The 57,671-nt window shown below is 37.6% G+C and carries 53 protein-coding genes, 1 pseudogene and 1 riboswitch (2 of these 55 cut by a window edge); of the genes and pseudogenes, 26 read left to right on the top strand and 28 right to left on the bottom strand.

The annotated features are described in order from the left end of the window. The 3 genes in view from RM539_RS12095 to RM539_RS12085 are tightly spaced (each overlapping or abutting the next) and all read left to right on the top strand, a layout consistent with a single transcriptional unit that may run on beyond the window. On the top strand, positions 1 to 1,208 hold the 3' portion of the coding sequence (locus RM539_RS12095) for an ABC-three component system protein (RefSeq protein ID WP_289021629.1). It extends 187 nt beyond the left edge of the window; only the last 1,208 of its 1,395 coding nucleotides appear in the window; the start codon falls outside the window, past its left edge; its stop codon occupies positions 1,206 to 1,208. Beyond that, positions 1,183 to 1,716 carry an ABC-three component system middle component 1 gene (locus RM539_RS12090; RefSeq protein WP_311503661.1) on the top strand — a complete coding sequence of 178 codons (534 nt, stop codon included), beginning with the start codon at positions 1,183 to 1,185 and terminating at the stop codon, positions 1,714 to 1,716. The genes RM539_RS12095 and RM539_RS12090 overlap by 26 nt, the downstream gene beginning before the upstream one ends. Continuing rightward, complete coding sequence (locus tag RM539_RS12085) at positions 1,706 to 4,837, top strand: AAA family ATPase (RefSeq protein ID WP_311503660.1); 3,132 nt, start codon at positions 1,706 to 1,708, stop codon at positions 4,835 to 4,837. The genes RM539_RS12090 and RM539_RS12085 overlap by 11 nt, the downstream gene beginning before the upstream one ends. A gap of 52 nt (positions 4,838 to 4,889) precedes the next feature. Here the strand turns inward: RM539_RS12085 and RM539_RS12080 are convergent, their stop codons facing one another. From RM539_RS12080 to RM539_RS12065, 4 genes are all read right to left on the bottom strand, one after another. Then, a complete protein-coding gene (locus tag RM539_RS12080; RefSeq protein ID WP_311503659.1) occupies positions 4,890 to 6,650 on the bottom strand; it encodes a hypothetical protein in 1,761 nt (586 codons plus the stop codon). A 17-nt stretch (positions 6,651 to 6,667) separates the two neighbouring features. Continuing rightward, positions 6,668 to 7,636, bottom strand: coding sequence for an endonuclease/exonuclease/phosphatase family protein (locus RM539_RS12075; RefSeq protein ID WP_311503658.1), 969 nt, complete (start codon positions 7,634 to 7,636; stop codon positions 6,668 to 6,670). A gap of 725 nt (positions 7,637 to 8,361) precedes the next feature. Further along, positions 8,362 to 8,691, bottom strand: coding sequence for a hypothetical protein (locus tag RM539_RS12070; protein ID WP_311503657.1), 330 nt, complete (start codon positions 8,689 to 8,691; stop codon positions 8,362 to 8,364). 56 nt (positions 8,692 to 8,747) lie between these two features. After that, a complete protein-coding gene (locus RM539_RS12065) occupies positions 8,748 to 9,620 on the bottom strand; it encodes a hypothetical protein (protein WP_311503656.1) in 873 nt (290 codons plus the stop codon). A gap of 256 nt (positions 9,621 to 9,876) precedes the next feature. Between RM539_RS12065 and RM539_RS12060 the strand changes: the two genes are divergently transcribed. The 11 genes from RM539_RS12060 to RM539_RS12010 all read left to right on the top strand — a co-directional run bounded on the left by RM539_RS12060 (position 9,877) and on the right by RM539_RS12010 (position 21,994). Then, entirely contained in the window at positions 9,877 to 10,260 is a 384-nt protein-coding gene (locus tag RM539_RS12060; RefSeq protein ID WP_311503655.1) for a helix-turn-helix domain-containing protein, read from the top strand. Positions 10,261 to 10,296: 36 nt separating this feature from the next. Further along, the gene (locus tag RM539_RS12055) at positions 10,297 to 11,217 is read left to right on the top strand and encodes a hypothetical protein (RefSeq protein ID WP_311503654.1); all 921 of its coding nucleotides are present in this window, start codon (positions 10,297 to 10,299) and stop codon (positions 11,215 to 11,217) included. After that, the gene (locus RM539_RS12050; RefSeq protein WP_311503653.1) at positions 11,217 to 11,666 is read left to right on the top strand and encodes a hypothetical protein; all 450 of its coding nucleotides are present in this window, start codon (positions 11,217 to 11,219) and stop codon (positions 11,664 to 11,666) included. The genes RM539_RS12055 and RM539_RS12050 overlap by 1 nt, the downstream gene beginning before the upstream one ends. Then, a complete protein-coding gene (locus tag RM539_RS12045; protein WP_311503652.1) occupies positions 11,663 to 13,741 on the top strand; it encodes a hypothetical protein in 2,079 nt (692 codons plus the stop codon). The genes RM539_RS12050 and RM539_RS12045 overlap by 4 nt, the downstream gene beginning before the upstream one ends. A gap of 572 nt (positions 13,742 to 14,313) precedes the next feature. Then, the gene (locus tag RM539_RS12040; RefSeq protein ID WP_311503651.1) at positions 14,314 to 15,513 is read left to right on the top strand and encodes a site-specific integrase; all 1,200 of its coding nucleotides are present in this window, start codon (positions 14,314 to 14,316) and stop codon (positions 15,511 to 15,513) included. Between the two features lie 141 nt (positions 15,514 to 15,654). Continuing rightward, positions 15,655 to 16,041: a hypothetical protein gene (locus RM539_RS12035; RefSeq protein WP_311503650.1), complete on the top strand. Its 387-nt coding sequence runs from the start codon at positions 15,655 to 15,657 to the stop codon at positions 16,039 to 16,041. A gap of 14 nt (positions 16,042 to 16,055) precedes the next feature. Then, the gene (locus tag RM539_RS12030) at positions 16,056 to 17,609 is read left to right on the top strand and encodes a matrixin family metalloprotease (RefSeq protein ID WP_311503649.1); all 1,554 of its coding nucleotides are present in this window, start codon (positions 16,056 to 16,058) and stop codon (positions 17,607 to 17,609) included. A 579-nt stretch (positions 17,610 to 18,188) separates the two neighbouring features. After that, complete coding sequence (locus tag RM539_RS12025; RefSeq protein WP_311503648.1) at positions 18,189 to 18,752, top strand: Crp/Fnr family transcriptional regulator; 564 nt, start codon at positions 18,189 to 18,191, stop codon at positions 18,750 to 18,752. 28 nt (positions 18,753 to 18,780) lie between these two features. Next, positions 18,781 to 20,481, top strand: a complete 1,701-nt coding sequence (gene ilvD, locus RM539_RS12020; protein WP_311503647.1) for a dihydroxy-acid dehydratase — start codon at positions 18,781 to 18,783, stop codon at positions 20,479 to 20,481. Positions 20,482 to 20,857: 376 nt separating this feature from the next. Next, positions 20,858 to 21,340 (top strand): helix-turn-helix transcriptional regulator, encoded by a 483-nt coding sequence (locus tag RM539_RS12015; protein ID WP_311503646.1) that lies wholly within the window; start codon positions 20,858 to 20,860, stop codon positions 21,338 to 21,340. Positions 21,341 to 21,403: 63 nt separating this feature from the next. Further along, complete coding sequence (locus tag RM539_RS12010) at positions 21,404 to 21,994, top strand: nucleotidyl transferase AbiEii/AbiGii toxin family protein (RefSeq protein ID WP_311503645.1); 591 nt, start codon at positions 21,404 to 21,406, stop codon at positions 21,992 to 21,994. Between the two features lie 132 nt (positions 21,995 to 22,126). Here the strand turns inward: RM539_RS12010 and RM539_RS12005 are convergent, their stop codons facing one another. The 3 genes from RM539_RS12005 to RM539_RS11995 form a co-directional block, all read right to left on the bottom strand. Further along, on the bottom strand, positions 22,127 to 22,471 hold the full coding sequence (locus RM539_RS12005; RefSeq protein ID WP_311503644.1) for a helix-turn-helix domain-containing protein: 345 nt from the start codon (positions 22,469 to 22,471) through the stop codon (positions 22,127 to 22,129). Continuing rightward, on the bottom strand, positions 22,468 to 22,803 hold the full coding sequence (locus tag RM539_RS12000) for a helix-turn-helix domain-containing protein (RefSeq protein ID WP_311503643.1): 336 nt from the start codon (positions 22,801 to 22,803) through the stop codon (positions 22,468 to 22,470). The genes RM539_RS12005 and RM539_RS12000 overlap by 4 nt, the downstream gene beginning before the upstream one ends. 93 nt (positions 22,804 to 22,896) lie before the next feature. Further along, positions 22,897 to 23,169 carry a helix-turn-helix domain-containing protein gene (locus RM539_RS11995; RefSeq protein WP_311503642.1) on the bottom strand — a complete coding sequence of 91 codons (273 nt, stop codon included), beginning with the start codon at positions 23,167 to 23,169 and terminating at the stop codon, positions 22,897 to 22,899. 148 nt (positions 23,170 to 23,317) lie between these two features. Here RM539_RS11995 and RM539_RS11990 point away from each other — a divergent pair, with 148 nt between their 5' ends. Then, the gene (locus RM539_RS11990) at positions 23,318 to 23,725 is read left to right on the top strand and encodes a helix-turn-helix domain-containing protein (protein ID WP_311503729.1); all 408 of its coding nucleotides are present in this window, start codon (positions 23,318 to 23,320) and stop codon (positions 23,723 to 23,725) included. 86 nt (positions 23,726 to 23,811) lie between these two features. Further along, positions 23,812 to 24,357, top strand: coding sequence for a DUF2441 domain-containing protein (locus RM539_RS11985; RefSeq protein WP_311503641.1), 546 nt, complete (start codon positions 23,812 to 23,814; stop codon positions 24,355 to 24,357). Positions 24,358 to 24,649: 292 nt separating this feature from the next. On the opposite strand, the pseudogene RM539_RS11980 reads toward RM539_RS11985, so the two are convergent. Beyond that, a pseudogene (locus tag RM539_RS11980) lies at positions 24,650 to 25,556 on the bottom strand (IS1595 family transposase). 40 nt (positions 25,557 to 25,596) lie between these two features. Between RM539_RS11980 and RM539_RS11975 the strand changes: the two are divergent. The 3 genes from RM539_RS11975 (at position 25,597) to RM539_RS11965 (ending at position 27,331) form a co-directional block, all read left to right on the top strand. After that, the gene (locus RM539_RS11975) at positions 25,597 to 26,022 is read left to right on the top strand and encodes a hypothetical protein (protein ID WP_311503640.1); all 426 of its coding nucleotides are present in this window, start codon (positions 25,597 to 25,599) and stop codon (positions 26,020 to 26,022) included. A 143-nt stretch (positions 26,023 to 26,165) separates the two neighbouring features. Then, the gene (locus tag RM539_RS11970) at positions 26,166 to 26,474 is read left to right on the top strand and encodes a Spi family protease inhibitor (protein WP_311503639.1); all 309 of its coding nucleotides are present in this window, start codon (positions 26,166 to 26,168) and stop codon (positions 26,472 to 26,474) included. Between the two features lie 59 nt (positions 26,475 to 26,533). Then, a complete protein-coding gene (locus RM539_RS11965) occupies positions 26,534 to 27,331 on the top strand; it encodes a C10 family peptidase (protein ID WP_311503638.1) in 798 nt (265 codons plus the stop codon). 709 nt (positions 27,332 to 28,040) lie between these two features. Here RM539_RS11965 and RM539_RS11960 read toward each other — a convergent pair. From RM539_RS11960 to RM539_RS11925, 8 genes are all read right to left on the bottom strand, one after another. Beyond that, positions 28,041 to 28,823: a DUF1206 domain-containing protein gene (locus RM539_RS11960; protein WP_311503637.1), complete on the bottom strand. Its 783-nt coding sequence runs from the start codon at positions 28,821 to 28,823 to the stop codon at positions 28,041 to 28,043. 359 nt (positions 28,824 to 29,182) lie between these two features. Next, on the bottom strand, positions 29,183 to 29,782 hold the full coding sequence (locus RM539_RS11955) for a nucleotidyltransferase family protein (protein ID WP_311503636.1): 600 nt from the start codon (positions 29,780 to 29,782) through the stop codon (positions 29,183 to 29,185). Between the two features lie 2 nt (positions 29,783 to 29,784). Further along, positions 29,785 to 30,804, bottom strand: a complete 1,020-nt coding sequence (locus RM539_RS11950) for an XdhC family protein (protein ID WP_311503635.1) — start codon at positions 30,802 to 30,804, stop codon at positions 29,785 to 29,787. 533 nt (positions 30,805 to 31,337) lie between these two features. Beyond that, positions 31,338 to 33,548 carry a xanthine dehydrogenase family protein molybdopterin-binding subunit gene (locus RM539_RS11945; protein ID WP_311503634.1) on the bottom strand — a complete coding sequence of 737 codons (2,211 nt, stop codon included), beginning with the start codon at positions 33,546 to 33,548 and terminating at the stop codon, positions 31,338 to 31,340. Positions 33,549 to 33,557: 9 nt separating this feature from the next. Further along, positions 33,558 to 34,022 carry a (2Fe-2S)-binding protein gene (locus RM539_RS11940; RefSeq protein WP_311503633.1) on the bottom strand — a complete coding sequence of 155 codons (465 nt, stop codon included), beginning with the start codon at positions 34,020 to 34,022 and terminating at the stop codon, positions 33,558 to 33,560. 4 nt (positions 34,023 to 34,026) lie between these two features. Beyond that, entirely contained in the window at positions 34,027 to 36,282 is a 2,256-nt protein-coding gene (locus RM539_RS11935; RefSeq protein ID WP_311503632.1) for a xanthine dehydrogenase family protein molybdopterin-binding subunit, read from the bottom strand. Between the two features lies 1 nt (position 36,283). Further along, on the bottom strand, positions 36,284 to 37,270 hold the full coding sequence (locus RM539_RS11930) for an FAD binding domain-containing protein (RefSeq protein ID WP_311503631.1): 987 nt from the start codon (positions 37,268 to 37,270) through the stop codon (positions 36,284 to 36,286). Next, the gene (locus RM539_RS11925; RefSeq protein ID WP_311503630.1) at positions 37,267 to 37,782 is read right to left on the bottom strand and encodes a (2Fe-2S)-binding protein; all 516 of its coding nucleotides are present in this window, start codon (positions 37,780 to 37,782) and stop codon (positions 37,267 to 37,269) included. Before RM539_RS11925 ends, RM539_RS11930 begins: the two co-directional genes overlap by 4 nt. A gap of 307 nt (positions 37,783 to 38,089) precedes the next feature. Between RM539_RS11925 and RM539_RS11920 the strand changes: the two genes are divergently transcribed. From RM539_RS11920 to RM539_RS11900, 5 genes are read left to right on the top strand one after another with little or no spacing between them, the layout of a single operon-like run. Further along, complete coding sequence (locus tag RM539_RS11920) at positions 38,090 to 38,713, top strand: NTP transferase domain-containing protein (RefSeq protein ID WP_311503629.1); 624 nt, start codon at positions 38,090 to 38,092, stop codon at positions 38,711 to 38,713. A gap of 4 nt (positions 38,714 to 38,717) precedes the next feature. Continuing rightward, the gene (gene modA / locus RM539_RS11915; protein WP_311503628.1) at positions 38,718 to 39,503 is read left to right on the top strand and encodes a molybdate ABC transporter substrate-binding protein; all 786 of its coding nucleotides are present in this window, start codon (positions 38,718 to 38,720) and stop codon (positions 39,501 to 39,503) included. Further along, the gene (locus RM539_RS11910; protein WP_311503627.1) at positions 39,500 to 39,898 is read left to right on the top strand and encodes a TOBE domain-containing protein; all 399 of its coding nucleotides are present in this window, start codon (positions 39,500 to 39,502) and stop codon (positions 39,896 to 39,898) included. The genes modA and RM539_RS11910 overlap by 4 nt, the downstream gene beginning before the upstream one ends. Then, positions 39,898 to 40,563 (top strand): molybdate ABC transporter permease subunit, encoded by a 666-nt coding sequence (modB, locus tag RM539_RS11905; protein WP_432264630.1) that lies wholly within the window; start codon positions 39,898 to 39,900, stop codon positions 40,561 to 40,563. Before RM539_RS11910 ends, modB begins: the two co-directional genes overlap by 1 nt. Next, the gene (locus RM539_RS11900) at positions 40,560 to 41,435 is read left to right on the top strand and encodes an ATP-binding cassette domain-containing protein (RefSeq protein ID WP_311503625.1); all 876 of its coding nucleotides are present in this window, start codon (positions 40,560 to 40,562) and stop codon (positions 41,433 to 41,435) included. Before modB ends, RM539_RS11900 begins: the two co-directional genes overlap by 4 nt. 352 nt (positions 41,436 to 41,787) lie before the next feature. On the opposite strand, the gene RM539_RS11895 is transcribed toward RM539_RS11900, so the two are convergent. The 8 genes from RM539_RS11895 to RM539_RS11860 all read right to left on the bottom strand — a co-directional run bounded on the left by RM539_RS11895 (position 41,788) and on the right by RM539_RS11860 (position 48,955). Continuing rightward, the gene (locus RM539_RS11895; protein ID WP_311503624.1) at positions 41,788 to 44,007 is read right to left on the bottom strand and encodes a xanthine dehydrogenase family protein molybdopterin-binding subunit; all 2,220 of its coding nucleotides are present in this window, start codon (positions 44,005 to 44,007) and stop codon (positions 41,788 to 41,790) included. Next, entirely contained in the window at positions 44,008 to 44,994 is a 987-nt protein-coding gene (locus RM539_RS11890; protein ID WP_311503623.1) for an FAD binding domain-containing protein, read from the bottom strand. Then, entirely contained in the window at positions 44,991 to 45,509 is a 519-nt protein-coding gene (locus tag RM539_RS11885) for a (2Fe-2S)-binding protein (RefSeq protein WP_311503622.1), read from the bottom strand. Before RM539_RS11885 ends, RM539_RS11890 begins: the two co-directional genes overlap by 4 nt. An 871-nt stretch (positions 45,510 to 46,380) precedes the next feature. Further along, complete coding sequence (locus tag RM539_RS11880; protein ID WP_311503621.1) at positions 46,381 to 46,821, bottom strand: SRPBCC family protein; 441 nt, start codon at positions 46,819 to 46,821, stop codon at positions 46,381 to 46,383. Then, the gene (locus tag RM539_RS11875) at positions 46,802 to 47,200 is read right to left on the bottom strand and encodes a DoxX family protein (RefSeq protein WP_311503620.1); all 399 of its coding nucleotides are present in this window, start codon (positions 47,198 to 47,200) and stop codon (positions 46,802 to 46,804) included. The genes RM539_RS11880 and RM539_RS11875 overlap by 20 nt, the downstream gene beginning before the upstream one ends. Positions 47,201 to 47,224: 24 nt before the next feature. Next, a complete protein-coding gene (locus RM539_RS11870) occupies positions 47,225 to 48,154 on the bottom strand; it encodes a VOC family protein (RefSeq protein ID WP_311503619.1) in 930 nt (309 codons plus the stop codon). A 46-nt stretch (positions 48,155 to 48,200) separates the two neighbouring features. Then, a complete protein-coding gene (locus tag RM539_RS11865) occupies positions 48,201 to 48,563 on the bottom strand; it encodes a nuclear transport factor 2 family protein (protein ID WP_311503618.1) in 363 nt (120 codons plus the stop codon). Between the two features lie 2 nt (positions 48,564 to 48,565). Further along, the gene (locus RM539_RS11860; protein ID WP_311503617.1) at positions 48,566 to 48,955 is read right to left on the bottom strand and encodes a VOC family protein; all 390 of its coding nucleotides are present in this window, start codon (positions 48,953 to 48,955) and stop codon (positions 48,566 to 48,568) included. 117 nt (positions 48,956 to 49,072) lie between these two features. Between RM539_RS11860 and RM539_RS11855 the strand changes: the two genes are divergently transcribed. Then, entirely contained in the window at positions 49,073 to 50,059 is a 987-nt protein-coding gene (locus RM539_RS11855; protein ID WP_311503616.1) for a GlxA family transcriptional regulator, read from the top strand. A 12-nt stretch (positions 50,060 to 50,071) separates the two neighbouring features. Here RM539_RS11855 and RM539_RS11850 read toward each other — a convergent pair whose 3' ends face one another. From RM539_RS11850 to RM539_RS11835, 4 genes are all read right to left on the bottom strand, one after another. Continuing rightward, on the bottom strand, positions 50,072 to 50,725 hold the full coding sequence (locus tag RM539_RS11850) for a cation efflux transmembrane domain-containing protein (RefSeq protein ID WP_311503615.1): 654 nt from the start codon (positions 50,723 to 50,725) through the stop codon (positions 50,072 to 50,074). Between the two features lie 11 nt (positions 50,726 to 50,736). Then, on the bottom strand, positions 50,737 to 51,939 hold the full coding sequence (locus RM539_RS11845; protein ID WP_311503614.1) for an efflux RND transporter periplasmic adaptor subunit: 1,203 nt from the start codon (positions 51,937 to 51,939) through the stop codon (positions 50,737 to 50,739). 7 nt (positions 51,940 to 51,946) lie between these two features. Beyond that, positions 51,947 to 56,293: a CusA/CzcA family heavy metal efflux RND transporter gene (locus RM539_RS11840; RefSeq protein ID WP_311503613.1), complete on the bottom strand. Its 4,347-nt coding sequence runs from the start codon at positions 56,291 to 56,293 to the stop codon at positions 51,947 to 51,949. Between the two features lie 81 nt (positions 56,294 to 56,374). Further along, a complete protein-coding gene (locus RM539_RS11835) occupies positions 56,375 to 56,689 on the bottom strand; it encodes a DUF6660 family protein (protein ID WP_311503612.1) in 315 nt (104 codons plus the stop codon). A 138-nt stretch (positions 56,690 to 56,827) separates the two neighbouring features. Further along, a riboswitch (TPP riboswitch) is annotated at positions 56,828 to 56,916 on the top strand. A gap of 72 nt (positions 56,917 to 56,988) precedes the next feature. On the opposite strand from RM539_RS11835, the gene RM539_RS11830 reads away from it, so the two are divergent. Beyond that, positions 56,989 to 57,671: the 5' portion of a class I SAM-dependent methyltransferase gene (locus tag RM539_RS11830; RefSeq protein WP_311503611.1), read on the top strand. The gene runs 40 nt beyond the window's last position; only the first 683 of its 723 coding nucleotides appear in the window; it begins with the start codon at positions 56,989 to 56,991; the stop codon falls past the right edge of the window.

Below are 57,671 nucleotides of genomic sequence, written 5' to 3'. Positions count from 1 at the left end.
TGAGAAATGTAGAAAAGGATGGCGGATGGACCGAAGTTCCTATTCCATTCGATTTACAGCATAACCAAAATTTTTTCTGTCATCCGGAAGCCGATATTACCATATTAAAAATAGACTATTTGGAAGGTTTTGAAAATATTGTCATTGACCTCAATGATAAACAAATCCAGGGCGCAAAACTATGTGGATTCCCTGAATCCAGAACTACTAATCCTGCTGGAGATAGGAATACTTTTTATGAAACCCAACTCTATGTCACTCCTGGTCATTTTGGAGTGACCCTCCAGCTACCACATATTATGAATAAGAAAGATATTGTTGGAATGTCCGGTGGTGGGTTTTTAAGGATTCTAAAGGATCAGATCTTCCTCTATGGTGTACAAAGTAGAATGGCTTCTGGGGCCGATCACGCCCTTGGCCAGGTAGGCATGGTACCTATAAAATACTTTAACGAAATCATCGAGCAGGATCAAAATGAGGGCAAACTGGCCAGGCTACTCCCTTACTATCTTAATTCTTTCTCATTTTTCCAGGATGATTTGTTTTCCATAAAAGCCAGCTTAAAACATCAAACAGTTAAAGATCGCGTAACCAAACTTTTAAAAACTAAAGCCAAAGAAATCATCAGTAGTGATATTACGCCCACCAGTATCCGAGATTATCTAAAGAAAAGGATGTTGATGATCGAGCAGAATGAAGGAGAACTTCAAAAGAAAAAGATATGGTCACTATGGTTGGAATTCCTGACATTTTTGAATATAGCTAAGGAAAAGTCTCATTGCCAGGCCGATTTTCCCGAACTATTTGAACAGGTCAGATTCTTTTACTCGGATGCTGGAGATAGATTTTGGATAGAACACTTACACGAACTTCCCAACATGAATTACGAAGGGCTGAAATATAAAGGCACTGTAGTGGTGGCCACTAATGAACCTTCTCACGACGAACCGGTGTTGGATATATCCTATATCCCTGAGAATATCGCCGTAATAGCCCGTGATTTATCAGATCAAAAAGAAGCCGAAGAAGGACCTAATATTGACGGAAGTTCCCATAATCCTTTTCAACGGTATAAATTTGTAGACCTTTCTGTATTTAAAGAACATCTGGTAAAAGAAGAGATTCAAAATGATTTTGTAAATGATAATTATGCAAACTGCATTAAAACCTTAAAAGAATTATATGAAAAGTTCATTTCATATGAGTGAGTTTCAGGAGAAGTTTAAAAAATCTTTTCCAGAAATTTCCATAGAACACTATACAACTGCTTTTGGGGAAAAGGCTGCCAATGTGTTTCATATAAAAATAGATTCGGAAGAGCGTTTAAAGAATAACTGGAAACAGATCTCCAATTTTATCGCTATGAATTTTCAGCGTCATCTCGAGGATGAATTCGAACAATTCAATATATACCTCTTCTATGACCAGGCATCACCGGTTTCAAAAGAATTAAAGTATAATATTGAAAATGACTTATTCTCCAGTAGGAAAATTGTAATAACCGAAGGTGAAGATTTTAATAAGGTCTTGGATGATTATGTGGTTAATAGTTTAAGTTCCTTCGAACATACCCAAACCGATCTCTCCATCGAATATAGCCAGAATGCAGTTATAAAGGAAACGCTGTTCGGAAAAAAGCTGCGGAAAAAAAATAAAACTTCTGAAGCGAATGCCGTCTATCATGAAATTTTAAAAAAATTCAAAAATGAAGTTTAGATCAGTCATAATATCAGGTTTCAGGGCATACGATGACCCCAGGGACGCTAGCTTTGATTTTTCTACATCAAATGGTAAAGCCTCGAATTTCATATCCTTATATGCTCCTAATGGATTTGGTAAAACATCTTTTTATGATGCCGTTGAATGGGCTGTTACCAATCAGGTTTCCCGGCTTTGGAGAAAAGAAAAACTTACCGATACCTTTATCCGTAACCAGCAAAAGATCGAAGGAACAAAACAGCTTGTGAATATCCTTAAAAATAAAAATAACCTGGATCGTGAAACCTATGTCAAATACCTCACCGATCAGGGGAATAAAACACAAACTAAAAAACTGAAAGTTCATGGTGCCAGCAATTCGGATATTAAAAAAGAGGAGCAAAGCAGCTTTCAAAATGTAATTCTTTCGCAGGAATGGATCGCTGCATTTTTAAAAGAAGATGATGGAAAACTTCGTTATGAAAAATTCATGAAGAATTCTGACCTTCAAGATTTAGATGTATTTTATCAAAATGTAAAAATACTGGCCGAAGAGAATGAGAGCTATATAAAAGGGCTGCGTGAGGAAATTGAAGAATTAAAGTCTCACATTATTAAAGAAAAGGAAGAAAATCTTCTCGAAAAGATCAATAACCAGATCGGAATCATCAATAAGCAGGTTAACCCTACCCTGAAGCCTGTTCTTATGACAACCTCCAGAAAGGAGATTATTCAATTGCAAAACCAGATCTCTGAGGCGATTATAGATCATGACACTATCGATAAATCCTTGCAAATACTGGATTCCTTAAAAATAGCCCAAACCGGAGATGAAAAAGTCATCTCAAAAGATGAATATTTTAAGATCCAGGAAGATCTTAAAAAGATAGCCGAAGACCTCAGAATGATAGAGGAACTTCTGGAGAAGTTTGAACAGGTTGAAAGTGCGACAAACGAAAACAATCAGCTGGAAAAAGAACTCATCAGTCTGCGACGGGATAAAGCAGTTCTGGAAGATATATTAAAAATTTTTCCTTCCTACCTCGAAGTTGAAAATAAACTAGACGAAAAACATGCAAAGATCTCCCAGTACAAAGATCGTATAAAAGTCTATTTGGAAACCCTGGAAAAACAAAAACGTTCATCAATAGAAATCGATTCGGAGATCACCCGGTTAAGCAGATTGCAGGAAACGACCAGGAAGCAGCTCCAGGAAATTCCCACCACCGAGAAAAGATTAAATGAAATCGCCTTAGCTATTTCCAGGTTAGAATTAACCCAGGAACAAGAGCAACTACAATTAAAAACTCTAGAGGCTAAACTTGAAAAATTAAACGAAAGGATTTATGAATTTCGCCTTTTGATCGCCGAAACCAAACAAGGGCAGTATTCTTTACTGAGTGTTCAGGATAATACAGAACTTAGTAATTTGATCAGAACTATCGAATCTAATGATGAGAGACGTTTGTCGCTAAAAGCGGAAGTAAAGGACCTCAATACTCTCATTTCTGAACAAGATTCTTTGAATAAAAGCCTGGAAAATTTTATTCAGGATGGACTGGAACTGGTGAACCAAAAAGAAACCGATACCTGCCCTCTATGTGAACAAAACTATGCGAGCTACGAAACACTTGCTAAACGTATCTCAAATAATAAAGCCCTCTCTGATAGCATTCAAAGACTCCTGAAACAGCGTAATGAGTTACAACAGCAAATAACAGCATTCGACAAAACCGAAGAAAAAGCGCAACAGGACCTGATCGAATTTTATGAGAAAGAACTGAAAGCTCCCTCCGATGAAAGGAAAACGCTTTTGAAAAGTATCGGGGAAATGGAAAAAGAACTCACTAAAGTAAATCGGGATATCCTTCAACTTCAGGATGAAAGATCCGGATTACAAAAGCTGTTTGAGGAAGATTCTATAAAGGGTTTTGAACTAAAACTCACAAAAGACCTGGAGGATACCAAAGAAAAACTGGGAGAGGAAAAAAAGAAGATGAACTTAATCATTGATGCTATTCAGAATAATGAAAAACTTAATGAAGCTACAGAATCCGAGATAAAGCTTTTGGAAAAAGAAATAGCAGAGTTACTTCTCGACCCTGTCTATACGAAAGTGATCCACTGGTTTAAGGAAAATCATCCAGAACGAAAGATCGTATCGGAAGATCTGCAAATAGAACTGTCCTCTCTAAATAATAATATCAAGGACAAAACATCTCTTCAAGCCAGACTAGAAGAGATTATTAACACACTGAATACTGAATTAAAAACCTACTCCAGGCAAAGCCTTTTGCAAGAAAAAAGGGAAATTAGTAAAAAACAAAACGATAAAAGCAGACAAGTTGATATTTACCGTTTCTTTCTGGATGATAAACTAGATATAGAGAGTGGAAACCATAACAAAGAAAAGTTAGAGAGTGAGTTTTCAGGTATAGAAAAAAGAAGCCGTGAGAATATAGAAAAAATAGAAGCATTATTAAAAGAGCTGAATAAACTAAAAGCTTATAGCGAGGTAATTTTACCATACCTCGAATCGGAAAATGCTCGGCAGAAAATAACGGAACTTACGGAAGAAATTCAGTTTGTGGAAAGTAAGGTCAGCCCGAAAATAATGGCAGAGGTAATAGCTACCAGGGAACAATTGGATACACAAATCAGTAACTTCTTTTATGAAGAACTTATCAATGAGATTTATTCTAAAATAGATCCCCATCCGGATTTTACTAAAGTAGGCTTTAAAGCGGATTTTGACGGCAACCGACCTAGCCTTGAAGTATTTGTCATGGATGATAAGGAAACTAAAAAACAGATACCTAACCTGTATTTTAGTACTGCACAAATAAATATCCTTAGCCTTAGTATTTTCCTGGCAACAGCCCTTAAATCTGAAGATTATGACTGTATTTTTATTGATGATCCTATTCAATCCATGGATACGATTAATATTCTTTCAACCATTGACCTTTTTCGAGGGATTATTCTAAAACTTGATAAACAGATTATCCTCTCTACACATGACAAGAAATTCCATGAACTGTTGAAGAAAAAGATCCCTACAAATCTATTCCAATCTAAATTTTTGGAGTTAGAAAGTTTTGGCAAATTGAAAAAACAAAGCGCAACTGAATTTTTATAAGTTTTGGATTAAAAAAAGTGAATTAATTGTAATTAACATAGATTTAATTAATTTAATCCAACATTTTCCTGTTTTGGAAATCTTTTTTCATTGTTTTAATCACATAACTAGTAATTCGTTTAGTGATTAAACCTCTAAAAACTTTTGATGCGTTCCGAAAGAGCCATTTATTTTCGAAATATTTGTTTATTTCATGAGTTAGCATTTTTTTTACCCTCCTTGATAAAGCCGGTTTTATCTTGTCGAAATAACTATTATCAATTTTTGGAAAATCCTCTACGGTATATTTAAATGGATTAGACTGACCATTTGCTTTATCTTCAATAAAATTTATATCAGGTATAATTGGAAGGAAGGTTTTACCCTCGGTTCTTTTACCAAAAATTTCGACAGAACTTTGATCAATATCCTGAAACAACGGATGCGGATTTTCTGGTTCATATTCTAGCATACAGTAAGCTCTTAAAAAATTCCGGGCATTATCTCTTCCTAAAAAAAAATCATGTTTACGAAATTCACGATTCAGAAAACCCCCAAAACCTCCAAGTGAAGCGCATGATATAGGTGGATGATCTTTCAAAACACCAATTTGTTCCCACTTCACAGGAAAGATTAATAGACGCAAGTAATCCTTATAAAAGCTCCCTGCGTGTTTCACCCTGACTTGTTCCCTGAAGGTTGTATATGCCTTTGGAATTACTTTCCAAATGTTATTTTGGAATAATGAGGAGGTAATAGGATTTTCAACCTCTCCAGGTTCATCCTGATTATAAAAATTGGGAAAAGGATCAACCATTATAACTCCCGACATTGGTTTTTTAGGATCCCCTTCGGGTCTTTTTGATTCTAAAACCTGAACTACTTCAGAATAGGGTTCGTTATTTATGGTTCCTCCATCAATACAAGTGAAATCAAATGAAGGATCATTAATTTTAATATCAATACCCTTCTTATTATCTATTTCCAGATTTCGTAGTATACAGTTTTTGACATACTCAGGAGATAAGACTCCTTCAAAGTTCCTTGCAGCTAAGCCTAAAGGGAATGCCCCAGTCGCTTTTGTGCACAGTTTTAATAAATCCCTAGACTCCTGACTAAACGGATCAAAGTTTAAATAGAAATTTTGATCCGTTTTATTATTATGATCAACTTTAAAGTGAGCTACAATCATATGCTCATTCATTCTATGTCCAGGAGTATGTGGAAAATTGGCTGAACTAAAATTTTTAAAATTCAGCTCAAAAGGTATTCCCCTAAGACTGCATAAAGTGAGTAAAATTCTTAGATCTTTTGAAATATAGGAAGGCATAATTTCCCCTGATGAATTTTCTTCAAAGAATTCAAAGACTTTATCTGCTATCGAATCAATTGACTTAGAATTTAACAGAGATGGTATTCCTTCTGGATTATTATCAAAATCATCCGTGCTGAGCATTTTTTCAAATGTGGTTATATTCTTTGCAATATCATCATTTAGTAACACCCAGCTATCATAGAGAAAATTACCGGTTTTCTGATCCGTTGGAATATCTACAGGTTTAAAGCTCTTATAGAAGGATAATGCTGTTATCATACTCACCATTCCTCCGGCTGAAGCACCTCCTAAAGCTTCTATGCTAACATCATGTAAAGGTATTTTTTTCTCAAATTCGGTTAGAGGTTTGTTGTCCTTTAGTTTTTTTCTTATGGATATTTTTTGTTCTTCCCAGTTATTGAGAACCTCTATGAGATAATCCATAAATCCAGCCGTATAAGCACCGGCAGAGACGGCACCAGCCATTGTTATTCCTAAATTGAAAGTTTTTGAATTCATTTTATGATATTTATTGGTTAGCACATCTTAAATTCAGCCCAAAGAGGGTAATGATCAGACATCATATAGGAAATTGTTCGCTTCTCTAATTTGCGATTTTCCATTGCAACTTGGAGAAAATTATAACTACCGGCATTTGAAAACGTCATAGATAAGTTTGGAACGCTTTTGCTATTTTTAAACCAGGCAATTTGATCATAGTATTTTGTTTCATCAAAAATAGATCGCGTAGTTGATTTGGCTTGTAATTGCTCCGGAACATATAACCCCTCCTTTAGAAAAGTTTTATTAAGTAAGTCACCACGTTCGTCAATATTAAAATCTCCTAGAGTAATAAGATTTTGATGATAGGCATTAACATCACCAGCCCAATCAGATAACCACTTAGCAATAGCTCTTAATTCTGGAATTCTTTCCTGAGATTTCTTACCATATAGAATATGTAGTGTTACTAGTATGAATGTATGATTGCAGGATTTAAAACTGACGGCATAGGGTGTCCGAGCAAATTGGGTTTGTAGTGCATTTTCGGAAATATCTTTATCTTTCCATTCTTGAGGAACTACTAATTCACAAGCCAAGCCAGATAGATTAACCCTTCTTGTATCGAATAAATAAGCCATTCTTTCGCCGTTTCCTTTGTCACCTTTTGTTACATCGGTCAAAATAAGGGACCAATGATTACCTAAGATCTTCAAAGTATCTCTAAGTGCTCGAATGTTAGCTCTAACCTCCTGAATTGCAATTACGTCAAAACGTTTTATGATGGCAGCTATACACAAAATAGAATGTAAATCTCGTTTTGGTGAATCGTCTTCTTCCGAGCTCCATTTACGTGTCAAACTTCCAAAAGAACGGATATTCCAGGTAGCTATTAGTAAATTTTTGTCTAATTTTTTGAAAGGAATTTTTGAATCTAAATCCGCTTCAAGTAGTTGTAAATTCTCCAGAACGGAAGATGGAGGATTGCGGGTAATGTTTGTCATAAGGCCTTACTTTTATATATTCATTTATTTTTCCTTCATAGTAATTCTCAAACGAGAGTACATTGGAGAAATATGAGCAAGTAGGGTTGCCTTAAAGAATTCTTTCCTAAATTAATAAATTTTAATTAAACTAAGTATTTGAGGCCATTCACCACTTTTACCTCCATTTCGCAAAAGCTCCATTTCAGTAAAACAGGTTCATTACATTTTGTCTTGGACACGAGCCAAAAAGCTTAGAATCTTCAATATTGAAGAATAATATCGAAAAAGCTTTTTGACTCAAGTCCGCTAGGGGTAACTAAAAATCACCGATCAGGATTTCAGAGGTCTTTAAGATACTTTCTTACTTCACCTTACCTTTTGCTGCTAAAATAATAAGCTATAAAATTAACCGGAGTGCATAAACCGCTAAAAAGCTATTTATAACTCCTCTATAATTTCAAAGCTTGAAGATTAAGGGCATCAAAAGGTAATGTGATGGCGCTGAAAGAAGTAAATAAAAATAGCAGAATGACCTATTCATCCTTATCTACATATTATTTTCTTTTCACCAGCAAAAGGAAAATGCTCAAGATGAAAAAAGTAAATGGTTTGGTTTGAATTTTAACCCTTAAAACATCTCTTTTTTTCATTGCGACCATCGGGAGCAATCAAGATTGTGCCCACAGGCACACATCTTGCGTTTAGTTCCCACTTAATTAAAGATGAATATTAGTAGATGGATACTACTCAAAATTCTCCTTGAATAATCGGTATGCTTCATCCAAAAACTCTCCTTCTTCAAAGGGTAAAAGTTGCACTACTAATTCGAGCGATTTACGTATACTTTCTTCCGGACATTTTATTTTTGAGGGACTGTAAGAATCACCTTCGGAGGCTAAAATACATACATTTAATAGACTTTCTATAGTGGTAAATAACTCTAAATAGCCATCAAATTTTAAAAAGGCAGGTTTCATTTTATTTTTTTGGGAGTTACTTGGGCGAAGTGTATTTAATTTTAATTTCGCCATAGTTTCCAGGGTTTTAATACTCTTTTCTCGCTCGATTTTCATAATTTAAATTTTTGTCATCTACTACTTTTGGCTTTATTTTTCTGTGAATTACAATACTATTTTGCTGTAAGTCCTTCTGAGTATTTTTGATTATGCAGAAGCTCGAGTTCCTTAAGTTTTTTATTTCCTTCCTTACGAACGCTTCTTAAAAATCGTTCCGCTAAATTACTGGCATAATCACTATCTATCATGGTTACGTCATCTGCTGTTTTAAAGTTGAGATTAAACTGTGAATGGCAAAGCTGGCTATAGGCCTTTTTTGAGGTGAATGATTTTTTCGGCAAAACTATCAGGGGGCTTTTGCTAAAATTTTTACAGAGGTTTAAAAGCAGGTCGAGCTTAAAATAGTGGGGTTTCCATTCCCAATATACCCAGATGAGTGCAGCGCAGGTTTGCAATATGATTTGGCTAACCAATACCATCCTTGCACTTTCATCATCCACCATATCTAAAGTATTTGTTTTATCTTCAAAGTAAGATGCCCGGTTCAATCTAAACTCCCATACCTTTCTAATTTCTTCAAATTTCCTGGGGTGGTAGCAATAGCTTGTAAGTGATAACGGACTTTCCTGAAACAAACAATTCCCAGGAAAAAGCACCCGACTTAAAAAATTATCGCCTGCTTCTAAGCGCCGTTTAATGTCATTATGGGAATAATGGATGCTATACAATTGCACCTGTTCCTTCATTGTATTGAACACCTCGCCCATAAAAGTTTTGGGATTGCCAATTTCTTCGTAGCTGATGATAAGCAGAGTGAACTCATAATTTTGTTTAAGATTGCCATTGACTTCAGAATTGAACAAATACATTGATGAATGCCCTTTTTTAATTGCGGCAATCCAGTAAATGGAATGCACATTAACCAAAGACCTGATTACCTCTATGAGGCGCTCCAATACGTGCTGTGGTATGTTTTTGATTTTCATAATATTATTATTTAAAAGTTTTTATTTTTTCCTAATACGGTTTCCCGTAATTGATTTTAACACATTTTCTATATATTTGGAGTTATGGGCAGAAATTTTCATTAGTCAGCCGTTAATTTTATTGATTATGGCTTCAAATTCTGAAAATTAACCCGTGTACCAAACCAGGCGGACTTGTAAAATACAGCCGGTAACCTGTAAATTACCGCTTGCGGAACCTCTTAATACTTTAAAATGAATCCTTATCTTTGAGATTATGACAACAACTACCAAACCCAACCATATAGGCCGCAAAATTGCTCGCATTCGTGAATTGCGTGGAATGAAACAGGAAACCCTTGCCGAAGAACTAGGCATTAGCCAACAAAGTGTGTCGAGCCTGGAAAAAAGTGAAAAAGTGGAAGATGAAACACTGGATAAAGTGTCAGAGATTCTAAAAGTTTCGCCAGAAGCGATTCGTCATTTTAGTGAAGAGGCAGTATTCAATATCATCAATAACACCTTTAAAGATAATAGCGCAAATAATAACAATTACTTCTGCACAATAGATCCAGTTGAAAAAATAGTAGAGCTTTATGAACGCCTGGTTCAGGCTGAAAAGGATAAGGTGGTTTATTTGGAGAAGTATCTGCAGAAATAGTTTTAGAACAATACTCCAAACTAATCTACCAAAATAATGTTTCAAACTAATTACGGAAAATTTGATCCTAATTCATGGGAAGATACATTCCAAATTGTCTTTAAAATTGTTTACAAAGAAGAGGTTTATCAAAAAATGCCAGATTCGAATGGAGATTTGGGGATAGAAGGATTTACTTTAAAAACTGGAAAGGCCTTTCAATGCTATTGTCCGGAAAACAATATTTCTGGAAAAGAATTATATGAAGCTTTGCGCGACAAAATATCAAGAGATATTAAAAAGTTAGAAACTAATTGTAGTGATTTAAAAAAAATTTTAGGAGAGTTAAAGATTCAAGAATGGTATTTAGTTACACCGAAAAACTCTGATAAGAAGATATATGCCCACTGTAGAAAAAAAGAAAGGGAAATCATAAGTAAAAGCCTAGAAATTCTTGATTGCAATTTTAAAATAATCATTCACGAAATTGAAGATTACGTTTCCTATTTAAAGTTTTCTAAGAATGGGATTATGTATAATCCAGTTATAGAGGATAATGAGAAAAGCGACTGGGTAGAATTGGAGAATGCATACGTAGAGAACGCCAAAAGGAAATATAGTAAAGTCTTTGAGAGTGACTATGAAGATTTGTCACAATTGGAAATAACAGTTTTAAAAGCCACTGATTTATCCATCGAGAGATACTTAAAAGGAATTAAACAAATCGAATTTCTTAAAAATGAACATCCTAAAGATTTTGAACGGTTTACCAGAATTGCTTCTCAACTAGAAGAGGATGTTGCTTTTGACTCACTAGGATTGATTGTAGAGAAAAAAGTATTTATAAAAAAACTTACTGAAAAAGTGGAACAAAAATTAAGGGAAGAATTAGAGGGCTTCGACTCTATTTTGTTAAAAGACCTTGCCAACCAGATGGTTTCTGGTTGGGTTTTAGAATGTTCATTAAATTTTATCTGATGAATAAGAATATTATTTTTAAGCGTAGACCGGTTTCCCTTTCTATAGATTACAGACCAGTATGGAAATTAACTCAACTTTTATTGGTTATTTCTGAAGGTTCCAATAAATATGGATGTTCTCTTCTTAAGCTCCACTTATTTTCATGGATCTTTCAAGATAGAAAGCGTAAAATGAAAGTAAAAGAGTGGATCAATAATGATTTTGATGTATCACTTAGCATATGGACATTATCTCCTCACGTAAATAGGGCTGTGGCTTTTGGTATTGGAGAGGAGTTAATTATAGAAGAAAAAGGGAAATACTTAATTACTAAAAAAGGCGCACAATTAGTCCATAAAATTTTAGAAGAAGATGATCTTTTTGGAGATGAAAAAAAAATTTTAGAAGAATTTGGTAAGGTAATTACAGAATCAAGAATTGATGAACTTTCAAAAAATTGGAAATGATTAAATTAAATAGCTTAAGAATCAATATCGTTACTAAAGGAGCTCTTTATGGAGAAGAAATTCAATTTTTTAAAGGTTTAAATGTTATACGAGGAAATAATTCTTCAGGAAAGAGTACTGTTTTTCAAGGTTTGCTCTATGGTTTAGGGATGGAAGAAATTATAGGAGGAAAGAACACTATGGCACTGCAATATGTTCTTAAGGATAAGATTAAAGTTGATGAAAAACAATTACCTGTAATCGAATCTAGTATCCTTCTAGAGATTGAAAATCAAAAAGGCGAGAGTATAACCATACAACGTTATATTGAAAGTGATACTTACGACCCTAGGTACGTAAAAGTATATTTAGGCAAAATAATTAGTGAAACTCCAAAACCAGATATTGAATCTCTCGAGATGTATCTACACGATCAAAATGCAGCGAAAAATTTAAAATACGGATTTCACGCTTATCTAAATACCTTTTTAAATACAGATTTACCTGACGTTAGCTACACAGATGGTTCTTCAAAAAAATTATATCTCCAAACAATTTTCCCATCTTTTGCTATTGAACAAAAAAACGGATGGGCAGATTTTTTAGCAACAATACCATATTATAAAATTAAAGATGTAAAATCAAAAGTTATTGAATACATTCTAAAACTCGATGTGTTAGAGAATCAGAAAAACAAAGAGAATTTAAATTTTGAGAAAAAAATTATAGAATATCAATGGGAACAGAAATACATCGACCTAAAAGATATACTCAAAAGCGAGAATCTGAAAGTGGAAGGCCTAAATATTAAACCTCAGATTTTAAAACCGGAGGATAAGATTTATGTGAGAAGAATGACTGCTGATGGCTATAAAAATTTGGATGAACTATTAGAGATTTTTCAATCGGAGTTGAACGAAATTGAAAAGGAAAGTCTTCCAAAAACTGGGCAGATCAGCGATAAACTTAGTAAGCAGTTGGATCAATTGACCGTTGAATATTCAAAATTGAATTTTTCAAAGCAAAATCTAGTTAATAAGATCGTACTAAGCGAAAAAGATTTAAAGGGTTATAAAAAAGAATACAGCGAAACAATAAATGAATTAGAAAATTATAAAGCATACAAAAAGGTTCGAAAATTCGCAAAAGATGAGGATGTCCAAATAACCCAAGATTTATGTCCAACTTGTAGCCAAGAAGTCAAGGACACCTTACTTCCACAAGACATCAATCAAAATTATATGAAATTAGATGAGAATATTAATCATTTGAAATCACAAAAAGATTTATACTTAGCATTTATTAGGGGACAAGAAAATCAGATTTTTGAACATGAACAGAGGCTTGATAGGCTGTCTGATAAGATAAGGAAAAATAGATCTACGATTAAATCTTTAAATAGAGAAATGATTGCGGATGATAGAATACCTTCCAAATTTATAATTGAAAAAAAAGTAAACTTAGAAAGTCAAATAAGACATTATCAAAAAATTAAAAAACGAATTGATACAGAATTGCAGGAATTCAAGGATATATCTAAAAAATATGCTAAAACTCTAGGTAGGATTAAAGAGTTGCCAAATGCCTTTTACTCTTCTGAGGATCTTAAAAAGATGGATTTTTTTAATAATAAATTCAAGTCACTTTTAGAAAAATTTAATTATAGAAGTTATGAAATAAGGGATATATCAATTCCTTATGATAATTACTTTCCTAACGTGAAAGGTCTTAATTTGGTTAAACGTGTTGATGAAAAGAAGTCTGAAGGTAAAATAAAACATAATTCTTCGGCGAGTGATTTTATTAGAGCTATTTGGTCATATACTATAAGCTTATTTGAAACATCTTATAAGTTTAATGCCAATCACCCCGGCATTTTACTTTTTGATGAACCATCACAGCATGATATGGCTAATAAGGATATGAATAGTTTTCTAAATGTGCTTGCCTCAAATAAGGACTGTCAATCCATTGTATTCGCTTCTTTCGGAGAACGTGATGATATATTTAAACAAGAAACAAAAGGTATCCAAGATTTTCATTTGGTCGATTTTAGTAGGAGAGATAAAATTTTCCAATTGAAAAGTGAACTTTGATTTATACCTTAAAAAAACAATCTAAATCTTTGCTTAATTTTTCTTCTAAAACCCTTGCATAAATCTACGCAACGGAGAGTTTAGAATGTCTTAATTGCTATGAATATGTTGTAAAAATCTTGATGGTTAGTTTAGCTTAGAAAGAATGTATAATATGTATTACTAATTTTTTTATCTTTATGATATTAAAGACGATCAAATTCTATTGGTCTTATAGTTCTTTCTATTTTAGTGAATGATTCGGTGAATATATCCAGAATTAAAGATACGAAGTCGCGGTTTTAAAGAGCTGAAGTAACTTGAAAAGCTTCCTGCCACCCCGACTTTAATAAGTTATATTTTAACACAAATCAAGGGTAATTATATGGTTTTCATATAGTTACCCTTTATTTTTATGTTCAGAATTTAACAAATAGTGTTAAATTTTATGTGAGTTAATCGTGAGTTCACTGGGAATTTGTGAGTTTATCGTGAGTTATTTTTTTGTATTTTTAGCTTACCGGTACTCCATAATTACGTATTGGTAGTTTGACTTTCGCCTTAATTAATTGTTTCATTTAAACAACAAAGCTATGCGTACCAGTCAAACCTTTTCCATTTCTTTTATTATCCGAAAAAAGAAAAAACAACCTAAATCAGCTATCCTCTATGCCCGAATTACCGTTAACGGCAAATCATTAGAAATAAGTTTAAAACGAACTATCCCGGTAGACAAGTGGAACCAAGCTGCCAGTAAACTTGTCGGTAACAATTCTGAAAGCCGGCTAATCAATAAAAAAATTGATGAAACCAAGGCTCAACTCTATAAAACTCAAGACAGCCTTACTAAAGAAGGAATGCTGGTAACCACAGAAACGGTGAAAGCTAGATTCCTTGGAAGTGACCAGCAACATTATACCCTCATCTATTTAATCCACTACCACAAAGAGAAAATGGTTAAGGTTTTAAAGTATGGAACAATGAAAAACTATACAACTACGGAAAACTACCTCAAAGATTTTTTAAAAGCCCAATATCGTACTTCAGATATTTATTTAAAGCAGGTTGATTATCAATTTACCCTGGGATTTGAAAGTTTTTTAAGGGGCTTGCCCAGTCTAAGAAATAACGGGGTAATGAAACATATGGAACGCTTTAAAAAATTGATGCGCCTGGCCGAAGATTTAGACTGGATTGAAAAGAACCCTACCAAAAGGTTTAAACTCCGTTTTGACCAGGTCGATATGGTATATCTATCCAAAGTAGAATTACAAAAGATAAAGGACAAAAAATTCAAAAGAGCTACCCATAAAATCAACCGCGACATTTTTGTTTTCTGTTGTTATACGGGATTGCCCTATGGCGATGTCAAGGAGCTAAAGAAAAAACATATTCAGATAGGTGTTGATGGGAATAAATGGATCTACACCCGAAGAATCAAAACTAATACGATGCTGAGAATCCCACTGTTGGAAGAAGCTGAACGTATTCTGGAAAAATACCAGGACCATCCAAAAGTTTGTTCCAGTGATATTTTACTTCCGGTCTATTCCAACCAGAAAACCAATCAATATTTACGGGAAATCACCAAAGCGGTAAAAATCGATAAAGAATTAAGTTTCCACGCCGCCCGTCATACATTTGCCACAACTGTAACCCTCGCCAATGGCGTTCCTATAGAAACCGTTTCTAAACTTTTGGGACATACAAAATTAGCGACTACTCAAATTTATGCAAGGGTGATTGATTCTAAAATAGCAAATGATATGGGGAAAATTAGAAATATTTTATAAAAATTCGCTATATTTAACATAATTTGAAGCAACTTTTCTTAATAATCCCCATCTAATAATAGTAAGAATTATAATTCTACTAATTAATTATGGACAAGTGCTCCTTAAAAAATTGAGTTTCTATTTAAAAATTAAATAATTATGAAGGTATCTAATATGATTAAAATATTTCTGCTTCTTTCTATTAGTCTATTTGTTACAAATTGTGAAACTAATACATCTAGCCCTACTGAACAAGAAAGTACATGTAGTGACGGTATGAAGGAAGTGAAGAGAGTTTCAGAAATTGAAGGATTTGTAGCTTTTAATACTGATATGAATAAATATATGATTTACTCTGGTATTGACGGCGACTATGATTCGCAAGATGTTGGGATACTTTGTAACAATATACCAGATGAATTTATTCAAGATGAAATTGAGATTATTTTTAGTGGAACATATTATACTTATCCAAATGAAATAGAAAAAAGGATCCCAGGTCAAAATTATTTCTTACTGGAAATCAATTCAATAAAAAAGAAATAACTAAATCATAAAATATGAAAAAACTTTTACTATTATTTTTTTTACTATTCGGAATCACAATATATGGACAATCCAATGGAGATGTCTATTACGATGATTGGCCAACAACCAGACCTTCTAATGAAAGGATAATACAAGAGAATGATTACCCCTCATTATATTTTGTCCCAATAGGTACAACTTGGAATCATAGAATTATAACTTATTTTATTGACAATGGTACTAATGACATAGCTGGCGATAATGAAAATGAAGCAATAAGAGATGGTTTTAATTTTTGGAGCGAACAAACTAGTCTTGCATTTTTAGAGGTTTGTGATGCGGATGAAGCTGACATTATAATTCTTTGGGCTACTTTTAATCATGGTGATGGCGGACCATTTGATGGACCTGGTGGAGTTCTCGGCCATACATTAGGAGGACCACCGCCGAATGCTTTCGGTGAGGACGCAGGGGATATACATTTTGACGATTCGGAAACATGGACATTGAATTTCAGAAATAACCAAAATGATCCCATAGATCTCGTCACCGTTGCTGCTCATGAGATAGGCCACGCGATTGGCTTAGACCATACTGAAGTACCGGGGTCCTTAATGCTTGCTAACTATACTGGATCACACAGGTACTTAGGCAGTGACGATATTGCCGGAATACAAAGTCTTTATGGAACTAAAAGCGAAAACATCATTGTAGGTCCTGCAGAATTTTGTGAGGAAGGAACCTATACTTTAGATACTAGTGGTATTCCACCTAATTCAACTGTTACTTGGGAAGTTAGCCCTGGAAGTTTTTTTGAAAACTCTTCTGGTACTGGTAGTACTGCTTCATTGGAGCTTGACACTTCTATGTCAGTAGGAAGCATAGAACTAAGTTTTACAATTGATAATGGTTGCAGTGAAGTAACCATTGAAAGAACTATTGAAGCAGCCACACCATTGGTTGCTTTGGACTCATTTTGTTATGATTATTATAGTACCACCTGCAACTTTTCCCTTTATAGTGGAACAGGCGATATTGAAGGATTTCTACTAAATGGTTTAGGTACTGATGGTTCCTCAAGTTGGGAATGGGAGCGAGTATTTGGTAATTTTAAGTTTGTTGCATATAACCCTAACTTCGGTAGTATTGGAAATCCAGTAAACAATGGTGAAGGGAGTACGGGAAGGTTTGCAAACATAGAAATTACAGGTCCGGGAACAATTCAATTTAGAGCAAGGGCGAGTAATAATTGTGGTTGGGGTGAATGGAAATATTTTATTGTAAATACTTCCTCAAGATCCTATACCTATAGTTTTGCTCCTAATCCGGCTACTACAGACATTATTATTGAAAATACATCCCTTAATAAACTCACTCAGATACACGATAGATTAAGTAATAATAAAGAGGAGAAAGGAAGTATTATAATTTATGATTTCAATGGAGCTGTAGTACAAACAAAGGAATACGATTTAAACAGTCAATCATTTAATTTGGATGTTTCTAAACTGAAGCCCGGGAAATATTTTATGAAAATAGGAGCTGCAGGGAAAGAAGAAACCCATCAAATTGTCATTCGAAGATAAATTGCCATGGATTTTTACTGAATTTAAAACCCCGGCTTTTCGGGGTTTTGCTTTTCAATTTGAAAAGCAAGAGGATAACACGCTGCGCGATGTTACCAATATATAATCACCTAATTTTCAAGTTTTTATAGTTTGTTTTCTTTTCGCTTTTAACCGAATTTGCGTCAAATGGCTTGGAAACCCGCATAAACAGGCTCAAATTTGCGACAAATTTTCAAAGAGATTGGAGAAAATGGAAATCTTAATTTGTCCTATATTGAATTATTTCAGAAGAATATTTTTACACTAATTCACCATTCACCACTTTAACCTCCATTTTGCAAAAGCTTCATTTCAGCAAAACAGGTTCATTACATTTTATCTTGGACACGAGCCAAAAAGCTTTAATAGATGGTAGTTAAGAAAATACATCGTAAAATCATCTGCAATGGTGCTTTTTGATTGCCTAAATCACAGTTCTTTCTTCTGTATTAATTTAAGTGTCTAATTAATAAAAGCGTCGATTTTGACCTTAATCAATTTTTTCAATATGTATTTACTATAATTTTGGTCTTAAAGAAATTAGATTTTTTCAATAAGATGATGCTTGCAGATTTGATACGTAAAAAAACAGAAATCAACGAAAAGGAACTTGATAAAATTCTTTCCTATTTCAAATCCTATAAAGCTCCAAAAGGTAAATTATTACTTAAAGAAAAGGTTGTAGCCGATAAAATTTTCTTTATTAATAAGGGTTGTCTCCGATTATATTACAGTGATAATAATTACAATACAACAACTCGGTTTATGGCTTTTGAGCATACATTTTTAACCTCGATCGTCAGTTTTATTTCAAGAGAACCTTCGCCGGAATATATAGAAGCTGTGGAAACCTCAGAACTAATGGTGATCAATTATAATGACTTTTTTTATTTAAGAAATACAATACCGGAATGGAATAAAATGTATATCTATATTCTTGAATATGGATTAACGGTAATAAACTTTAAACTAAGTAGCTTGCTAACTCAAAATGCTACCGAACGGTATCGTAGTCTGCTTAAAGATAACCCTGAACTCACACAAAGATTATCCAATACCAATCTTGCAGCTTATTTGAATATTTCTCCGGAAACCCTCAGTAGGTTAAAATCTCATATTTAGTAGGTAAAATAAACTTTAAATTATAATCATGACAAAAATAATTAATAAGTATTCGCGTGTATTAACACAGGATGAAACACTTCCTGGTGCAAAAGCCATGTATTATGCCATTGGATTTAAAGATGAAGATTTTAACAAAGCGCAGGTTGGTATTGCTAGTATGGGATGGGATGGAAATCCTTGTAATATGAGTCTGAACAACTTTGCCACCATCGTACGTGATCATATTAATCAGATCGAAGGCCTGCTTGGTCTACGTTTTTATGCAACTGGGGTAAGCGACGGAATTAGTATGGGTACACCTGGAATGCGATATAGTTTGGTAAGTCGTGATCTTATTGCAGACAGTATAGAAACAAATGCTGGAGCACAATATTATGATGCCCTCATTACCATACCTGGTTGTGATAAAAATTTGCCCGGCTCAATCATAGCAATGGGGAGGCTCAACCGGCCTAGTATCATGTTATATGGCGGCGCAATTGCTCCCGGCCGCTATAAAGGGAAAGAAATTAACCTTGTAAATACTTTTGAGGCTTGGGGAGAAAAAGTTTCGGGGGAAATTAGTGAGGATGACTTTAAAGGTATTGTCCGTCATGCGTGCCCTGGTGCAGGTGCCTGTGGAGGAATGTATACCGCTAATACAATGGCGAGTGCTATTGAAGCTTTAGGTATGAGCCTGCCGTATTCTTCATCCAATCCAGCAGTAGGTCAGGATAAAAAGAAGGAGTGTGCAAATATAGGAAAGGCAATTAAACTATTATTGGAAAAAGATATAAGACCTCGGGATATTATGACCCGGAAAGCTTTTGAAAATGCAATTACTTTGATTATTGCACTAGGTGGTAGTACAAATGCTGTACTGCATTTAATCGCAATGGCTAAAAGTGTTCAAGTCCCACTTAGTATAAATGATTTTCAGGAAATAAGCAACAGAGTGCCGGTATTGGCAGATTTCAAACCGAGCGGTAAATATCTTATGGCAGACCTGCACAAACATGGAGGTATTCCGGCAGTTATGAAATACCTGTTTAACAATCAACTGTTGCATGGTGACTGCCTAACAGTTACCGGTAAAACCGTTGAGGGAAATTTAGAAGATATTCCGAATATTGATTTCAATTCCCAAAAAATCGTGATGCCGTTAGAGAATCCTATCAAACCTAATGGACATTTACAGATATTATATGGTAATCTAGCCGTTCAGGGCAGCGTTGCCAAAATAAGTGGAAAAGAAGGTGAACGATTTATAGGAACAGCACGTGTTTTTGATAGTGAAAAAGCATTCAGCAAGGGGATTAGTACAGGTAAGATTAAGCCTGGTGATGTGATTGTCATCCGTTATATCGGGCCAAAAGGCGGTCCGGGTATGCCTGAAATGTTGAAACCAACTGCAGCTATAATTGGTGCAGGGCTGGGAAAAACTGTGGCATTAATTACTGATGGAAGATTCAGTGGTGGCACACATGGTTTTGTAGTGGGACACATTAGCCCGGAAGCTTTTGAAGGAGGATTAATTGCACTTGTAGAAGACAACGATTTGATAGAAATAGATGCAGTCAATAATACGCTAAAACTAAAGGTTTCTGATGAAGTGATTGAAAAGCGTCGTAAAAAATGGATAAAGCCCCAGATGAAAACTTTTAATGGTGTTCTATTTAAATATGCACAGTCTGTGAAAAATGCTTCCGAAGGATGTGTAACAGATGAATATGTTCAAGAGTTTTAGTAGCGCATTAATTTTAAGCCTTTTTTCAGAGGAATTAATTTAAATTCACCAATCAGGATTTCAAAATTTCTTTAAGAACCTTTCTTATATCACCTTACCTTTCGATGCTAAAATAACAAGCTTTGAAATTAACCGGAGCGCATAAACCGCTGTGCTATTTATAGCTCCTCTATAATTTCAAAGCTTGAAGAGGCTGGGCATCAAAAGGTAATGTGACAGCGCTGGAAGAAGTAAATGAAAAGGACATAATTTCTTATTCATCCTGATTTACATATTATTTTCTTTTCAGCCGCAAAAGGAAAATGCTTAAGATGAAAAAAGTAAATGGTTTAATTGCTTATTATTTAATATAAACAATATTGTTTATATTTGTAATATGGGTAATTTATTAAAGTATAAAGGTATTCACCCGGGACTTGTTTTAAAACGTGAACTAAAAAAGCATTCTATAAAGCAACGTCCCTTCGCGATGGCCATAAAGGAACATCCGCAAACTTTGAATGCCATTATTAATGGAAAAAGAAATTTAAACACACCCCTGGCGCTAAAAATTGAAAAGAAACTTGGACTTGAAGAAGGCACTTTAGCAATTTTACAAACCTATTTTGAAATAGAAAGAGAAAAAGAAAAGCTTCAATCAAAAACCCCAAATTTATCCTTGCTTAGGGAATCCTTGTTTTGGGATACTAATATCAATAAGATTGATTGGCAGAAGCAGCGTAAGGCGGTTATCAGCAGGGTTTTTGAACGCGGCAATGAAACTGAGAAGAAGGAAATCGTTCGTTTTTACGGAAAACAAATAGTAGATAATGCCCTTCATTCAGTATCCAGAAAACCCTATACGGTTTCTACAAAATAATTATCCAGGATGCTTTACTACAAAACGGTAACCCCTTTACTTCGTGAGAGTTTAATTCAGCTCATGGCTTCAAAAGAATTTGATGGGTTCAGATTAGTGGGTGGTACCGCGTTGAGCTTACAAATTGGGCATCGGGAATCTATCGATATTGATCTTTTTAGTGATGCGGATTATGGTTCGATTGACTTTAATAATATCACATCCTATCTTGAAAAAACATTCCCTTATGTTGATCATTCTGCCTTAGAACCGGCCTTCGGAAAATCTTATTTTATAGGGGGAAATCAAGAAAATGCTATCAAACTGGATACATTTTATACGGATACTTTTATTCAGCCTCCATTTGTGGAAGATTCGATTCGTATGGCCAGTCTAGAAGAAATTATCGCGATGAAAGTAGATGTTGTTCAACGAGGAGGCCGTAAAAAAGATTTTTGGGATCTGCACGCGCTATTTGATTCCTACAATCTGAAACAAATGTTACAACTGCACAAACAGCGTTATCCTTATAGTCACGACCAAATATTAATACTTAAAAACTTTACGGATTTTACCGAAGCTGATGATGATTTTGATCCTATTTGCTTAATGGGTAAATACTGGGAGTTTATTAAAGACGATATTGAAAGCATTGTTTCAAAGTATGTCCAGTAAGGTTAAATACTAATTAGGCGCCTCCCCTTAAACATCTCTTTTTTATTGCGACCATCGGGAGCAATCAAGATTGTGCCCACAGGCACACATCTTGCACTTCGTTTCATTTTCAAATCTTTATTTAAAGTGTAACTATGGTTTTATCTTCTTTCCAGACCTTAATAATTTTTCATAGAAAAAACATATATCTTTCATCGTATTGCTCATGGGGTTATCGGAATTGTCGATTATAACCTCAATTTTGCTAACGGGTTCAATCATATTTAATATTACGGTTTCCGGGTCAAATCTTTTTAATCCTTCAGGAGTGATGTCTAATATTTTAGCAATATTTTTTAAGGTAATCTCATTAATACTGGAGCGCTGTTCAATTTTACTTACTGCTTGTTTACTAATTCCCCCTAATGACTTACCTAGTTCAGCTTGCGAGAGTCCCCGCAATTTTCTAATCGTTTCAATCTTATGTCCAATAATCATAACCTATTTTTTTTACAGGTCACCAATCGTTTGTAAAGTTCGATGACCTTTGCTTCTAAATTTAAAGGAGTATCTTCCTTTTTGGATATTTTCAAAACCTGTTTTTCTGGTTCATTAATTACTTCAAACATTTTTGTTCTATCAAAATTTATGATGAAATACACTGTAACTTGCAGGGCATCAGCAACTTTAATTAAAAGGTCGTCGTCTACTTTATTTTTATTTTCAATAACTGAAATAGAATTTTGGTTTAAACCCATAATCCTGGCCAAGGCGTCTTGTTTTAACCCCTTTAATATTCTAATTGTAGCAATGTTTTTTCCGGTACTCATTTTACAATTTGGATTTTCTCTTTAGTTAGTAGATTTTCCAGAAGTCCGAGAATATTTTTCTGGGTTTCCAATAATTCCATTTGCAACTGAATTTCATTTGGATTTAACTGTATTAGTGGCGGGTTTATCATGGTTGCGGAGATTAGTAATAAAATCATCTTTGATTTCTTTATACCGTAATATATACAAGGGGTCGCAATCTAATATATCAGATATTTGTGCCAATCGGGTTAAGGTAATATCCGTGATATTGTTCTCTATATTGCAATACGCCCGTGTTGATATTCCCAGGCAACTTGCCATATAGCTCCTTTTATAGTTCTTTTCCCTTTCCCTTATCTCTTGTATGTTATCTCCAATTTTCATAGACAAAAAATTTATTCTATCTTAATAGTAAGTAAAGTAACAACCGTAATTCTTTTACCGAACCAATACAACTTGTATCCTACCAGAAATGGTTTGTTTTTTACCAAGCCAAGGAATGAAATAAAAAAGATTGATTATCTTTGAGATTATGACAACAACTATCAACCCCAACCATATAGGTCGTAAAATAGCCCGCATTCGTGAGCTTCGTGGAATGAAACAGGAAACCCTTGCCGAGGAATTAGGCATTAGCCAACAAAGCGTTTCCCACTTAGAACAAAGTGAAAAAATTGAAGATGAAAAACTGGAAAGTGTAGCCAAGATATTGGGAGTAACTAAAGAAGCCATTGAAAATTTTTCTGAAGAAGCGGTATTTAATTATTTCAGCAATTTCTATGATAATAGTACAGGCCAAGTGTATAATAATCATTGTTCTTTTAATCCTTTAGAGGAACTTAAAAAATCCTACGAGGAAAATAAAAAACTTTATGAAAGGCTAGTCCAAGCTGAAAAGGATAAGGTTGCTTATTTGGAGCAGCTATTAAAGAAAAATTAATTTTGGATTTTTCATGATTGAAAAGCCTTGCAGATACTTTTATTGATGCAAGGTTTTTTTATGTTGTATAAAATATCACATAGAAAATGCCTAAGTTTTTTCATGTCACCAGAACAAATTTAAGTGGAATCGATAGTTTCCAATTAGGTCAATTTGATAACAGTATAGCAGGTGAATATCTATATTCATCTCAAGATTTTAAAAGTTCTATTAGAAAACAATATCCAGATGGAATTGCCAAACATGGTGAAATTTTCTTGCTAAATACATTTCAGTCCACCGGTCCAAATCAAGGATTTACTGATAATGAGTTTTTAATTGAAATGACTTTTGAGTTAGTAAGAAAGTTAAAATTCCCTGAGAGAAACTCGCGATTCACGGTATCCTTTGGCTGTTTGAATCTGGAAGATGCAAAGCGATTAAGGGAAATAACATTTGATGGGGAGGGAGAAATCTTTGAAGTCGAATGTGATCGTTATTTTAAAGCAGATATGTCATTTCTAAGACAAGGAGGAAGTATTATAGGCATGGAGATTATGGCAGAAAAGTATTGGTCGGGAAAATCCTCTGGAAACCCTTTTTGGGAAGTATTGATGGAATATCCTGTTAAGATTCTCAATAAAATTGAATGAAACTTGTACTGAATAATTACTACAATTTTTATTATATTTGGATAGGTCAGAATATCAAACTGCACCAATACGTTCTATTTAAATTGTGAGTTAATAATTAGTTCCAACCCCCTGTTTTCTTCTTCAGATTAGGTCATTCCGCATATTTTAAAATAAAAATTTTTAAATTGAAGAAGAACTACTCAACTCTTACATATCCAGAGACAAGAAATAGAATTATTTTTTTTACTTTTTAAATAATATATTATATATTTAACTAAACATTAAAGATTAATTGAATATCCGTTTGATGTCATAACCCTGTGATATTGGCAATTATGAGCCGGTCAAAGAGGCGTTCTCCAAAATATCTACGGTTTAATTTATAGACAAATTCATTTAGGTAGAGTTGTAAATATTTTCCCTTGATTTTATGGTAGTTCCCTAGCAGATTCCGCTTTGCATTGCTGATGGCAAGGTGCACCCATTTTAAAGTTTCTTTGGTAGTGTCTTTGTTGGATTTTTGGCTGATATGAAGTTCAACATAATCAGCTATATCCACATACGAAGTGCTTTTGTCGGTAAACACGATACTCTTTTCATCGATAGATTCACGTAGCGTTTGATTAATTTCCCCCGCCGCATGACTGGTGAGAACCCTTGCCTTAAAATAGCCGGCCTGTCTTGATTTTTTTCCGGTCTTTATATCCTCCAAAGGAGTGGATTCTGCCATGATGGCCACATTTTGTTTTCCGGCAGCTCCCCGTCCACGGAGACCTTTATCCTGTGCCACTTCAGATGATTCCACTGTAAAATAGCCTTCATCCATCTCGATCATTCCTTCTAAAGTATAGCGGGCATCCCTGTTGCCCATCGCTTTTCGTATTTTGTGCACCATCGCCCAAACCGGTTCATATCTTTTCAAGCCCAGCTGGGTCTGGATCTCTTTACTGGAAAATCCTTTTTTAGTGGCACTCATCAAAAACATGGTTTTGTACCAGGTCAAAAAAGAAAGCTTTGAACTTTGCATAATCGTCCCACTGCGAAGGGAGATCCTGCTCCTGCATTGTTTTACACTCATAGCTCCACCTGCTTTTGATCCAGAAATGCTCCCGGCCTCCACATTTGCAAACAACCTCGATTTTATCCCGCTGCTCTTTAAAATGCATGCGGCAGGACTCTTCACTATCAAAATTTGCTGTAAAAGTAAATAGGTTCATAGCAGTAGTTTTCAGGAAATTTACATTAAATATTTGTATTATGAGTGCTTACGGATATTCAATAAAGATTATGTTTAAATATACTTTTTTTATTATATTATTTTTTTCTTTGCTTTCTCTTTCCTGCTCTGAAAGACAAAAAGAAGGAGATTGGGAGAATAATATAAAATTATCCCAGAATTTTGTTGAGTTTTCATCCAAGAATGATTCTATAATCATTACCTCAGAAGGGGAAAGTTGGTGGATAAATAATGTGGTATTTAATCGTTCTAATTTTAAAGTAACTGAAAATTCTGATGGATTTGTTTTTCTACAAGAAGACGAATTCACAATAGAAAGAAGAAGTGCTACTGAACTTTATATAGAGGTTTCTGAAAACACTTCAGACTCTATTAGGATTTTGTTTATAGACCTTCAAAATGGAAATTTCTTTGACGGAATTAAAATAACACAATTAAATAAATAATCTCCTCTAATTTTTATTTCTAATTTTTAATTTCAATCACCTATGAAAAGAGTTTTATCCTTGTTTGTAACAAGCATTATACTTTCAGTTCTCCTACTATAGAGGAGGAAAATTATGCAAATCAAGAAAATGAATCTGAACAAGTGGAGCATTTTATTGATCTCGAGCATGCCAAAGAAATTTCAAAAAACTTTTATAAAAGCGATGGTAAAAAATCGAGTAATTTTATAAATAAAAAAATTGAAGAACATTTAGTGGTCAATCCAGACGGTAAAAATCCCACCTCTTATATTATGAATTACGAAGGGGGTGGATTTATAATAGTTTCTGCAGATGATAGAACTATTCCAATTTTGGCCTATTCGGAAAAGAACAAATTCCCATTTAATAGAAATGATACATTACCAGCAAATTTGTTAAACTGGTTAGAATCTATACACATTCTACAATAAAAAAGATTAGAGATGATGACATCAAAATAGAAAATAAAAGTCCGAACGAGAGAAAACAAATGTCAAGTTACCAAAATATTGCTACCAATGGTTATGGTAGCTTTATTGGAACACCATGTTCTGAATCTGACGAAGGAACCCAATTCTGGTTTACCGAAACGTATGGACCTTTTACTCAAACAGAATGGGGTCAGGGAGTAGGTTATAATGATGCATTAGACTACGCTGGATGTACACAACGCAGTAATGGTAAACCTCCTGTAGGATGTGTGGCCACAAGTATAGGTCAAATTATGAAATATCATCAGAAGCCTTCTACTTATAGTTGGATTCAAATGCCAAATATAGGTGGATCACCACAGACAGCAAACTTATTAAAAGATGTAGCAATAGCCGCAAATATGGAATTCGGATGTGAAGTTTCCGGTGCCAATAAGGAGGAAACAATAATGGCACTAAACTCATTTGGTTATAATCATGTTCAACTTTCAGATTATTCGGGTTATTCTGGCAATCAAATTCTTAAACAAGAAATTGAAAATGAAAGACCTGTAATACTTACGGGAGGGCGAAACAGTGGATGGTGGATATTCAATAGATATGATGATGGTCATGCATGGGTATGTGATGGTTACAGACTTTCTACAATTTTTGTTTGTCAAGAAAATGATGATCCCAGACCAGATCCTGAAGATCCAGACTATAGTTATCAGATTAAATTAGGAGCTAATGGCTATTTTTATGCTAGCATGAATTGGGGATGGTCAGGTAATTATAATGGGTGGTTTTCCAATGACTGGACTCCTGGTACATATGATTTTAATTATGATAAAAAAATAATTTATAATATATATTGAGCATCATCACAGTATTGTTGTAATGTATCATACGTAAAAAAGTAAATATAAAAATGATAATAAAGGTTGTGGGTTGTCAAAAAAGCAGCTAAAATGAGATGGTAATGATTTAATAGATTTTGAGTCGGGTCTGGAAATGAAACTTGTACTGAATAATTACTACAATTTTTATTATATTTGGTTAGGTCAGAATATCAAACTGCACCAATACGTTCTATTTAAATTGTGAGTTAATCGTGAGTTCAAAAATTTAGAACTGCGTGAAACCATATAAATACCGGGGGTTTCAGCGTTTTAGAAGCGTTCTGCCACCCCGACGAACCTTATCAAAAAAGGATATAAAAACACTGTTAATCTATTGATTTTCAGTGTTTTTTATTTTTACTGATATCAATTGATATCATATGAATTCATCCATTTCAGTGAATGATTCGGTGAATACATGCTTTCCAATAATTCATTATCTTAGAAGAACATTTCGGTTGATTTGACTTTTGTCTTTGTAACTATTGTTTCATTTAAAAGACGCTCGAAATGCAAGACTATACAACCTTTTCCGTTCTTTTCTTTACGAGAAAACTGCATCGGAATTCGAAATATTTTCCCATTATTGAATATAACATTTTCCTCCTTAACTTTATTACTAAGAAAAAAAGGATCACTACAAATAAGCAGTGATCCTTTTAATAATTTTGAAGGAGTTTATCCTTTATCTCAGGTCAGCCACAATAGAAGGATACTTGGCTTTAATAAGCATATAAACACCATAGCCTACCAGTCCAAGTGCTACAATTCCTAAAACAACAGAACCAAATTCATTTTGGATATAACTGAAGGCATCCGTTTGGGTCTGGATATTACTTCCTTTAGATAGTCCAGATTTAAGAGTTAGGTAAGCCATAAGTCCGAATACCAGTCCCCGCGCAGTATGTCCAAATTTCCCTGCATTTACAAGAAGTTTCTGCTCTTTTCGATCCATACCAGCTTCTTCTACTTCTTCCCTGAATTTTCCTGAATATGCCCTATAGATATCGTAGATGGCTTTTATTGCCATTCCTATTCCTATTATAATTGCAATAGTGTTACCATTCGAGCCGGACATTAAAGATCCCATCATAGATTTGCTACCGCCGCCAGAACTACTTCCAAAAGCCATTTTGAATGAATAATATGCCAAACCTCCATAAAGAAGTCCACTTATAAAATACGCAGCTCTCTTGGCATAACCCTTGGCATCGTCATGTAATCCCTTAGGGTTACCAATTGACTGATAAAATCTCCAAAAAACATAACCCAGTAATCCCAGGCCCATAATAATAAGCAAAATCTGACCATAGGATTGCTGCGCCAGGTATTGTAAAGCTCCTTTACTCCCGGTTTGCTGTCCGCCCTGTCCAAAAGCTGCAAGGGCAGTTAAAACTCCAATTAAACAATATACCGCCCCTTTAGCGGCCATGCCAAAACGGGCAAAATTCTTCTTCTTACTACTCATAAATTTTAGATTTTGGTTGTTGTTAGTTTACTGATAATTATAAAACTACAGGAAATTAAAAAACTGACTAAATATTTAGTCAAAATTTATATTTAGTTTAGGTTTCTACGCGCCAGTATGAGAAACTTTCAACATTTTTATTTTATTGATATTATAAGAGCTTTTTAGCTTCGGCAATGAACTGCCTGAAATTAATTCTAAATCATCAGGTCAGGAAATTGATATTCTTCCACCTTCCCTGAAAAATCATTATTATCCTTTAATACCAATAATCTTACGGCGTTATCATGAACTTGTGTAAGCCTCTCCCACCCCAAAAATTGCTAGCAGATGAAATTCTCTTTCTAAAAAGGAAGGTGTTACCTGGTGTATTTATTCAAAAAATTCTCGTAATCCTGCGGAGTGTCTATATCAAGTGTGCGCTCTCCGGGATCTAAAGCAATAACTGAAGTATGTTCACGTGCCAGGATATTTTTAGCTCCTTTATCTTCCTTCAAAGCAGCCAGCTCCTTAAAATAACTCTGCGGAAAAACTGCAGGGACACCAATCGAATCCGGATATTTTGTAGCTATTATTGCTGATGGATTTTCACTGGCTTGGTTTAGCAAATAATTGATATAGACGGAATCCACCAATGGCTGATCTCCCAACATCACCATTGCAGCGCTATAGTTTTTTTTATGCTGAAGAAAATATTTGATCCCGGCTGCTATTGAAGAACCGAGCCCTTCCCGCCAGTTTTTATTATCTACAATGTTGGAACGAAATTGGCTGATTTTGGGAATAATTTTTTCTGAATTAGCACCCAAAACGATAATGGCCTCAGCAGCAACTGAAGCTTCTGCCTCCTGTATAACTTTTCCCAATAAGATGCCGTCATCCAGGGGTAAAAGCTGCTTGGCTTTTTTCATTCGGCTGGATGCACCGGCCGCGATAATAATGATCCCTGTATTGTTCAAAATCAAGTATGGATTTTTCCCATTTTCTCCCTTAATGAAATGGTTGGTTTTTTCCTTACCACTGCGAGAATTTCAGCTATGACGGAAATTGCAATTTCCTGCGGAGTCTCCGCAGCAATGTCCAATCCGGCCGGACCATAAATTTTATCCAGGAAATCGGCATCTGTTTCAGGATGATATTCTATAAAAGCATTGAATATCTTTTCCCGGCGTTTAGCTGCACCCAGTAAACCAATATAGACCACGCTGCAGTTTTTAAGAGCGAGAAGAAATTTAAGATCGGTGGCATAACTGTGGTTCATGAGCATCACTGCGGTTTCACTGTCTATTTCCAGTTGCTGAATTTCCTCCGGCATTAAATGTAAAACTTCCTGCGCTCCCGGGAAATTTGCTTTTGTACGCGGATCTTTAGGCGAAGCATTTACCAGCACTTCCCATCCCAATAATGATGCTGCCGAACATAATTGTACAGCATCATGCTCTGCCCCAATAATCAGCATTCTGAACAACGGCTTTATTTCCTGGCGAAAAACAGAAAATTCATCCGTTCTTTCTGCTGAAATTTTTTCTGAAAATCCCATTTGCTTTCCACCGCCAAACCTGATTGCAGATCCCATTCCTGCAGCCTGGCTTTCTTCTTTTCTAAAAGCAGATTCTATAAAAAAACTTTGTCTTTCTCTGAAAGCTTTTTTAACTAATGCCTCCAGTTCTTCTGAAACAGAAAATGGTTCAAGCAAAATGTACAATATCCCTTCACATCCCAACCGGTAGCGGCCATCATAGGTCATTACTTTTGCTGTATCTTTTTTAAAAACCTCCTGCGCCTGGTTCAGAACTTCTTTTTCCACGCAACCGCCACTAACAGCCCCTGTCATTTTGTCATTTTCGGCAATAAGCATACGTACACCGGGTTTTCTATAAGACGAGCCGTCTAAAGCGACTACTGTGGCGAGTACACTCTTTATGTTTTCTTCCTGATTATTTAAACAGGATTCTATTATTCTTTTAAACTCGTGGGTCATAGTTTTATTTAAACTTCTTAGCTAATCTTCTTCCTTCTACTTTTATTAACGAAATTCGCAAATTTCTATTTATTTTCTAGAACCATTCATGTATGCAAAGAAGTATTTTATTAATTTGAAAACAGGTATTTGCTATTAAAAAACTCCCTTCTGTTTAATAATTATCAATTATCTGTTATTTTCAACTTTAGCTAATCAATTTTTTCCTGTTCGAAAACTGAATTTAGGATATCCTATACAATTTCATTTTCATAATTAATATGCTGAAACAAGTTCAGCATGACGTCCACCATGAATATTACTATCCTCAATAAATTTTTCTAATTTCCACCTGGTATTGTAATCTCTATTATTTCCTCGTTGAATATCATTAACAGTATTTGCGCAATTATCCTTAGTGAGTTTTACAAAGCTTTTAATTTTTTGCGCAAGGGATAGCAGCGGCATCCTTTTGTGGCGCAGCAGCGCTGCAAAAGATACAGCGGATAGCCCGGGCCGCAGGCTGCGCCCAAAATAAACCAGTTTTTAGCTTTCTATTCTTCCGGCTCGCGCAAATATTTTTCTACAGGATTAATGGGCAGGTCCCGGTACCGCACTCCGGTGGCATCGAAAACGGCGTTTGCCACTGCAGCGGCAGAAGGTCCCTGCGCTGCTTCGCCCGCACCCAATGGTTTCTCATTCACCCGGTCTATCACTTCTACCTCCACTTCGGGAATTTCCTCAAACCTGAAGATTGGATATCTATGCCAGTCTACACTTATAATATGTTCCTTATCAAAGCGGACTTCCTCCCGAAGTGCCCAGCTGGCAGCCTGTACCATTCCGCCTTCAGTTTGATTCTTTAGCCCGTCGGGATTTATAGTTTCCCCGGAATCAATTACTCCCCACATCTTTTTTACCCGAAAGATACCATCATCCATCTTCTTAACATGGGCGGCAACGGCAAAATAAGAAGCGGAATTTTTGTAGCGTGAAAAAGCATATCCCAGTCCTTCGTTTTCGCCGGGGCGAACATTGCTCGTATGTTCTTTTATTTTTCTAAGGCAAGTAATCGCGCGCTCATCGTTGAGATGATTTATACGGAATTCCACCGGATCTTTCCCTGCTTTATGGGCCAGCTCGTCCATAAAAGATTCTATTCCAAAAATATTCCCATAAGCGCCAAGCCCCCTTAATGCCGATTTTCTAAGTGGCCCCTGGAAAATATGGGAAGTGGTACGTAATGCACCTATATTATAATAAGGTGTGGAGTTTCTTACCGCACCACCTTTAAATCCAATCCCTGGAACACCATGGCCCTTATCCAGAAAACGTGCAGGCAGCAAAGTTTCGGGCTGGCCGTTGGGTCTTGTGCTGTGCCCATCTGACCAAAAATTATAATTCCAACCCTGTATTTTTCCGCTGGCATCCAACCCCGCCTGCAGTTCCATAATCATTGCCGTTCCATAAGGTTCCCAGCAATGTTCATCGTTTCTCATCCACTGCAGCCTTACGTGCCGCCCGGGATAATTTACCGCCAGCAAGGCAGCTTCGGCAGCAACATCATCGGCGCCATTATGCCCATAACATCCGGAACCGGGAACTCCTTTTACATGAATGGATTCCGCAGGCAGACCCAGCAGGGCAGCCATGGTTTCCCTTAACGGATAAACGCCCTGGCTATGCGTCCATACACTAAGTTCATTATTTTCAAAATAAGCCACAGCGCAGGAAGGTCCATTGGCGGCGTGCATAATATAAGGTTTATAATAGGCGGCACTATGTTGAACAGGTGCTTCCTTTATTGCCTTTTCCCAATCTCCATTCTCTTCTTCGGTTTCTACCTCAGCGTCCAGTGTTTTCAGGTATTCCTTCAACGGTACATCTGCAGGCAATTCTTCATCATTATCCCATTTTGCAAGGTTGTTTACCTCCCAGCTTAATTTTACTGCCTCATACTCTTCTTCTGCAATAACTCCCACGAAACTGCCGATACGTACCAGCTTTAAAAATCCGGGAAAATTTTCTAGCCCAGCTTCATCTAAAGAGGCCAGTTTTGAAGTATAGGAACTCGGCCGGATGATGCGCGCATGTACCATGTTAGGAAACTCCAGATCCTGCACATACTCATGTTCAGCCCGTACCATGGCAGAAATATCTTTTCGTAAAACTGGTTGCCCTACATATTTTCGTCTGGTTTTCCCGTAGAATTCAGTGGGTTCCCCTATCTCTTCACTCAGCTGTCTTCCTTCCAGCAAGTCATAAAGTGTCATTTTATTATTGCCGGCAATAATCTTCCCATCTTCCAGGCTGATTTCTGATTTTGGAAGCTTCCATTTTTCAGAAGCCAGGCTCAGCAATTTTTCCCGGGCTGCAGCAGCAGCTCTTCTTATAGATATGGCACTGGTTTCTATAGAATGACTTCCCGAAGTGTAACCTTCATTGGCAGTAACTCCTGTTTCGGCTAAATTTACTTCCACCAGGTCGGGATTGGTATTTAATTCTTCAGCAGCCATTTGAGCCACGGCAATCCTTATTCCCTGTCCCAGTTCCATCTTACCGGTAAGCACAAGTACGCTGCCATCTTCAAGCACCCTTAACCAGGCATTAATCCTGTCTGGCCGGTTGGAGTTGTCTGTCGCTGCTTCGCTGTCAACACCTTCACCCTGTTTTTCTTTGCTGTTCATGCAGGAGGTTCCCAGAATGGTAAATCCTATACTAACATATCCCAACTGTCTTATAAATTCTCTCCTTGAAGTTTGCATAATGCTGATTTATGAAGTTGAAGCTTTTTTTACCGCCTTTATTACCCGGGGATGAACCCCACAACGGCAAATATTCCTATACAGGGCAGCCTGGATCTCTTCATCTGAAGGATCTGAGTTTTCAGAAAGAAGTCCCACTGAGGCCATAACAAGCCCATTAAGGCAATAGCCGCATTGCGCTGCCTGCTCATCTATAAATGCCTGTTGTACCTTATGAAGATTCCCATCTTCACCGGCCAGTCCTTCAAGGGTTGTAATTTCTTTTTCAGCTGCCTCGTCAACGCGCTTAAGACAGGAAGGATTTGCCTTACCGTCAAAAAGCACCATACATGCCCCACATTGTGATAATCCGCAGCCGAATTTTGGCCCTTTTAATCCAAGATTATTTCTTAATACATAAAGCAATGGTGTTTGTGGATCCACATTAACTTCATGCTCCTTTCCATTTACTTTTAAGGTTATTTTCTTTTTCATAGAATTAAATTTGTTCTGCTTTAGCCGTATGTAAGCCCATTGCTTTATCCAGAGTAATTGGTAATTCCCTGATGCGTCTTCCGGTGGCATGATAGACGGCATTTCCTATAGCTGCCGCTACCCCTACCAGGCCGATTTCCCCAATGCCTTTGGCTCCTACAGAACTCACGATATGGTCTTCTTCTTCAACAAAAAGAATATCAATATCGGGCATATCGGCATTAATGGCAATGTGATATTCGGCTAAATCATGATTTATAAATCTTCCGAAGTTGTGATCCATAAAAGAGTCTTCTTCCAAAGCCATGGAAATTCCCCATACCACTCCTCCCAGAATCTGGCTGTGAGCAGTTTTATGGTTCAGGATCTTTCCGCCGTCTATTGCACTTACCACCCGGGTAACTTTAATGGTTCCCAAATCTTCATCTACTTTTACTTCAGCAAAAACTGCAGAATGGGTATTACGGCCGTACTTATTTTGCTTTAGCATATTTGGGATAAGGGCATATTTCTTTTTGATTTTATCTATTTCCCTTTTTTTCATTACTTCGGAAATACTGATGCTCCAGGCAGCATTTTTTTTATCTGTAATCTTAGCATCGGCGAAAATTACATCTTCCAGGTCGGCGCCCTTAAACGGAGAATTTTTCAGTTTTCCGGCTTCCTTCAGTAATTTTTTGGCGACTTTTAAACACGCCGATTTCACTGCTGATCCCACCGAAGCAGCCGTGGCGGACCCACCTTCTATTAACGCAAAAGGCAAAGAAGAATCTCCCAGTTTTGCAGTAACATTTTCAAAAGGTATTCCTAGAGTTTCCGCAGCGATTTGTGCCATAATGGTGTAGGTGCCGGTGCCAATATCGGCTGTGGCACTTCCAACTTCCAGTTTACCATCTGCTGTAAGAACAGCTTTCGCCCGGGCCGGCATTTGCAAGGCATCCCAGATTCCGGTAGCCATTCCCCAGCCAATGAGCTGATGGCCTTCTTTCATGGAGCCCGGTTCAGGATTACGATTTTCCCAGCCAAATCTTTCTGCCGCCTGACGATAGCATTCTTTTAAAGTCTTACTTGAAAAAGGTTTTCCCTGACTCTTGTCTTCTTCAGTATAATTTTTAAGCCGAAGCTCCAGCGGATCAATTTTTAGCTTATAAGCCAGCTCATCCATTGCCGATTCCAAAGCATATACTCCGGTAGCACCACCCGGCGCACGCATATCAAGAGGTGTATACATATCCAGCGGTACAACCCGGTATTTTTCTTCAATATTATCACAGTTATACAACTTAGCAGACCAGTTCACGATATTTTCGATATACTTCTCAAAACGCGAAGTTTCGGAATAGGCAGAATGATGTATAGCTTTCAACCTGCCATCGGGTGAAGCTCCTATTTTTAAATTCTGGATAGTAATTGGACGGTGACCAAAAGAAAACATTTGCGGACGCGTAAGTTCAACCTTTACTGATCGCTTTAATTGTGTAGCAGCCAAAACAGCCATAAATAATTGATATTGCGGCCGCAGGCAGGAACCAAAAGCGCCTCCTACGTATGGTGAAAGTACTTTGATTTTCTTTCGGGAAATACCAAAAACCATAGAAACATAATGCCTGCTATTCAGCACCCCCTGGGTTTTATCATAAATAGTCAAATTTCCGTCTTCTTCATAAATCACTGTGGAAGCATGCATTTCCATGGGGTTATGATGCTCTGCCCCATGAAAATATTCTAAATCTAATTTTACTTCAGCTGAATCAAAAGCTTTTTCAAAATCTCCAATGGATTTTGGAGGTTCAAACCCGGCTCTTAAGCCAATTCCCTTTTCGCTCTTTTCAAGGTTATCAATTAGTTTAGTATCATGCTCCTTCTCTTCATATTCCACTTCTACAAGGTGGGAAGCATATTTTGCCAGTTCCAGGCTTTTAGCCACTACCAGTGCAACCGGCTGCATGTTAAACTGAATTTCATCGCTGTGGAGCGGCCGGAAAGGATCTCCCGGAGGCGCATCCATATCCTTATAACTTAAATCAAGCCAGGCAAGGCTGGGAGTATTTTCATGGGTAAAAACCTGCACCACACCATCCAGTTCCAAAGCTTTTGAAGTGTTAATATTCTTAATCCTGCCTTTAGCAATCGCTCCCGAAACCACAACCCCATGCAAAAGATCTGGTTCATGAAATTCTGCGGCATATTTGGCTGCTCCGGTCACTTTATCACGGCCCTCTATCCTGTTTTTTGGTTTTCCTATATAATCTGTCGCCATATTATTCTTTTTTTGCAGCCTGCATTAGTGCCCGAACAATTGATCGCCTGGCCAATTCAATTTTGAATTTATTATATATATACCCCTTTGCTCCTTTCAGAATTGTATCTGCCACTTTCTGAAAATTTTCTTTTGTGGCTTCCTTATTCTGAAGCAGGGTTTCGGCTTTTTTATCCCGCCAGGGTTTATGAGCCACTCCTCCCAAAGCAATTCTGGCTTCAATTATTTTTTCTTTGTTTATCTGAAGCCCTGCCGCTACAGAAACCAATGCAAAGGCATAGGAAGCCCTGTCCCGGTTTTTAAGGTACGCGAAGTTTTCAGCAAAACCTTCGGGAGGTAAATCTATAGAAGTTATAATTTCGTTCTCTGAAAGATTGCTGTCTTTTTTTGGCTGATTTTCCGGCAGGCGGTGAAAATCATTAAAAGGAATAGCGCGTTTTCCCTCAGGCCCCTCCACCTGCACCACTGCCCCAAGAGCGGCCAGCGACACACACATATCTGATGGATGTACGGCAATACACTCTTCACTGGCACCTAAAATGGCGTGCATACGGTTATAACCGTTAATTGCAGAACAACCAGTTCCCGGCTGCCGCTTGTTACAAGGCGTGGTATTGTCATAAAAGTAATAACAGCGGGTACGCTGCAGCAAATTTCCCCCGTTTGTTGCTTTATTTCTTAACTGGGGGGATGCTCCGGCCAGAATCGCATGAGAAAGAAGAGGATATCGCTTATGTACTTCTTCATTATACGCAGTATCTGCATTGGTTACCAAAGCTCCAAGGCGTAAACCTCCTTCTTCTGTCTCTTCGATCTTGTTTAAAGCAAGGCCGGTAATATCAATTATACGCTGCGGCTGCATCACATCTATTTTCATCAAATCTAAAAGATTCGTGCCCCCGGCAATGAATTTCGCGTGCTCCTTTTCAGAAATATCTTTTACCGCCGAATGTATATCCTGAGCTTTCGTAAATGTAAATGGTCTCATTGGTTATTTCTTTCCAGTGCTTCCTGCACTACTTTAACAATATTATTATAAGCGCCGCAACGGCAGATGTTGCCACTCATTAAATCCCTGATTTCATCCAGGGTTTTGGCTTTCCCTTCATTAATAAGCCCTATAGTGGAACAAATTTGACCCGGCGTACAATACCCGCACTGGAAGGCATCATGTTCCATAAAAGCTTCCTGTACCGGATGCAGCTGATCTCCTTTGGCAAGTCCTTCAACAGTTGTAATTTCAGCTCCATCATGCATTACTGCAAGACTAAGGCAGGAATTAATTCTTGTTCCGTCGAGCAAAATCGTACAGGCACCACATTGCCCGTGGTCACAGCCCTTTTTAGTTCCGGTAAGATGTAAATGTTCCCGCAGAAGATCTAATATAGATGTCCACGCCTCAATTTTAATCTCCTGCTTTTCCCCGTTAATAGTAAGATTGATTTTTTCCTTTTTAATAGGTACAGGTTTGGACTGCCCCGGATTAGAATTTTCCTTCATAATTTTTTGATTGCATGCTTACATTTCCATTGCAGTTTTCTTCAGCATACTTATAGAAAGATATTTTCAGAAAAAATCAGCGTGAAAAGATTCGCTCTAAAAATTTACATCAAAAAGCACAACAAGAAGAAGCAACATTGTGTTTTAAATATTATTTAACAGAAATAACTTCGGAAACTTTCCCTGAAAATTCAGATAAATTCACCTGCAGTACAAGAAATATTAATTTCATAATGGTTAATTTTAGCCCGCTGAGCAGTTAGTTTTTGAATCACAAAAAATGAGATTACTCAATTCCCTTTAAAAAATGATTAATAAACAGAATAATTTATACGGATTGGTTCTTTGTGGCGGCAGAAGTACCAGAATGGGAAAAGATAAAGGTCTGCTTTCCTATTACGGTGAGTCTCAACGGAAATACTTGTACAAAATGCTGGATGAACTATGTGACAAAGTTTTTATAAGCCTTCATGGTGACCAGATGAATAATATCAGTGCTGATTTTAATACTATAGCCGATAATGATCATTTTCCCGGCCCTTTTAATGGAATATATAGTGCACATCGTCAATTTCCAAATGTTGCCTGGCTTGTAATTGCCATCGATATGCCCCTGCTGCGGGAGAAGGATTTGCAACAGCTAATAACCTCCAGAAATCATGAAAAAACTGCTACTGCCTTTGCTACAGGTGAAAAGAAACTGCCCGAACCTTTATGCGCCATCTGGGAACCGGGATCATTTCTCCCAGCCGCAGAATTTATAGGAGAAAATCAATCGGGGCCGCGTAGATTTTTACTAAATTCGGATGTACAGCTGGTTTTTCCGGAAGATGATACTATACTAATGAATGCAAATACTCCGGAAGAATCCAAGGCTGCCCTGAAAAAAATACAAACTTCAGAAATAAATAATCCTGCTACAACAAAATAATTTTTTGAAATTTAAGTGCATAACATCGCCCATCAAAAATGGAGTTTTTCTGCTGACAATCTTGATTTTTTTTAGTTGTTCAAATAAAAAAGAAAACGTACAGTTAAGGATTGCCACCGCGGCTAATATGCAGTTCGCTATGAAAGAACTGGTACAGGAATTTTCTGAGAAGACAGGGATTACCTGTGAAACCATTGTAAGTTCTTCCGGTAAATTAACTGCACAAATAAAGGCCGGTGCAGCCTATGATATCTTTGTTTCTGCCAACACAAAATATCCTAATGAACTTTATAAAAGCAGAATTGTAAGCCAAAAGCCTGAAATTTATGCCTACGGCAGCCTGGTTTTATGGACTTTAAAAGATGGTCTGAAACCTTCTGTAGAATTACTTCAGGATAATAGGATTAAACACATTGCTGTTGCAAATCCTAAAACAGCACCTTACGGTTCGGCGGCGATAATATTTTTAAAAAATACCGGAGTATATGATCAGGTAAAGCCGAAACTGGTTTTTGGGGAAAGCATTTCTTCAGTAAACCAATTTATATTTTCTGAATCTGCTGAAATTGGCTTTACCGCACAATCTGTGGTTTTATCCCCAAAAATGAAAGGGAAAGGCCAATGGCTAAGCCTGAATGCTGATGTTTATCCTCCAATTGAACAGGGCGTGGTGCTTATTCCGCAGAAAGAAGAAAAAAGAACAGAAAACGCGGCAAAATTTTATAAATTCCTTTTTTCTCCTGAAGCGCAGCAAATACTTCGGGAATATGGTTATCAACCGGCAAAATGAATACTTTAAAAGGAGAAATATCGGCAATACATAGCAGCGGGAGTTTATCTATGCTCAGTATCTTAGTAAAGGGACTTCAGCTGAAGGTAATAGTTGTGGAAACTCCTGAAACTGCTTCCTATCTTAGGACCGGAAAAGAAATTAATTTACTTTTTAAAGAAACTGAAGTCATCCTGGCGTGTGGGCCATTTTCAGCAATAAGCATTGAGAACAGAATTCCGGGCACGATAATAAAAATTCTGCAAGGAGAACTTTTAAGCGAAATAAAAATTAGTACGTTACAGGGTGAAATTACTGCAGTTATTGCCAATACGGCCATAGAAGAACTGCAATTAAGCAAAAATACTGAAGTAATAGTAATGGTAAAATCCAATGAAATAATGCTTTCGGAATGATCGAATGGGAACCTTTACTTCTTACCTTTAAACTGGCTGCCATCAGCACCCTTATATTGTTAATAATTGGAGTTCCGCTGGCTTACTGGCTTGCACATACAAAAACCAGATTAAAACCCGTAGTGGAAGCAGTGGTAAGTATGCCCATAATTTTACCACCCACTGTACTCGGATTTTACCTGCTGATTGCCTTGGGAAATTCCAGCTTTTTCGGAAGATGGCTGAATGACACTTTGGGAATACAGCTGGTTTTTTCGTTCAGCGGACTCGTACTGGCCTCGGTAATTTACAGCCTGCCTTTTATGGTACAGCCTGTTCAGTCGGGGTTTGCAGCTTTGCCCCAAAATCTTCGGGAAGCCTCCTATAGTTTGGGGAAATCTAAATTCAATACCTTTTCAAAAGTTCTTTTGCCCAATATTAAAACTTCCCTGCTCACCGGAATGGTCCTTACTTTTGCCCATACCGTTGGGGAATTTGGGGTAGTACTGATGATTGGCGGGAATATTCCCGGGGAAACGCGCGTGGCTTCCATTGCTATTTATGATGAAGTGGAAGCCCTTAATTATGACTCAGCCAATCAACTTTCCTTTGTACTTTTTGTAATAAGTTTTACAATATTGCTGCTCGTCTATTTTATCAATAACGGAAAAAAGTTTTGGAGATGATTCAATGTGAATTTCAAAAGAAATTGCAAGCGCCTCATGGAGAAATGTTGCTGGACGTGAAATTTACTATTGAAAAAGGCGCTTTTGTAGTTATCTACGGAGAATCGGGAGCGGGAAAAACTTCAATATTACGGATGATGGCAGGATTCCTTTCTCCAGAAAAAGGAAAAATGAAAGTTGCCGCCGAAACCTGGTTGAATACCAAAGAAAAGCAATTTCTAGAGCCACAAAAACGCAAAATAGGATTTGTTTTTCAGGATTATGCCCTTTTCCCAAATATGAGCGTGGAGGAAAACCTTAATTTTGCTTCAGCCGATAAAAACAACAAATCCCATCTTGAAGAATTAATCTCCATTATGGAACTACACGGACTTCGGGATAGAAAGCCCGCAACGTTATCCGGCGGACAACAACAACGGGTGGCACTGGCGCGGGCCCTGGTAAGGAAACCTGAAATTTTACTTCTGGACGAACCGCTTTCAGCCTTAGATCATGGCATTCGGGGCAAATTGCAGGATTATATTCTGAAAGTGCACAGACAATTTGGACTTACCACAATTTTAATAAGCCATGATCCAGGTGAAATTATAAAACTGGCCGATAAAGTTCTTGTCCTTGAAAATGGGCAAATTACCAAAGAAGAAAAACCTGTGGAAATTTTCACGAAAAGTAAACTCAGCGGAAAATTCCAGTTTTCAGGAGAAGTTATGGAGATTAAACCTGAAGGAGTGGTGACCATTCTCAGCATTTTAATTGGAAGAAATGTGATAAAGGTGGTTTGCATGCAAAAGGAAGTCAGTAACATCAAAGCAGGCGACCAGGTTTTGGTGGCCTCCAAGGCTTTTAACCCGGTGGTTAGAAAAATTGAGTAAAGGTTAGTGAGTAATTTATTTACGCATTAATTGAAAAAACTACCAATTGTTACCAGGGAACATATTGCCAAAAAGATTACGCTTAGAATTATGAGCAGGTTCCTTCTAGAGCTATTAATCAAAAAATAAATATTAATGATAAGGAATATTACCTGTGAGATTAAGGCCGGGATTGTAAAGGATTCCCTTACTATTCCTAATAAAATTGAATCTATTCTTAGCAAATAGAGCCCATAGATACACATAAAATAAATCACTAAACTGAAATTGATCAAAGTCAGAACTTTTTCATTCAGTATTTTAATTTTGTAATTCATTTGATCAGTATTAATCGGCAAAAGCTTGATAACATCTACTCCAACACCTTATCCAGCGTTATTGGTAAATCCCTAACCCGTTTTCCGGTAGCGTTGTAAACTGCATTGGCAATGGCCGCTGCCACTCCAACAATTCCAATTTCCCCCAAACCTTTTGCGCCCAATGGATTAACAATATCATCCTGCTCTTCCACAAAAATCACGTCAATTTCCTTTACATCGGCGTGAACGGCAACATGATATTCCGCTAGATTGGCATTCATTATCCTGCCGTTACGGCTATCCATCATGCCTTCCTCTTCCAGGGCCATTCCAATTCCCCAGGTAACCCCGCCAATAATCTGGCTTTCTGCAGTTTTTGGATTCAGGATCTTTCCGCCGGCAATGGCACTTACCACTTTTGGAATACTAATCATCCCCGTATCTTCATCTATATTAACTTCAACCATTACGCAGGAGTGGGTATAACAGGAATAATTCTCCCGATTATCCTCAGGTTCGGAGTTCACCTGTACTTCCAGCGATTTCCTGCCGGCAGCTGTTATTATTTCTGAAAAAGAAACCGCTGTTCCAGAATTTCCTGATATCTGCCCATTGTCAAAAACCACATCTTCAAAAAGTTTATTCTCAAAGATATCCGGATGCGTTTGCGTGGCAAGTTCAAAAATCTTTTCCTGTAAAGCTGAGCAAACCAACTTTACGGCAGAACCTACTGATGATGCTGTCCAGGAACCGCCTTCTATTGGTGCATCTGGCAAAGTGGAATCACCTAATTTAAATTCCACATGCTCCAGGGAAATACCCAGCATTTCAGCAGCAATCTGAGACATTATGGTATAAGTCCCGGTGCCTATATCGGCAGTACCTGAACTCACAGTAAGTTTTCCTTCTGAAGTAAGTATTGCTTTAGCTGAAGATTTCTGTTGCATGGCTTCCCAAACTCCTGAAGCCATTCCATAGCCTACCAGCTCATTACCTTTTTTAATGCTTCGGGATTTCGCATTTCTATTTTGCCACCCGAATTTTTCCGCAGCCCTTTGGTAACAAGCTTTTAATTCCTTGCTGGAATAAGGCTTATCTTCATTCTGGTCTTTTTCAGCATAATTTATAATTCTTAATTCCAGCGGATCCACCCCTGCTTCTACCGCCAGCTCATCCATAGCACATTCCAGCGCATACATCCCGGTGCTTCCTCCAGGAGCTCTCATATCCAATGGTGTATATACATCTACAGGCACCAATTGATAATCCAGCTCCACGTTTTCACACTGGTACATCAGCCCTGACCAATCTACTACTGTTTCATTAAATTTTTCAAACCTGGAAGTTTCTGAGAAAGCTTCATGACGGATAGAGGTTAATTTCCCCTTTTTATCTGCGGAAAGTTTTACTCGTTGTAAACAGGCTGGCCGGTGACCAAAAGTGAACATCTGGGTTCGCGTCATTACTACCTTAACCGGAAGTTTAAGTGCTTTGGAAGCCATAGCTGCAAAAAACAGCTGATATTGCGGCCGCAAACCTGAACCAAATGCTCCCCCAATAAAAGGAGATATCACCCTTACTTTTTCTTTTTCAAGATTAAAAATTCCGGCAATATAGCCCTGGCTGCTGCTTACACCCTGAATTTTATCATAGATATTGAAACTACCTTCCTCTTCATTCCAGGAAGCAACCGAAGCGAAAGTTTCCATAGGATTGTGATATTCCCGCGGCTGATAATATTCCGTTTCAATTTTAACTTCTGAAGAATCATATGCTTCAGCAGCATTTCCCCTTGGTTCCGGCGGCTCCGGCACATCTTCATGAGTGGCCTGCTCAAGATTTCTCCTGATATCCACCTCGTAACCTTCTTCAGCTTCATATTCAATTTTCACCAGTCCGGCAGCATAGGCCGCCGTTTCAAAGGTATCTGCAACAACCAATGCAACAGGTTGCCCGTTATAAAGAATATTATCGTCATACAAAGGCCGAAACGGACTGCCCGGAGGCGCCAGCGGATCTGTATAATCTGAATTTATTTTTACCTCTGGCGGCACATTTTCATGGGTAAAAACCTCCCTTACCCCGGGCACATTTAATGCTTTATCTTTATGAATAGCAGTAATCCTGCCTCTGGCAATAGTACTGTTAACTATGTAGCCATGAACAAGGTCTGCCGGATTAAATTCAGCAATGTAAGGAGCCTGCCCGGTCACCTTTTTTCTACCATCTACCCTGCGGGTAGATTTGCCTATATAATTGGTGTCTGCTATCATTTACTTTTCTATTGCTTCAGTTAATGCCCTTACGATGGTGTTTTTTGCCAGGTTAATTTTGAAATCATTATCACCATGGCCCGTAGCACCTTCGATTAATTTTTCAGCCAGGGATTCGAAGTTTTTTGGACTGGCTGCTTTTCCGAAAAATTCTTTTTCCACTTCAGGTTTTCGCCAGGGCTTATGGGCAACACCTCCAAGGGCTACCCGAATGTCCTTAATATTTTCTCCTTCAAGTTCCACTGCCGCGGCTACCGAAACCAAGGCAAAAGCATAAGATGGACGATCCCGTACTTTCAGGTAAGCATAATTTTCAGCAAAACCTTTTGCGGGTAAATCTATAGCCGTGATAAGTTCTCCGGGTTTAAGATTAGTGTCAATTTGCGGATTATCTCCGGGCAAACGATGAAATTCCTGAATTGGGATACTCCTTTCGCCGCCTTTGCCGGTTACCTGGACCGTAGCATCCAAAGCCGCCAGGGCTACCGCCATGTCTGAAGGATGTGTGGCTATACAATGCTCACTTTCACCCAGAATGGCATGAATGCGATTAAATCCTTCCAGGGCAGAACAACCACTTCCCGGCTCCCGCTTATTGCAGGGCGTGGAGGTATCGTAAAAATAATAGCAACGGGTGCGCTGCAAAAGATTGCCACCATTGGTAGCCATATTCCTTAACTGTGTGGAGGCCGCAGCAAGCATCGCTTTTGAAAGTAAAGGATAATTTTTTTCTACCTCTTCATGGTAAGCAGTATCTGCATTGGTAGCCGTAGCTCCAAGTCGCATTCCACCATTTTCTATAGCTTTAATTTCGGAAAGGTCCAGGCGATTTACATCTATTAAATGATCTGGATTTTCCACCCGGTATTTCATGAGGTCCAGTAAATTAGTTCCACCTCCTATAAACCTTACCTGTTCCTCTGTTGTAGCTGCCTTGTCTACTGCCCCTTCAACGCTTTCTGCACGGGTAAAAGAAATATTGTTCATACTCTATTTTTTTTTGATGTAGTTCCCACTGTTTCCTTTTGCACCATTTCTTCCACTACTTTATAGATGTTAGCGTAGGCACCACAACGACAAATATTACCACTCATCAAATCCCTGATTTCTTCCGGACTTTTACCTTTTTTCATATTCAGCAGGCCTACCGTAGAGCAAATCTGGCCGGGAGTACAGTAGCCGCACTGGAAAGCATCATGTTCTATAAAAGCTTCCTGTACGGGATGAAGATCTTCCCCCTGAGCCAGGCCTTCAATAGTAGTAATCTCTTTATTGGTTTGCATTGCAGCCAGGGTAAGGCAGGAATTTATATGTTTCCCGTCAACCAGTACTGTGCAGGCACCGCATTGGCCATGGTCACAACCTTTTTTAGTGCCGTTTAACTGCAAATGTTCCCCTAATGCATCAAGTAAAGTAGTCCAGGGTGCTATGGAGAGTTCTATATTTCTGCCGTTCACGTTAAGTTCTACTGAAGAAGTATCGGGATGTTTTGGTAATTCCATTTTATGGAGATTTGGTTAGTCTAAAAATGAGTCAGGCCGAAAATGCTGATTTCTAATTTGAATTTAGGAATTATTCCTGCTTTGCAATGGAAATGGGTGAACCTTAATATTTTTTTATGATTCTTCGGAAGAAGAATCTCGAATCTCTTCTGAAGAATCCTTTCTAAAAATGAATAATACCAGTTGTAGGGAGAGCAAAGTTGATTTAGAAATTGCCAGAATACGAACAGATAAGAAAATACTGTAATATTTAACTTAAATCATGAACCCGGAAAGCATCAGGTTTTCAGCTTTTCCATATTTATAGCAGAAGAACAAATCCGCTACTAAATCCTAACTTATAGTTTTAATAAATTTTTGGTTAATTCCTAATAGTCTTCAGAACCAAAATTACTCTCTGATTCAGATAATTTAATGAATGACAATATAGTCCAATCATGCGAAAATCTAATTCCTGATATTTTATGATAAAGTCATTTTTAATTAGCTTACTTTTTTTAACCTCTCTATCGGGATTTACACAGCAAAGGGATAATCTGGCTGGACCTATTATCCCCAATGAAAAGTTAGAGCTCTTAAAAATATAAATATCACTTTCGACATGCGTATGGATTTTTCAGGCCTATAACTTTAGGGGTGGTGACAATTTTTACAACGGAATTCAATTCGAAAATGGTATTACAGCGCTTGAAATATCAGCAAAAATTCATGACAGGCTTAATTTTAGATTCAGAAACCGGTTTAATAAAAATAGCGATGTACAAACTTTGGATCGACTTGGCAGTTGACCTCCTCCCAATAAACTCACGAAGCATTTATGGTAGCCTGAACCTTTATTTTAGTTGCTTCCACTTATTTAAAGTTTTCTAATTTATTTTTCTGATAACACTTTTAATTTTTCAAAAGCCTTTACCCATGCAGAGTCAAAATAATCTATATAGGACTCGTCTACATCCATATCTACTACAACTTCTGTATTTTCCTCTGTACTTTTGAGAGTGTAGCGCTCCATAGCGCCCGCCCATGCTTTAATTTTCTCACTTTCGTTATCTTCATTTCCATCTTTGTCTATCATACCAAGATGTTTAAACTGCATTAGTTCATTTTTAATTTTCTTCTCTATTACTGAAACCATTCCTTCTCCCTCCCCGTTTACAAAAAGAATTCTACTGCCTTCATTCCAGTCAGATTCTGCTTTTGAGCCTTCACTAAATGCTGAAGTCCACTGTGGATAGGTTTCATCATCCCAAAGGACCTTCCATACTTTTTCTCTGGATGCCGCGATTTCAGTTTTATACTGCTTGCGTTTCATAATTGATATTTATAGGGTTACGTATTAATTTATGGTAACTAAAATAAGAAGTCATATGTATAGCCAGAACAATAAAAGGAAAAAATATTTCCAGGCCTGGACCGTCTACTGCCCAGATGCTTATTGCCGCAAAAATAAAGTCGAAGGTAAAACCCGCATAAGCCCATTCCTTTAGCCGTTTTGGAACCTTCGGAATAATAAGTACCAGTGCACCCAGTACTTTAAAAATGGTCAGGGTGATGCCGAAATATTCAGGATATCCAAGATGCCGGATGCCCTCTTTTGCCATTTCGGTATGGCCTGTTAATGCGGGCATTACTCCCTGAAAAAGGAAAATTAAACCCGTGGTAATCCAGAATATTATTTTTAAATGTTTCATTGCTACAGGTATTTATGATTAAAATTATGAGGATGGCATTTTATCGTCTATTGCTTTTTTCAGCATAGCAAGATCGAATTTTTTCATTTGAAACACAGCTGCCATCCCCCGATTGGCTTTTTCTTTATCCGGATTATTCAGCAGTTCTTCCATTCCTTCGGGTACTATCTGCCAGGAAATGCCAAATTTGTCTTTTAACCAGCCGCATTGCTGTGCCGCAGGATCTCCGCCTTCAGTAAGCTTGTTCCAGTAATAATCAATTTCTTCCTGGTCTTTACAATTCACCACGAGAGATATGGCTTCATTAAATGGAAAATCGTTTTCAACTCCGCTATCCATTGCCATAAATACCTGATTTTCCAACTGAAACTGGGAATGCATTACAGTACCTTCGGCATAGGAATTCTCCGAACCATATTTCAGGATCCCCTCCACAGAGGTATTTTTAAAAACTGAAGTGTAATAATTTACTGCCTCTTCTGCTTTCCCGCGACTACTCCCGGTAAAAAACAGCGACGGGACAATTTTTTGCTTCCCGGTATATTCAGAATCCAGCATTAGCTGCCAGTTCACTCCAAACTCATCTTCCAGCCAGCCATATTTGGGACTCCAGTCGTAGGATTCCAAGGGCATCAATTCTTTACCCCCTGCTATAAGTTTATGCCACAAATTCTCTGCTTCATTCTCACTTTTACAGAACACAAAGAATGAAATTGAAGGATTAAGCTGAAAATATGGACCGCCATTTAAAGCCACCATCCTGAAACCTTCCACAGTGAAATCCATGGTCATGACAGATCCTGGTTCCTGCTGATGAAACTCCTGCCCTGCTTCCAAATAACGGGTGGTGGTGTTAATCTTAGAATTTTCGAAAACCGAAATATAAAATTCCACGGCTTCTTTGGCTTTTCCGTCAAACCATAAATTCGGTACAATTTTCTGATCGTTTTTCATTTTGAATGGTGTTAGTGATTATAAAATTCAGATTGATGCTTCCCATTTACCTTTTCAGTGGTATAACATAAGAGGTCATTTTGCCAATTTTAGCGTTCTTAAATCCGGTAAATTGATAGATATCACAGAAGGCAAAGTTTTTTACTTTCCCAGATTCTTCCTTTATGGTCATTTTTCCATCCACGGCAGCAGTTTTGCCATGGGTGATAATATTTGATATTTCCATCGACTGAGTTTCTATGCAGGACATTTCTTCAATAAAATTTCTTACATCTTCTTTCCCTTCAATTGTCCTGTCCCCTAAAAAATTCCAGATAATTTCATCACTTAACTGTTCGAGAATAAACTTCTGATTACCTTCTGCAAAAGCTTCATTAAACTTCCTTAAAAATTCATTTCTCCCTGCCATTTTTATAGTTTTTGAGTTTCTAATATTGATAGTATATTTCCTGCAGGATCCCGAAACCATGCAATTCCCATTTGGTTCTTTGTATCCCTGAAAATCCCTTTATCATCTGTTTTCAATTCCCCATCATATTGTTCAAAACGCACTCCATTTTGAGTTAATTCATCCACCGCTTTATCAATATTATCTACAGGAATGTTTAAGACAGTAAAAGTTGCGGGGTCATGATCTGGCTTTGGATACAAAATAATGCTGTTGCTGCCTTTAATTTTAAGTTCAAGAATCCCCATAGCATTTTCTTCAATTTCAAGCCCAAGAATGTTAACGTAGAAGTTACTGGCTTTCACCAAATCATCTACAGAAAACCCGCTAAAAATCTTCTCTTTTAAAAACATAACTTCCTGTATTTAAATTGATAATATAAAATTATGTAAATTCACAGGATCTAGTACGGGAGAAATACGTCAATTTGGAGGGGCAAATGCGTCAATTTTTTAATGCAAACATCTGTTATGCAAAAGCATATTTCTATCTTAATTCCACGAGGGCACACAAGTCTGGTAAATGTGGTAGGTTCCCACCAGATTTTTAATCAGGTGAATTCTTTTCTGAAAGATCAGGGAAAATCTCCTGCTTTTAAAGTAGAACTGGTGGGGATAGATAAAATGGCCACTCAAACCAACGGCCTTTTTTCAGTAAATCCCCATAAACATATTGATGAGATTACTGAAACCGATCTTATTATTATTCCGGCAATTCATGACGATCCCGAAGTTGCCTTCTCCAACAACCGGGAATTTATTCCCTGGCTACAAACACAATATGAACGTGGTGCCGAAATTGCCAGTTTTTGCATTGCTGCATTTTTCCTCGCTTCCAGCGGCCTTCTGGATGGTAAACAGTGCTCCACGCATTGGATACATGCAGCAGATTTCAGGAAAATGTTTCCAAAAGTAGACCTTGTGGATGATAAAATCATGACCGAAGATGACAGAATTTACACCAGCGGTGGCGCCTATTCTTACCTTAACCTTCTCCTTTATTTAGTTGAAAAGTATGTAGGCCGCGAAATGGCAGTTCTTACCTCCAAGACATTTATGATAGATATAGACAAGGCAAGCCAGTCTCCTTTTATTATGTTCCGCGGGCAAAAAGATCATGAAGATGTTGTGGTGAAAAAAGTTCAGGAGTTTATTGAAAAGAATTTTAATGATAAAATAAGTGTAGACCAGCTTTCAGGGAAATTTGCTTTAAGCAGAAGGAGCCTGGAACGCCGATTCAAAAAAGCAACTACTAACACGATTACCGAATACATCCAGCGTGTAAAAGTGGAAGCTGCCAAACGCAGCCTGGAAACTTCGCGTGACAATGTGAGCGAAGTAATGTATGGCGTAGGCTATTCTGATGAGAAATCGTTCAGGAATACCTTTAGGAAAATCACCGGAATTTCGCCCCTTCAGTACCGCAATAAATACAACCGCGACAGGATTAGCGTTTAAATTTGGCAATTATCAGCAACAATCACTGGAACAGGAAAGACTTTTACTTTTGGCGTTTTCAAAAGCTTCCTTTCCTTCTTTCCAGGCATACCAGGCAATACCAATACTTCCTAAAGCATCTATATATGGAATTCGCCAAATTTCATATATCAGGCTTGAAGCCAGCAAGATAAAAGAGAGATAAAAACAGGTTTTGGTACATTTCGCATCTGAAATTATTGGTTTGCTGTCCAGTTTTTTCCCGACTTTCATTTTTTCAGCATAAAGAAAATACATGGTCAAAATGGAAATTCCCGCTACAATAATTCCGGCCATTGTAGTCTCAGGTTCAGATTGATTAAAAATAGAAATACCCGCCCCAACTATAAGTCCGGCTGTAAGAATATACAGAGCAGTACCCGTAATTCTAAGTGCGGTAATTTCAAATTTATCCCTTTCGTTTATGCTGTTGCGTTTCATCCTGTAGATCATATGCGCGATTCCCACTCCGGAAAGCACTTCTACGAAACTATCCAGTCCAAACCCAAAAAGCGCCAGTGTTTCATCACTGGCGCCAAAAAAGGTCGAAACTATTCCTTCTATTGTATTGTAAGCAATGGTAATTACGCTTAAAATCATGGCGTAATTCAAACCTTTCTGCGTTCTTTCTATATTTTGTACTTCCATTTTTTTGAATTTTAATGATGATGGCCGCCACCTTCTCCTTTTTGCATTTCTGCCATGAGATAATAAGCATTATTATAGGAAAATTTTTGCCCGGATTCTGAATCCGTTAGAAATTTCAATGCCACCCAGCCGTTATTTTTCGTGCCGGTAACAACCTCAACTGGTTTAAAGCTCCATGCACCCCCCTCTTCTTCTGCTGTAAAGACAAAAAACCTTTCGCCGTTTTTTGCTATGGCATCTTCAGGTAAAGCTACGGTTTGGTTATTATCTACCGCAATCCTTCCGCGCACATACATACCAGGAATCAGGCTTTCCGGCTTATCTTCAATTTCGGCATGAATATGCAGCGCTTTTGGGTCTTCTTCAAAAGTTTTGCCAATGGAAAGAATTTTAGCCTGCAACTCGGTCCCCGGCAAAGATTCTACCGTAAAATTTACCTGCTGTCCCTTCTCTACCCGGGCAACATCCTTTTCAAAAACCATCAAATCTGCATGTACGTGCTCGGTATTAACAATTTCAAACAAATTTTCCTGAGCCTGCACAAATTGCCCGGTTTTAATGTTCACTTTTTGCACCGCACCGGCAATAGGGCTTTTTAAAGGCACCCGCTGCGCCAGATTCCCATTTAAAATGCGCTGCGGATCTAAATTTAGTAAAGATAGCTGAGCTTTAAGGCCTTGTAAATTACCTTTGGCGTTTCGGTAGGCTGCTTCAGCTTTTTGAAAACCTTCTCCAGACCCCACACCTGCTTCATACAATTTTTGCTGGCGGTTATATTCCTTCTCCTGGAATTCCATCTCATTAGCCATATTCAAAAACCTTGTCTGAATTTCCACAATATCGGGATGCGCAATGTAGGCCAGTGTCTGCCCCTTTTTTACATTATCTCCCTCAATTACCTCTATGGAAACAATGTTTGCCCCAAGAGAAGTGGTTACCGTGGCCTCGCTTTGCGGCGGAACCTCCAGATGTCCGTTTGCCTCCACAAATCCGCTCATGGAACGTGTGGCCAGGGTGTCAATTTTAATATCCAGCGCGTCAAACTGCTGCTGGGAAATCATTACCTCGGTACTTTCTGCGGAAGCTGTCTCTGCTCCTGTTCCTGAATTTTCTGAAACAGTAGCTTCTTCTTTGTTAGTACCGGTTTCATCTCCACAGGAAATAATTAAAAATCCGGTTAGAAAAATAAATATATATGTTGAATAAAATTTCATCTTGATTTTATTTAGAATTAAGGAAATACTGAAGTTCTGCCACGGCCAGCTGATAATTTTTAAATGCTTCCAGGGCATTTAATTCAGTTTGCAGGGCATTGTCCATATTTTGAATAAAAGCAACGTATTCTATTGCACCTTCTTTAAAAGCCAGTAACGAACCCTGTAACTGTTCTTCATTTAAAGGCAGTACTTCATCCTGGTAAAATTGCCAGGATTCCTCCCATTTTTTATAATTCTGAAAAGCACTGGACAACTGAGAGTCAAATTTTCGCTGCTGAAAGTCAGCAGTCTGGGAAGCGATTTTCTTTTCGATTTTTGCCGTCTTTACATCTGCATAAGCCTCTCCCGATAAAACCGGAATGGAAATCCCGGCCTGATAACTGTAAAATCCGGAAGCTCCATTTACCTCCTGAAGACCATACCTAAGATTGAATTTTGGCAGAAAATTAGATTTGGTAAGACTATATTCCGCTTCTGCTAAATCAATTTTCTGCCTGGCGGTGGCAAGTTCAGGGTGATCTGAAAATTCTTCAGCAGAAAGTTTCTGCGGAATCAGCGAGCTGATTTTATAATCTTCAGCAACAGTAAATTCCCTTTCATCGCCAATCCACAAGTTTAATTGCTGCAAAACAGATAGATAATCATGGTAAACCTGCTGTTTCTGAACAACAATTTCTGCGGCTTTGTTCTTCGCCGTTAACATTTCCAGGCGGGAAATGGCTTCCACTTCATATCGCAAATCTACAGCTTCAGAAAAACGCTGATAAACAGAATCCAACCGGTTTAGAACTTCAAATTTTCGGCGGGCAAAATAAGTCCTGCTCCATATTTCACGCACCGCCTGCGCTACCTCCAATTGAGAAAGATCAAAAGATTTCTCGGCAAAAGATACTTTTTCCTTCTGAAGTTTACGGCCGGGCAAAATTCCGAAAATATCAATATCCTGCTGCTGAATTCCAATCTTGGTGTAAATCCCTCTATCCTCATCCAGTTCTTCCCCGCCGGTTAGAATTTGTGTTTCGCCAAAATCCCACGCCGATAGTTTCTGAGCTTTGGCCTGTTCTATTTCCAGCAGCCTGTTCTTCAGTAAATGATAATTCTTTAATGCCATCTCCACTGCCTGCTGCTGATTTATTTCGGGTAAATTCTCATTTAATTCCTGGGACTTTGCATTTATCGGGTTCAGAAAAAACAAAGCTAGAAGAACAGTGGCCGGTACAAACTTTTTATTCAGCTTAAATTTACCTTCCCGCTCTTCTGTCCATTTATACAAAATAGGCAGGATAAACAGCGTGAGTAAAGTAGAAGTGATTAAACCGCCTATTACCACTGTTGCCAAAGGCCGCTGCACCTCGGCCCCTGCCGAGCCGGAAACCGCCATTGGTAAAAATCCCAGCACATCGGTTAAAGCAGTAAGCAATATTGGCCTTATCCTTCGTTTTGTGCCTTCTTTTAAACGTTGGCTTAAACTGGTGACTCCCTCTTCTTTCAGCTCATTTAATCCGCTAATCAATACGAGTCCATTTAAAACAGCAACCCCAAAAAGCACTATAAAACCAACTCCTGCCGAAATACTAAAAGGCATATCCCGCAGCCACAACGCATATACTCCGCCAATGGCTGCCAGCGGAATGGCCATATAGATCATGGTGGTTTGTTTAAAGGATTTTAAAGCAAAATAAATAAGGATAAAAATCAGCAGCAGAGCAATGGGAACAACTATTTGCAGCCGTTCGCTGGCGCGTTCAAAATTTTCGAAAGCGCCGCCATACCTAATATAATATCCCGGCGGTAATTGCAATTCCTCATCCAGTTTCTGTTGAATATCGCTAACTACAGATTTCACATCGCGGTTCCTTATGTTCACTCCCACATACGTCCTGCGGTTGGTGTTGTCCCTGCTTATCTGCATAGGGCCGGGCTGATAAGAAATCTGCGCTACTTCCCTTAACGGTACCTGAGTCCCAGAAAGCAGTGTGACATATAAATTCCTGATATTTTCAATATTTGTACGCTCACTTTCCGCCAGACGAACCACCAGGTCAAAACGTTTTTCCCCTTCAAAAATCACCCCTGCCTTACCTCCTGCAAAAGCCGATTGAATAAGAGAATTCAGTTGATTTACCTGTAGCCCGTACTGCGCCAGTTTACTGCGATTGTAATTCACCGTAATTTGTGGCAGGCCCGAGGTAGCTTCCACTTTAAGATCTGCCACTCCATCTACACCGCTAATAATCTTCCCCATTTCATTAGCCTTGGCAGCCAGAACTTCCAGGTCTTCCCCATATAGTTTCACCGCCACATCTTCGCGCACTCCGGTTAAAAGTTCATTAAAACGCATTTCCACCGGCTGGGTAAATTCGTAGCTAACTCCCGGAATAACACCAATGGTTTTCTTAATTTCGGCAATAAGTTCATCTTTTGTTTCTGCGGAAGTCCACTCCGACTTTGGTTTCAGAATAATAAAACTGTCACCTAAATCCATCGGCATGGGATCTGTGGGAACATCTGAAACACCAAACCTACTTACCACCTGTTCGATTTCAGGAAATTCGTTCAGCAGTAATTTTTCAATTTTAGTTGAAGTGGCTATACCTTCAGACAGCGAACTGCCCGGTTTCAGAATAATGTGAAAAGCGATATCCCCTTCATCCAGCTGCGGAATAAATTCACCCCCCATTCTTGTGAATAAGAAAACAGCCACAGCGAAAAGTACCACTGCAGAACCAAGCACAATTTTGGCTCTTTTGAGAGAAGTTTTTAAAAGCGGTTCATACTTTCTTTGGGCAAAGCTTATAATTTTGTCTCCCCAGGAATTCTTTTGCTTTGGGGATTCCTTCAAAAATAGCGAAGAAATCATAGGCACATAAGTAAGACATAACAGCATTGCCCCTATCATGGCGAAAATAAAGGTTAGCGCCATGGGCCGAAACATTTTGCCCTCTACGCCTTGCAGGGCAAGAATTGGAAGAAAAACAATAAGGATAATCAGCTGGCCGAAAAATGCCGAATTCATCATCTTTTTTGCTGAAGAAGAAGCGATCTCATCCCGCTCTATGTTATCAATTTTCCTGTTCTCTAAAATGCGCTGATGAAGCAGGAATACCGTACTTTCTACGATAATCACCGCGCCATCTACGATAATTCCAAAATCGATGGCTCCCAGGCTCATAAGGTTGGCCCAAACATCAAAAATATTCATCAGGATAAAAGCGAACAAAAGGGATAAAGGAATTGTAGAAGCAACAATTAGGCCTCCGCGCCAGTTGCCCAGCAGCAGGACCAACACGAAAATTACAATAAGCCCGCCTTCCAAAAGATTTCCGGTTACGGTAGAAGTGGTTTCGCTTATGAGTTCACTACGGTCCAGAAATGGTTTTATAGAAACTCCTTCCGGCAACGACTTCTGGATTTGCACAATCCGGTTCTTTACATTGTCAATCACTTCATTGGAATTGGCACCTTTTAACATCATCACCATGCCGCCAACAGTTTCGCCTTCGCCATTTTTTGTAAGTGCTCCGTATCGCACTGCGCTACCAATTTTCACATCGGCAACATCTTGAATGGTAACAGGAATGCCATCAGAATTTTTTACCACAATTTTTTCCAGGTCTTCCACACTGCGGGCCAGGCCTTCCCCGCGAATAAAGTTTGCCTGATGGTCCTTTTCAATATAAGCACCGCCGGTATTGGCATTATTAAGTTCCAGGGCATTAAAAACATCAGAAATACTCAGCCCGATAGCACGCAATTCTTCGGGATTTACAGCAATTTCAAATTGTTTTATCCTGCCACCTACACCGTTTACTTCCACTACTCCGGGTACCATGGCCATTTGCCGGCGTACAATCCAGTCCTGAATCGTCCTGAGTTCAGTAGGAGAATATTCAGCTTTATATTCCTCTTCAACTTCAAGAGTATACTGGTATATTTCGCCCAGGCCTGTGGAAATTGGCCCCATAGAAGGTTTACCAAAACCTTCGGGAATTTCTTCTTTTACGGCGTTCAGCTTTTCAGCTACGAGCTGGCGCGGCAAATAAGTGCCCAGCTCATCATCAAAAACAATGGTAACTACAGAAAGTCCAAATCTGGAGACCGAACGAATTTCACTTACCCCGGGAAGGTTGCTCATGGCCACCTCAACCGGATAAGTAACAAATTGCTCAATATCCTCTGTTCCCAAATTGGGAGCCTGGGTAATCACCTGCACCTGATTATTGGTGATATCGGGCTGCGCATCTACCGGAACTTTAATCATGCTCCAGATACCCGCACCAATAAGTACGCAGGTAAGCAACCCAATAATAAATTTATTATTGATTGAAAAATCAATGATTTTGTTAATCATAGAATTCAGAATTTAATTCAGTTTAAAAATAGCCTTAGAACGGCTTTGACTTCGGGATATAATTATCCCTGTAAAACTGAATTAAACCCGCGGTGGCTGAAAATGAGTATCGGGAATTTCGTCACCCGAATTAACAGCGTTTGCAATAACAAGAGTTGAAATATGCTGCTCAATTAGCGGCGATTCTGAAGTTTGAAAATTTACCACATGAACGTGACAGCAATGACACTGGCAAAAAGGTGAACAGGAATCGGCTTCTTTATCATGGGAATGCTGGGTGTCCAGCTCTGAAATTGTTTCCTGCTGATCTTCGGAAACCAAGGCACTATCATCGCCACAGGGCACTATATTGAGCCCCAGGAAATAAAAAGATAATATTGCGACGATAATTTTCACACTGCAAATATAAAAAAGCTCCGGTACTTTTTAACCCTTCAGCTTAAAAAGCATATTATTAATCACAAAGAAGAATTGTAAATCGTTATAAATATCTTCTGAAAGAATTATTTTCCAAATTTTAAATCTTAACTTTGAATTGAATGCACGGGGTGCCGTAAAAAGCTGAGAAATACCCGAAACCTGATATGGATAATGCCAACGTAGGGATGCAGTTTTAAAATATTTTCCATTTTAAACTCCATTCTGTCTGGTAATATCAGGTTGCAGAATGGAGTTTTTTGTTTAAACATTTTAAGATGGAAATAGAGAAAAAGGATTTTCAGTTGCTGCCGAGGACGCAACAGAACTGGCAGGAAAGACCGGAATGGTTTTTTAACCGTGAACATACCGATACCTATGAACAATGGTATGAAGGAAGATACAAAAGAGCTGAAGTATGGCAGAAAAAGGTAATGGAACAACTGGTTTCCAAAGACAGCAGGGTTAAAACCCTTCTTGAATTTGGATGCGGCACCACCCGTTTTACCCGGTGGTGGAAGGAAATAGGAATTGAAGCTACCGGTGGGGATATTTCTCCGCTAATGCTCTCCCAGGCAATTAATTTGTTTGAAGGTGACCTGGTAATGGCAGATTCACATAATATGCCTTTTAAAGACAATACTTTCGATTCACTGGCATTTATTACCACTTTTGAATATTATAAAGATCCCGTAAAAGTAATTCGCGAAGCTGCAAGGGTGGGAAAATACGGGATAGCCATGGGAATGATGAACAGAAATTCCCCCAAGGTTGCCCGCAGGAGAATACAGGAGCTATTTGGAAAAAACCCGTTTTACCTTACCGCAACTTTCTATACTCCCAAGAAATTAACCGCTATAATTAATGAAGCTTTAAAAGGCAGGGAATATACCATAGAATGGTCCTGTACCGGCCTGCCAAAATGGTTTCCCGTACAACAGTGGAGCCTGCCTTACGGAGA

This window comes from Autumnicola musiva, from assembly GCF_031846585.1.
GTDB classification, from domain to species: Bacteria; Bacteroidota; Bacteroidia; order Flavobacteriales; family Flavobacteriaceae; genus Autumnicola; species Autumnicola musiva.
This window is presented reverse-complemented; position numbering and strand designations above follow the sequence as displayed.

Coding starts and splice junctions, on each gene's coding strand:
- RM539_RS11840 (WP_311503613.1), bottom strand. CDS start 56,293: ATGATTAACAAAATCATTGATTTTTCAATCAATAATAAATTTATTATT.
- RM539_RS12070 (WP_311503657.1), bottom strand. CDS start 8,691: ATGAAAATCGAGCGAGAAAAGAGTATTAAAACCCTGGAAACTATGGCG.
- RM539_RS11985 (WP_311503641.1), top strand. CDS start 23,812: ATGCCTAAGTTTTTTCATGTCACCAGAACAAATTTAAGTGGAATCGAT.
- RM539_RS11890 (WP_311503623.1), bottom strand. CDS start 44,994: ATGAACAATATTTCTTTTACCCGTGCAGAAAGCGTTGAAGGGGCAGTA.
- RM539_RS12005 (WP_311503644.1), bottom strand. CDS start 22,471: ATGATTATTGGACATAAGATTGAAACGATTAGAAAATTGCGGGGACTC.
- RM539_RS11960 (WP_311503637.1), bottom strand. CDS start 28,823: ATGAGTAGTAAGAAGAAGAATTTTGCCCGTTTTGGCATGGCCGCTAAA.
- RM539_RS11930 (WP_311503631.1), bottom strand. CDS start 37,270: ATGAGACCATTTACATTTACGAAAGCTCAGGATATACATTCGGCGGTA.
- RM539_RS12025 (WP_311503648.1), top strand. CDS start 18,189: ATGATGCTTGCAGATTTGATACGTAAAAAAACAGAAATCAACGAAAAG.
- RM539_RS11855 (WP_311503616.1), top strand. CDS start 49,073: ATGCAAAAGCATATTTCTATCTTAATTCCACGAGGGCACACAAGTCTG.
- RM539_RS11870 (WP_311503619.1), bottom strand. CDS start 48,154: ATGAAAAACGATCAGAAAATTGTACCGAATTTATGGTTTGACGGAAAA.
- RM539_RS11995 (WP_311503642.1), bottom strand. CDS start 23,169: ATGAAAATTGGAGATAACATACAAGAGATAAGGGAAAGGGAAAAGAAC.
- RM539_RS11990 (WP_311503729.1), top strand. CDS start 23,318: ATGACAACAACTATCAACCCCAACCATATAGGTCGTAAAATAGCCCGC.
- RM539_RS11910 (WP_311503627.1), top strand. CDS start 39,500: ATGAATACTTTAAAAGGAGAAATATCGGCAATACATAGCAGCGGGAGT.
- RM539_RS12010 (WP_311503645.1), top strand. CDS start 21,404: ATGGCTTCAAAAGAATTTGATGGGTTCAGATTAGTGGGTGGTACCGCG.
- RM539_RS12090 (WP_311503661.1), top strand. CDS start 1,183: ATGAAAAGTTCATTTCATATGAGTGAGTTTCAGGAGAAGTTTAAAAAA.
- RM539_RS11895 (WP_311503624.1), bottom strand. CDS start 44,007: ATGATAGCAGACACCAATTATATAGGCAAATCTACCCGCAGGGTAGAT.
- RM539_RS12065 (WP_311503656.1), bottom strand. CDS start 9,620: ATGAAAATCAAAAACATACCACAGCACGTATTGGAGCGCCTCATAGAG.
- RM539_RS11975 (WP_311503640.1), top strand. CDS start 25,597: ATGAGTGCTTACGGATATTCAATAAAGATTATGTTTAAATATACTTTT.
- RM539_RS11845 (WP_311503614.1), bottom strand. CDS start 51,939: ATGAAATTTTATTCAACATATATATTTATTTTTCTAACCGGATTTTTA.
- RM539_RS12080 (WP_311503659.1), bottom strand. CDS start 6,650: ATGAATTCAAAAACTTTCAATTTAGGAATAACAATGGCTGGTGCCGTC.
- RM539_RS11860 (WP_311503617.1), bottom strand. CDS start 48,955: ATGTTTTTAAAAGAGAAGATTTTTAGCGGGTTTTCTGTAGATGATTTG.
- RM539_RS12000 (WP_311503643.1), bottom strand. CDS start 22,803: ATGAGTACCGGAAAAAACATTGCTACAATTAGAATATTAAAGGGGTTA.
- RM539_RS11875 (WP_311503620.1), bottom strand. CDS start 47,200: ATGAAACATTTAAAAATAATATTCTGGATTACCACGGGTTTAATTTTC.
- RM539_RS11920 (WP_311503629.1), top strand. CDS start 38,090: ATGATTAATAAACAGAATAATTTATACGGATTGGTTCTTTGTGGCGGC.
- RM539_RS12050 (WP_311503653.1), top strand. CDS start 11,217: ATGAATAAGAATATTATTTTTAAGCGTAGACCGGTTTCCCTTTCTATA.
- RM539_RS12015 (WP_311503646.1), top strand. CDS start 20,858: ATGGGTAATTTATTAAAGTATAAAGGTATTCACCCGGGACTTGTTTTA.
- RM539_RS11850 (WP_311503615.1), bottom strand. CDS start 50,725: ATGGAAGTACAAAATATAGAAAGAACGCAGAAAGGTTTGAATTACGCC.
- RM539_RS12060 (WP_311503655.1), top strand. CDS start 9,877: ATGACAACAACTACCAAACCCAACCATATAGGCCGCAAAATTGCTCGC.
- RM539_RS11885 (WP_311503622.1), bottom strand. CDS start 45,509: ATGGAATTACCAAAACATCCCGATACTTCTTCAGTAGAACTTAACGTG.
- RM539_RS12085 (WP_311503660.1), top strand. CDS start 1,706: ATGAAGTTTAGATCAGTCATAATATCAGGTTTCAGGGCATACGATGAC.
- RM539_RS12055 (WP_311503654.1), top strand. CDS start 10,297: ATGTTTCAAACTAATTACGGAAAATTTGATCCTAATTCATGGGAAGAT.
- RM539_RS11945 (WP_311503634.1), bottom strand. CDS start 33,548: ATGCAAACTTCAAGGAGAGAATTTATAAGACAGTTGGGATATGTTAGT.
- ilvD (WP_311503647.1), top strand. CDS start 18,781: ATGACAAAAATAATTAATAAGTATTCGCGTGTATTAACACAGGATGAA.
- RM539_RS11880 (WP_311503621.1), bottom strand. CDS start 46,821: ATGAAACGCAAGCAGTATAAAACTGAAATCGCGGCATCCAGAGAAAAA.
- RM539_RS11940 (WP_311503633.1), bottom strand. CDS start 34,022: ATGAAAAAGAAAATAACCTTAAAAGTAAATGGAAAGGAGCATGAAGTT.
- RM539_RS11965 (WP_311503638.1), top strand. CDS start 26,534: ATGTCAAGTTACCAAAATATTGCTACCAATGGTTATGGTAGCTTTATT.
- RM539_RS12040 (WP_311503651.1), top strand. CDS start 14,314: ATGCGTACCAGTCAAACCTTTTCCATTTCTTTTATTATCCGAAAAAAG.
- RM539_RS11865 (WP_311503618.1), bottom strand. CDS start 48,563: ATGGCAGGGAGAAATGAATTTTTAAGGAAGTTTAATGAAGCTTTTGCA.
- RM539_RS11935 (WP_311503632.1), bottom strand. CDS start 36,282: ATGGCGACAGATTATATAGGAAAACCAAAAAACAGGATAGAGGGCCGT.
- RM539_RS12030 (WP_311503649.1), top strand. CDS start 16,056: ATGAAAAAACTTTTACTATTATTTTTTTTACTATTCGGAATCACAATA.
- RM539_RS12035 (WP_311503650.1), top strand. CDS start 15,655: ATGAAGGTATCTAATATGATTAAAATATTTCTGCTTCTTTCTATTAGT.
- RM539_RS12075 (WP_311503658.1), bottom strand. CDS start 7,636: ATGACAAACATTACCCGCAATCCTCCATCTTCCGTTCTGGAGAATTTA.
- RM539_RS11950 (WP_311503635.1), bottom strand. CDS start 30,804: ATGACCCACGAGTTTAAAAGAATAATAGAATCCTGTTTAAATAATCAG.
- RM539_RS11900 (WP_311503625.1), top strand. CDS start 40,560: ATGATTCAATGTGAATTTCAAAAGAAATTGCAAGCGCCTCATGGAGAA.
- RM539_RS12045 (WP_311503652.1), top strand. CDS start 11,663: ATGATTAAATTAAATAGCTTAAGAATCAATATCGTTACTAAAGGAGCT.
- RM539_RS11925 (WP_311503630.1), bottom strand. CDS start 37,782: ATGAAGGAAAATTCTAATCCGGGGCAGTCCAAACCTGTACCTATTAAA.